53 protein-coding genes (1 of these 53 only partly in view) are annotated in these 55,992 nt (G+C 67.3%); 35 read left to right on the top strand and 18 right to left on the bottom strand.

All coding sequences use genetic code 11. The annotated features are described in order from the left end of the window. Positions 1-420 (bottom strand): PhzF family phenazine biosynthesis isomerase (locus QAA18_RS01245; RefSeq protein WP_279410404.1); only part of this gene is annotated, 420 nt, incomplete at its 3' end. Positions 421-499: 79 nt separating this feature from the next. Between QAA18_RS01245 and QAA18_RS01250 the strand changes: the two genes are divergently transcribed. Genes QAA18_RS01250 through QAA18_RS01265 form a run of 4 tightly spaced genes read left to right on the top strand, consistent with a single transcriptional unit; the run spans position 500 to position 6,756 of the window. Continuing rightward, a complete protein-coding gene (locus QAA18_RS01250; protein WP_279410406.1) occupies positions 500-3,106 on the top strand; it encodes a bifunctional aspartate kinase/diaminopimelate decarboxylase in 2,607 nt (868 codons plus the stop codon). Further along, complete coding sequence (gene murL / locus QAA18_RS01255) at positions 3,099-4,505, top strand: UDP-N-acetyl-alpha-D-muramoyl-L-alanyl-L-glutamate epimerase (RefSeq protein ID WP_279410408.1); 1,407 nt, start codon at positions 3,099-3,101, stop codon at positions 4,503-4,505. Before QAA18_RS01250 ends, murL begins: the two co-directional genes overlap by 8 nt. Continuing rightward, on the top strand, positions 4,486-5,910 hold the full coding sequence (murD, locus tag QAA18_RS01260) for a UDP-N-acetylmuramoyl-L-alanine--D-glutamate ligase (protein ID WP_279410410.1): 1,425 nt from the start codon (positions 4,486-4,488) through the stop codon (positions 5,908-5,910). Before murL ends, murD begins: the two co-directional genes overlap by 20 nt. 39 nt (positions 5,911-5,949) lie before the next feature. Next, on the top strand, positions 5,950-6,756 hold the full coding sequence (locus QAA18_RS01265; protein ID WP_279410411.1) for a dienelactone hydrolase family protein: 807 nt from the start codon (positions 5,950-5,952) through the stop codon (positions 6,754-6,756). On the opposite strand, the gene QAA18_RS01270 is transcribed toward QAA18_RS01265, so the two are convergent. Then, positions 6,740-7,771, bottom strand: a complete 1,032-nt coding sequence (locus QAA18_RS01270; protein WP_279410413.1) for a polyprenyl synthetase family protein — start codon at positions 7,769-7,771, stop codon at positions 6,740-6,742. The genes QAA18_RS01265 and QAA18_RS01270 overlap by 17 nt on opposite strands. A gap of 147 nt (positions 7,772-7,918) precedes the next feature. On the opposite strand from QAA18_RS01270, the gene ssb reads away from it, so the two are divergent. The 5 genes from ssb to rfbD are packed head-to-tail and all read left to right on the top strand — an operon-like array spanning position 7,919 to position 11,826. Continuing rightward, positions 7,919-8,392 carry a single-stranded DNA-binding protein gene (gene ssb, locus QAA18_RS01275; protein ID WP_279410415.1) on the top strand — a complete coding sequence of 158 codons (474 nt, stop codon included), beginning with the start codon at positions 7,919-7,921 and terminating at the stop codon, positions 8,390-8,392. 23 nt (positions 8,393-8,415) lie between these two features. After that, positions 8,416-9,474: a dTDP-glucose 4,6-dehydratase gene (gene rfbB, locus QAA18_RS01280; protein ID WP_279410416.1), complete on the top strand. Its 1,059-nt coding sequence runs from the start codon at positions 8,416-8,418 to the stop codon at positions 9,472-9,474. Then, on the top strand, positions 9,471-10,358 hold the full coding sequence (gene rfbA, locus QAA18_RS01285; RefSeq protein ID WP_279410418.1) for a glucose-1-phosphate thymidylyltransferase RfbA: 888 nt from the start codon (positions 9,471-9,473) through the stop codon (positions 10,356-10,358). Before rfbB ends, rfbA begins: the two co-directional genes overlap by 4 nt. Positions 10,359-10,372: 14 nt before the next feature. Beyond that, a complete protein-coding gene (rfbC, locus tag QAA18_RS01290) occupies positions 10,373-10,930 on the top strand; it encodes a dTDP-4-dehydrorhamnose 3,5-epimerase (protein ID WP_279410420.1) in 558 nt (185 codons plus the stop codon). Then, complete coding sequence (rfbD, locus tag QAA18_RS01295; protein WP_279410421.1) at positions 10,927-11,826, top strand: dTDP-4-dehydrorhamnose reductase; 900 nt, start codon at positions 10,927-10,929, stop codon at positions 11,824-11,826. Before rfbC ends, rfbD begins: the two co-directional genes overlap by 4 nt. Positions 11,827-11,835: 9 nt before the next feature. Here rfbD and QAA18_RS01300 read toward each other — a convergent pair whose 3' ends face one another. After that, the gene (locus QAA18_RS01300; RefSeq protein WP_279410424.1) at positions 11,836-13,563 is read right to left on the bottom strand and encodes an oligopeptide:H+ symporter; all 1,728 of its coding nucleotides are present in this window, start codon (positions 13,561-13,563) and stop codon (positions 11,836-11,838) included. Between the two features lie 124 nt (positions 13,564-13,687). On the opposite strand from QAA18_RS01300, the gene QAA18_RS01305 reads away from it, so the two are divergent. Genes QAA18_RS01305 through QAA18_RS01315 form a run of 3 tightly spaced genes read left to right on the top strand, consistent with a single transcriptional unit; the run spans position 13,688 to position 18,871 of the window. Continuing rightward, positions 13,688-15,649: an oligopeptide transporter, OPT family gene (locus QAA18_RS01305; RefSeq protein WP_279410425.1), complete on the top strand. Its 1,962-nt coding sequence runs from the start codon at positions 13,688-13,690 to the stop codon at positions 15,647-15,649. A 20-nt stretch (positions 15,650-15,669) separates the two neighbouring features. After that, positions 15,670-17,763: a S9 family peptidase gene (locus tag QAA18_RS01310; RefSeq protein ID WP_279410427.1), complete on the top strand. Its 2,094-nt coding sequence runs from the start codon at positions 15,670-15,672 to the stop codon at positions 17,761-17,763. Between the two features lie 55 nt (positions 17,764-17,818). Continuing rightward, the gene (locus QAA18_RS01315) at positions 17,819-18,871 is read left to right on the top strand and encodes a GGDEF domain-containing protein (RefSeq protein WP_279410428.1); all 1,053 of its coding nucleotides are present in this window, start codon (positions 17,819-17,821) and stop codon (positions 18,869-18,871) included. Positions 18,872-18,878: 7 nt separating this feature from the next. On the opposite strand, the gene corA is transcribed toward QAA18_RS01315, so the two are convergent. After that, positions 18,879-19,871 (bottom strand): magnesium/cobalt transporter CorA, encoded by a 993-nt coding sequence (gene corA / locus QAA18_RS01320; protein ID WP_279410429.1) that lies wholly within the window; start codon positions 19,869-19,871, stop codon positions 18,879-18,881. 101 nt (positions 19,872-19,972) lie between these two features. On the opposite strand from corA, the gene QAA18_RS01325 reads away from it, so the two are divergent. Next, the gene (locus QAA18_RS01325; RefSeq protein WP_279410430.1) at positions 19,973-21,145 is read left to right on the top strand and encodes a hypothetical protein; all 1,173 of its coding nucleotides are present in this window, start codon (positions 19,973-19,975) and stop codon (positions 21,143-21,145) included. Here the strand turns inward: QAA18_RS01325 and QAA18_RS01330 are convergent. Together QAA18_RS01330 and QAA18_RS01335 are read right to left on the bottom strand one after the other, a co-directional pair. After that, positions 21,063-22,298: a DUF4105 domain-containing protein gene (locus tag QAA18_RS01330; RefSeq protein ID WP_279410432.1), complete on the bottom strand. Its 1,236-nt coding sequence runs from the start codon at positions 22,296-22,298 to the stop codon at positions 21,063-21,065. The genes QAA18_RS01325 and QAA18_RS01330 overlap by 83 nt on opposite strands. After that, complete coding sequence (locus tag QAA18_RS01335; RefSeq protein WP_279410433.1) at positions 22,288-23,145, bottom strand: transporter associated domain-containing protein; 858 nt, start codon at positions 23,143-23,145, stop codon at positions 22,288-22,290. Before QAA18_RS01335 ends, QAA18_RS01330 begins: the two co-directional genes overlap by 11 nt. 469 nt (positions 23,146-23,614) lie before the next feature. On the opposite strand from QAA18_RS01335, the gene QAA18_RS01340 reads away from it, so the two are divergent. Then, positions 23,615-24,484: a site-specific DNA-methyltransferase gene (locus tag QAA18_RS01340; protein WP_279410555.1), complete on the top strand. Its 870-nt coding sequence runs from the start codon at positions 23,615-23,617 to the stop codon at positions 24,482-24,484. Here the strand turns inward: QAA18_RS01340 and QAA18_RS01345 are convergent. The 4 genes from QAA18_RS01345 to QAA18_RS01360 form a co-directional block, all read right to left on the bottom strand. Next, positions 24,462-25,661: a helix-turn-helix domain-containing protein gene (locus QAA18_RS01345; RefSeq protein ID WP_279410434.1), complete on the bottom strand. Its 1,200-nt coding sequence runs from the start codon at positions 25,659-25,661 to the stop codon at positions 24,462-24,464. The two genes, QAA18_RS01340 and QAA18_RS01345, sit on opposite strands and share 23 nt — an antisense overlap. Further along, the gene (locus QAA18_RS01350; RefSeq protein ID WP_279410436.1) at positions 25,651-25,878 is read right to left on the bottom strand and encodes a helix-turn-helix transcriptional regulator; all 228 of its coding nucleotides are present in this window, start codon (positions 25,876-25,878) and stop codon (positions 25,651-25,653) included. The genes QAA18_RS01345 and QAA18_RS01350 overlap by 11 nt, the downstream gene beginning before the upstream one ends. Before the next feature lie 103 nt (positions 25,879-25,981). Next, the gene (ybeY, locus tag QAA18_RS01355) at positions 25,982-26,467 is read right to left on the bottom strand and encodes an rRNA maturation RNase YbeY (protein ID WP_279410437.1); all 486 of its coding nucleotides are present in this window, start codon (positions 26,465-26,467) and stop codon (positions 25,982-25,984) included. After that, on the bottom strand, positions 26,464-27,438 hold the full coding sequence (locus QAA18_RS01360) for a PhoH family protein (RefSeq protein ID WP_279410438.1): 975 nt from the start codon (positions 27,436-27,438) through the stop codon (positions 26,464-26,466). The genes ybeY and QAA18_RS01360 overlap by 4 nt, the downstream gene beginning before the upstream one ends. Before the next feature lie 157 nt (positions 27,439-27,595). On the opposite strand from QAA18_RS01360, the gene QAA18_RS01365 reads away from it, so the two are divergent. After that, positions 27,596-29,242: an amidohydrolase gene (locus tag QAA18_RS01365; protein ID WP_279410439.1), complete on the top strand. Its 1,647-nt coding sequence runs from the start codon at positions 27,596-27,598 to the stop codon at positions 29,240-29,242. Positions 29,243-29,294: 52 nt separating this feature from the next. On the opposite strand, the gene QAA18_RS01370 is transcribed toward QAA18_RS01365, so the two are convergent. Together QAA18_RS01370 and miaB are read right to left on the bottom strand one after the other, a co-directional pair. Beyond that, positions 29,295-29,510, bottom strand: coding sequence for a hypothetical protein (locus tag QAA18_RS01370; RefSeq protein WP_279410566.1), 216 nt, complete (start codon positions 29,508-29,510; stop codon positions 29,295-29,297). Further along, complete coding sequence (gene miaB, locus QAA18_RS01375; protein ID WP_279410440.1) at positions 29,453-30,835, bottom strand: tRNA (N6-isopentenyl adenosine(37)-C2)-methylthiotransferase MiaB; 1,383 nt, start codon at positions 30,833-30,835, stop codon at positions 29,453-29,455. Before miaB ends, QAA18_RS01370 begins: the two co-directional genes overlap by 58 nt. Before the next feature lie 158 nt (positions 30,836-30,993). Between miaB and QAA18_RS01380 the strand changes: the two genes are divergently transcribed. The 6 genes from QAA18_RS01380 to QAA18_RS01405 all read left to right on the top strand — a co-directional run bounded on the left by QAA18_RS01380 (position 30,994) and on the right by QAA18_RS01405 (position 35,808). Beyond that, positions 30,994-31,785, top strand: a complete 792-nt coding sequence (locus QAA18_RS01380; RefSeq protein WP_279410556.1) for a lytic transglycosylase domain-containing protein — start codon at positions 30,994-30,996, stop codon at positions 31,783-31,785. A gap of 168 nt (positions 31,786-31,953) precedes the next feature. Next, on the top strand, positions 31,954-32,568 hold the full coding sequence (petA, locus tag QAA18_RS01385) for a ubiquinol-cytochrome c reductase iron-sulfur subunit (protein WP_279410441.1): 615 nt from the start codon (positions 31,954-31,956) through the stop codon (positions 32,566-32,568). 3 nt (positions 32,569-32,571) lie between these two features. Beyond that, positions 32,572-33,843: a cytochrome bc complex cytochrome b subunit gene (locus QAA18_RS01390; protein WP_279410442.1), complete on the top strand. Its 1,272-nt coding sequence runs from the start codon at positions 32,572-32,574 to the stop codon at positions 33,841-33,843. Beyond that, positions 33,836-34,576: a cytochrome c1 gene (locus QAA18_RS01395; RefSeq protein WP_279410443.1), complete on the top strand. Its 741-nt coding sequence runs from the start codon at positions 33,836-33,838 to the stop codon at positions 34,574-34,576. The genes QAA18_RS01390 and QAA18_RS01395 overlap by 8 nt, the downstream gene beginning before the upstream one ends. 133 nt (positions 34,577-34,709) lie before the next feature. Continuing rightward, positions 34,710-35,345, top strand: coding sequence for a glutathione S-transferase N-terminal domain-containing protein (locus QAA18_RS01400; RefSeq protein ID WP_279410444.1), 636 nt, complete (start codon positions 34,710-34,712; stop codon positions 35,343-35,345). A gap of 7 nt (positions 35,346-35,352) precedes the next feature. Then, entirely contained in the window at positions 35,353-35,808 is a 456-nt protein-coding gene (locus QAA18_RS01405) for a ClpXP protease specificity-enhancing factor (protein WP_279410445.1), read from the top strand. Positions 35,809-35,865: 57 nt separating this feature from the next. Here QAA18_RS01405 and QAA18_RS01410 read toward each other — a convergent pair whose 3' ends face one another. Genes QAA18_RS01410 through QAA18_RS01420 form a run of 3 tightly spaced genes read right to left on the bottom strand, consistent with a single transcriptional unit; the run spans position 35,866 to position 37,312 of the window. Continuing rightward, complete coding sequence (locus QAA18_RS01410; RefSeq protein ID WP_279410447.1) at positions 35,866-36,174, bottom strand: DUF3301 domain-containing protein; 309 nt, start codon at positions 36,172-36,174, stop codon at positions 35,866-35,868. After that, a complete protein-coding gene (gene nadC, locus QAA18_RS01415) occupies positions 36,159-37,037 on the bottom strand; it encodes a carboxylating nicotinate-nucleotide diphosphorylase (protein WP_279410448.1) in 879 nt (292 codons plus the stop codon). The genes QAA18_RS01410 and nadC overlap by 16 nt, the downstream gene beginning before the upstream one ends. A gap of 5 nt (positions 37,038-37,042) precedes the next feature. After that, positions 37,043-37,312: a Trm112 family protein gene (locus tag QAA18_RS01420; protein WP_279410450.1), complete on the bottom strand. Its 270-nt coding sequence runs from the start codon at positions 37,310-37,312 to the stop codon at positions 37,043-37,045. A gap of 65 nt (positions 37,313-37,377) precedes the next feature. On the opposite strand from QAA18_RS01420, the gene purE reads away from it, so the two are divergent. Both purE and QAA18_RS01430 read left to right on the top strand, forming a co-directional pair. Beyond that, the gene (purE, locus tag QAA18_RS01425; RefSeq protein ID WP_279410451.1) at positions 37,378-37,881 is read left to right on the top strand and encodes a 5-(carboxyamino)imidazole ribonucleotide mutase; all 504 of its coding nucleotides are present in this window, start codon (positions 37,378-37,380) and stop codon (positions 37,879-37,881) included. A gap of 10 nt (positions 37,882-37,891) precedes the next feature. Next, complete coding sequence (locus tag QAA18_RS01430; protein WP_279410453.1) at positions 37,892-39,046, top strand: 5-(carboxyamino)imidazole ribonucleotide synthase; 1,155 nt, start codon at positions 37,892-37,894, stop codon at positions 39,044-39,046. Positions 39,047-39,144: 98 nt separating this feature from the next. Here the strand turns inward: QAA18_RS01430 and QAA18_RS01435 are convergent, their stop codons facing one another. Beyond that, on the bottom strand, positions 39,145-39,723 hold the full coding sequence (locus tag QAA18_RS01435) for a Fe-Mn family superoxide dismutase (protein ID WP_279410454.1): 579 nt from the start codon (positions 39,721-39,723) through the stop codon (positions 39,145-39,147). A 106-nt stretch (positions 39,724-39,829) separates the two neighbouring features. On the opposite strand from QAA18_RS01435, the gene grxD reads away from it, so the two are divergent. The 11 genes from grxD to QAA18_RS01490 all read left to right on the top strand — a co-directional run bounded on the left by grxD (position 39,830) and on the right by QAA18_RS01490 (position 53,429). After that, positions 39,830-40,165 (top strand): Grx4 family monothiol glutaredoxin, encoded by a 336-nt coding sequence (gene grxD / locus QAA18_RS01440; protein ID WP_279410456.1) that lies wholly within the window; start codon positions 39,830-39,832, stop codon positions 40,163-40,165. Further along, on the top strand, positions 40,162-40,920 hold the full coding sequence (locus QAA18_RS01445) for an SDR family NAD(P)-dependent oxidoreductase (RefSeq protein ID WP_279410458.1): 759 nt from the start codon (positions 40,162-40,164) through the stop codon (positions 40,918-40,920). Before grxD ends, QAA18_RS01445 begins: the two co-directional genes overlap by 4 nt. Beyond that, entirely contained in the window at positions 40,917-41,513 is a 597-nt protein-coding gene (locus QAA18_RS01450) for a YhgN family NAAT transporter (RefSeq protein WP_279410461.1), read from the top strand. Before QAA18_RS01445 ends, QAA18_RS01450 begins: the two co-directional genes overlap by 4 nt. Before the next feature lie 217 nt (positions 41,514-41,730). Next, positions 41,731-44,931, top strand: coding sequence for a TonB-dependent receptor (locus QAA18_RS01455; RefSeq protein ID WP_279410462.1), 3,201 nt, complete (start codon positions 41,731-41,733; stop codon positions 44,929-44,931). An 85-nt stretch (positions 44,932-45,016) separates the two neighbouring features. Then, a complete protein-coding gene (gene ppnN / locus QAA18_RS01460; protein ID WP_279410463.1) occupies positions 45,017-46,426 on the top strand; it encodes a nucleotide 5'-monophosphate nucleosidase PpnN in 1,410 nt (469 codons plus the stop codon). Positions 46,427-46,583: 157 nt separating this feature from the next. Further along, complete coding sequence (locus QAA18_RS01465) at positions 46,584-47,180, top strand: GspH/FimT family pseudopilin (protein WP_279410464.1); 597 nt, start codon at positions 46,584-46,586, stop codon at positions 47,178-47,180. 11 nt (positions 47,181-47,191) lie between these two features. Then, the gene (gene pilV / locus QAA18_RS01470) at positions 47,192-47,671 is read left to right on the top strand and encodes a type IV pilus modification protein PilV (protein WP_279410466.1); all 480 of its coding nucleotides are present in this window, start codon (positions 47,192-47,194) and stop codon (positions 47,669-47,671) included. Continuing rightward, positions 47,668-48,753: a prepilin-type N-terminal cleavage/methylation domain-containing protein gene (locus tag QAA18_RS01475; protein ID WP_279410468.1), complete on the top strand. Its 1,086-nt coding sequence runs from the start codon at positions 47,668-47,670 to the stop codon at positions 48,751-48,753. Before pilV ends, QAA18_RS01475 begins: the two co-directional genes overlap by 4 nt. Further along, positions 48,750-49,319: a pilus assembly protein gene (locus QAA18_RS01480; RefSeq protein ID WP_279410470.1), complete on the top strand. Its 570-nt coding sequence runs from the start codon at positions 48,750-48,752 to the stop codon at positions 49,317-49,319. Before QAA18_RS01475 ends, QAA18_RS01480 begins: the two co-directional genes overlap by 4 nt. A gap of 16 nt (positions 49,320-49,335) precedes the next feature. Then, positions 49,336-53,010 carry a PilC/PilY family type IV pilus protein gene (locus tag QAA18_RS01485; RefSeq protein WP_279410471.1) on the top strand — a complete coding sequence of 1,225 codons (3,675 nt, stop codon included), beginning with the start codon at positions 49,336-49,338 and terminating at the stop codon, positions 53,008-53,010. Positions 53,011-53,012: 2 nt separating this feature from the next. After that, positions 53,013-53,429 carry a type IV pilin protein gene (locus QAA18_RS01490; protein ID WP_279410473.1) on the top strand — a complete coding sequence of 139 codons (417 nt, stop codon included), beginning with the start codon at positions 53,013-53,015 and terminating at the stop codon, positions 53,427-53,429. A gap of 374 nt (positions 53,430-53,803) precedes the next feature. Here the strand turns inward: QAA18_RS01490 and QAA18_RS01495 are convergent, their stop codons facing one another. Both QAA18_RS01495 and QAA18_RS01500 read right to left on the bottom strand, forming a co-directional pair. Further along, a complete protein-coding gene (locus tag QAA18_RS01495; protein WP_279410474.1) occupies positions 53,804-54,409 on the bottom strand; it encodes an exopolysaccharide biosynthesis protein in 606 nt (201 codons plus the stop codon). Further along, positions 54,402-55,712: a hemolysin family protein gene (locus QAA18_RS01500; protein ID WP_279410557.1), complete on the bottom strand. Its 1,311-nt coding sequence runs from the start codon at positions 55,710-55,712 to the stop codon at positions 54,402-54,404. Before QAA18_RS01500 ends, QAA18_RS01495 begins: the two co-directional genes overlap by 8 nt. A gap of 159 nt (positions 55,713-55,871) precedes the next feature. Here QAA18_RS01500 and QAA18_RS01505 point away from each other — a divergent pair, with 159 nt between their 5' ends. Beyond that, positions 55,872-55,992: the start of a DUF47 family protein gene (locus QAA18_RS01505; protein ID WP_279410475.1), read on the top strand. It continues 506 nt past the right edge of the window; only the first 121 of its 627 coding nucleotides appear in the window; its start codon is at positions 55,872-55,874; its stop codon lies beyond the right edge, outside the window.

Below are 55,992 nucleotides of genomic sequence, written 5' to 3' on the forward strand. Positions count from 1 at the left end.
GCGCGGATCATCACGGTCGACGACCTCGCGCACGTTGGCTCGCGGCGTGCGCACCGCGATGGTGCGCTCGCGGCCGCTGCCTTCCACCCGCAGGGGCAGCGATCCGGCGACGCCCTGCTGCACCAGCAATCCGTCGCGCGGAGTCGCCAGGCCGGCGTCGAGGACGGCGTGCGCGGTGCCGACGCTGGGATGGCCTGCGAACGGGACTTCCCTGCGCGGACTGAAGATGCGCAACCGGTAGCTCGCGCCGGCTTCGGTCGGCGGCAGGACGAAGGTGGTCTCGGGCAGGCGCGTCCAGCGCGCGATCGCCTGCATGGTGTCGTCGTCCAGACCCTCCGCGTCGAGGACCACGGCGAGGGGATTGCCCGCGCCGGGGCGATCGGCGAAGACGTCGAGCTGGACGTAAGGGCGGCGGGCCATGGGGTTGGTCGGCACGAGGTCGTCTAGAATGCAGGGCCCGCGATTCTACGGGGTCCACGATCAACAACCACTCACGCCGATGACCGCTCCCGACCGCTGGTTCGTGCTCAAGTTCGGCGGAACCTCGGTCTCGCGCCGCGAGCGCTGGGACACGATCGGCCGGCTGGCGCGCGAAACCGCCGAACGCCGCGACGCACGGGTGCTCGTGGTGGTGTCGGCGCTGTCGGGCGCGACCAACGAACTGCAGGCGATCGCCACCGCCGCGGCAGGTGCTGACATCGCGCCGCGGGTCGAGGCGCTGGCCGAACGCCATCGCGTGTTCGCCGCCGAGCTCGGGCTGGATGCCGGCGTCGTCCTCGGCCACCGCCTGGAAGCATTGCGCGCGCTCGCCACCGATGCCCGCGCCTGCACCCGGGCGCTCGACTGGCAGGCCGAAGTGATGGCCCAGGGCGAGCTGCTCTCGTCCACGCTCGGCGCGGCCTACCTGCAGGCGCAAGGCCTGGACTTCGGCTGGTGCGACGCGCGCGAATGGCTGCACGCGGTGGCGTTGCCGAACCAGAACGCCTGGTCGATGCGCCTGTCCGCGACCTGCGGCCACCAGGCCGCCGACGATTGGCGCCAGCGCTTCGCGCGGCAGCCGGCGCGCCTGCTGTTGACCCAGGGCTTCATCGCCCGCCACGAGGACGGTGGCACCGCGGTGCTGGGGCGCGGGGGCTCGGATACTTCGGCGGCGTGCTTCGGTGCGCTGCTCGGGGCACAGCAGGTCGAGATCTGGACCGACGTGCCCGGCATGTTCAGCGCCAATCCGCGCGAAGTGCCGCAGGCGCGCCTGCTGGCCCGGCTGGACTATGCCGAAGCGCAGGAAATCGCCACCACCGGGGCCAAGGTGCTGCATCCGCGCTCCATCGGTCCATGCCGCGAGGCGCGCGTGCCGATGGCCATCCTCGATACCTCGCGTCCGGACCTTCCGGGCACGCGCATCGACGCCAGCGCCGCGACCGTGCCGGGAGTCAAGGCCATCAGCCGCCGCAACGGCATCGTGCTGGTGTCGATGGAGTCGATCGGCATGTGGCAGCAGGTCGGCTTCCTGGCCGACATCTTCGAGCGCTTCAAGCGCCACGGCCTGTCGATCGACCTGATCGGCTCGTCGGAAACAAACGTCACCGTATCGCTGGATCCGAGCGAGAACCTGGTCAGCGGCAACGTGCTCGAGGCGCTGTCGGCCGACCTGGCCGAAGTGTGCCGGGTAAAGGTGATCGTCCCGTGCGCGGCGATCACCCTGGTCGGGCGCGGCATGCGCTCGATGCTGCACCGGCTGTCGGACATCTGGGCCACGTTCGGGCGCGAGCGCGTGCACCTGGTGTCGCAGTCGTCCAACGACCTCAACCTGACCTTCGTCATCGACGAGGTCGACGCCGACGGGCTGCTGCCGGAACTGCACGCCGAGCTGGTGCGCAGCGGCGCGATGCCGATGCGCGACGGCAGCGTGTTCGGGCCGAGCTGGCGCGAGATCACCCACGGCCGCCAGGCGCGCCAGGCGCCGTGGTGGGAGCGCAAGCGCGAGCAACTGCTGCGGCTGGCCGAAGCGGGCACGCCACGCTATGCCTACGACATGGATACGGTGCGCGAACGCGCGCGCGCTTTGCTGGCGGTGGACGCGGTCGACAGCCGCTACTACGCGGTCAAGGCCAATCCGCATCCGGGCATCCTGCGCACGCTGGCCACCGAAGGCTTCGGGTTCGAATGCGTCTCGCAGGCCGAACTCGAGCATGTGTTCGCGACGCTGCCCGGCATCGACCCGGCACGCGTGCTGTTCACCCCGAGTTACGCGCCACGCTCCGAGTATGCCGCCGCGTTCGCCCGTGGCGCGACGGTCACCGTGGACAACGTCGAGGCGTTGCAGCGCTGGCCCGAACTGTTCCGCGGCCGCTCGCTGTGGCTGCGCCTGGACCTGGGTCGCGGCGAGGGCCACCACCACAAGGTCCGTACCGGTGGCACCGATGCCAAGTTCGGGCTGCCGGCTGCGCGCATCGACGAGTTCGTCGCCGCCGCGCGCGCGCTGGATGCGCGCATCACCGGCCTGCACGCGCACCTGGGCAGCGGTGTCGAGGTCGACAGCCACTGGCGCGAGGTGCATGCCGAACTGGCCGGGCTGGCCGAGCGCATCGGTACCGTGGCCACGCTGGACATAGGCGGCGGCCTGCCGGTGCCCTACCTGCCCGACGCCGCGCCGTTCGACCTGGACGAGTGGGGGCGCGACCTGGCCACGGTCAAGGCCGCGTACCCGCAATACGCGCTGGCGATCGAGCCCGGTCGTTATCTTGTCGCCGAAGCCGGCGTGCTGCTGCTGTCGGCCACCCAGGTCGTGGAGAAGGACGGCGTGCTGCGCGTCGGTTGCGACGCCGGCATGAACGCACTGATGCGGCCGACGCTGTACGAGGCCTTCCACGACATCGCCAACCTGTCGCGCAACGGTGTGGACGGCGCGGCGGCGGCCACGGCGAGTTTCGACGTGGTCGGGCCGATCTGCGAGTCGGGCGACGTACTCGGCCGCGCGCGCAAGCTGCCCGTCGACACAGCCGAAGGCGACATCCTGCTGGTGGCCGATGCCGGTGCCTACGGCATGGCCATGGCCAATACCTACAACCTGCGGGCACTGCCTGCAGAGGACACGATCGATGACTGACTGGACCTTCGACCGCGACGCGATCCGCGCGTTCCGTTTCGTGCGCTGCGACTTCGACCCGGCCAGCGGCGTCGCCAGCCTGGCGTACGCCTTCGACGACGGCCCGGAGCTGGTCGAAACGGTTTCGATTCCCGGCGCGCCGTTCGTGCTGGACGCGGCGCGCGCCGCCGCGGTCGAGCGCGCGCTGCGCCTGCTGCACCTGATCGCCGGCGTGAGTTACTACAAGGCCGCGGTGCCGGCGGAGATCCGCATCGACGGTTACGCCATCGACGCCGACACCGCCGCGATGCTGCAATCGCTCTACCGCAACGGCCTGGGCGAGTTCGCGTACCGCAACGGCTTGGAGTTGGACGATCGGATCCGGTTTCCGGGGGACCGGGGACCAGGGACCGGGGACCGGGAGAAGCAAGCGGCGACGCATCCGACCCTTCCAGGTCCCCGGTCCCCGGTCCCTGGTCCCCGGCACGCCCTCGTCGCCATCGGCGGCGGCAAGGACTCCCTCGTCACCATCGAAGCCCTGCGCGCGCTCGGCGTCGAGCAGACGGTGTGCTGGATCGGCGGCTCCCAGCTGATCGCGGCCTGTGCGGCACGTACCGGCCTGCCGACGATGAACATCGGCCGCCAGCTCGCGCCGCAGCTGTTCGATTTCAATCGCCAGGGCGCCTGGAACGGACACATCCCGGTGACCGCCGTGAACTCGGCGATCCTGGTGCTGGCGGCCGTGCTGCATGGCGCCGGCCGGGTGGTGTTCTCCAACGAACGTTCGGCCAGCTATGGATCCATCATCGAGGGGACGGGCGAGGTCAACCACCAATGGTCGAAGGGCTGGGAGTTCGAGCGCATGTTCGGCGAGCACGTCGAGCGTGAGGTGGCCGCCGGCCTGCACTATTACTCGCTGCTGCGTCCGCTGTCGGAACTTGCAGTGGCGCGGCAGTTCGCCCGGACCGATCGCTACGACGCGCATTTCTCGAGCTGCAACCGCAACTTCCACATCCTCGGCGAACGCCCGGCCAATCGCTGGTGCGGTGTGTGCCCGAAGTGCCATTTCGTGTTCCTGGCGCTGGCGCCGTTCATGTCCAAGCCGCGGCTGGTGAACATCTTCGGCCGCAACCTGCTCGACGATCCGGCGCAGGCCGCCGGCTACGACGCGCTGCTGGAGTTCCAGGACCACAAGCCGTTCGAATGCGTCGGCGAGGGTCGCGAGTCGCGCGCTGCCATGGCCGCGCTGGTGCAGCGTCCGGAATGGCGCGAGGACGCGCTGGTGCGCCGCTTCGAACGAGAGATCCTGCCGCAACTCGATCCTGCGGAACTGGCCATCGAACCGCTCCTGGCGCTCGACGGGGAACACCGGATTCCGACGCCGTTGTGGGAGAAGCTGCGTGCGCATTTCGGAACTTGACGGGCGCCGCGTTGCGCTCTGGGGGTGGGGGCGCGAGGGTAGGGCGGCGTGGCGTGCCTTGCGGGGACCGGGGACCGGGGACCGGGGACCGGACGGGATGGTTGGGTTGTTCTGCAGTGCTTCCGAAGCCGTTGAGGCGCGGGAGTTCGATCCGGGGTTGGTGATTGAAGCGGAGGCGACGGCGGAGCGGCTGGCGGCTTACGAGGTGGTGGTGAAGTCGCCGGGGATCAGTCCGTACAAGGCGGAAGCGGTCGCGGCGGCTGCGCGCGGGACGCGGTTCATCGGCGGGACCGCGTTGTGGTTCGGCGAGCGTGCGGGCGCCGACGGCGTCGTGCCGGGCGCTGCCTGCGTCACCGGAACCAAGGGCAAGAGCACGACTACCGCACTGCTCGCGCACCTGCTGCGCGCCGGCGGGCATCGCACCGCGCTGGCCGGCAACATCGGGCTGCCGCTGCTGGAAGTGCTGCACGACCAGGCCGAGTACTGGGCGATCGAACTGTCCAGCTACCAGACCGGCGACGTCGCCGACAGCGGCGCGCGCCCGCAGGTCGCGGTCGGGCTCAACATTTTTCCGGAACACCTGGACTGGCACGGCTCGCACGAACGCTATGTCGCCGACAAGCTGCGCCTGTTCACCGACGCGCGCCCTCGCATCGCCGTGCTCAACGCCGGCGACCCCATCCTGGCCTCGCTGCAACTGCCGGACAGCGAAGTTCGCTGGTTCAACCGCGAAGACGGGTGGCACCTGCGCGGCGATGCGCTGCACCGTGGCGAGGCCTTCATCATGGACACCGCGGCGCTGCCGCTGCCCGGCCGCCACAATCGCGGCAACCTGTGCGCCGTGCTCGCCGCGATCGAGGCGCTCGGGCTGGATGCGGCTTCGCTCGCACCGCGCGCTGCCGACTTCCGGCCATTGCCGCATCGCCTGCAGGTTTTGGGCACCCGCGACGGCCTCACCTGGGTGAACGACTCGATCAGTACCACGCCGCACGCCAGCCTCGCGGCGCTGGATGTCTACTGCCGCGAACGCGTGGCGCTGCTGGTGGGCGGCCACGACCGCGGCCTGCCGTGGGACGACTTCGCCGCGGCCATGCGCCAGCGATGCCCGGAGGCGATCGTCACGATGGGCCATGGCAGGCCGGGCCAGACCGGCGATCGCATCCACGCGCTGCTGGCGCCGCTCGTCGATGAATGCGGACTCGCCCTGCATGCCGCGGAAGACCTTGAGGCCGCGGTTTCGACGGCGCGCATGGCACTGGGCGGCCACGGCGTGGTGCTGCTGTCGCCCGGCGCCCCCAGTTTCGGCGCCTATCGCGACTACACCGAGCGCGGACGCCACTTCGCTGCGCTCGCAGGCTTCGATCCGGCGGCGATCAGCGCCATTCCCGGCCTGGGAATCGCCTAGGAGCGGTACGCTACTTCCTCCTCAACGGAGAGCATCCCCATGCAGACGAACGCAATGCGATTCCTCGCCGCCGCCATGCTCGCCGCATGCGCCACGCCGGCGCTGGCGGCAATGCAGGCCAGGCCTGTCGAGTGGAAGGTCGGAGACGATGTGTTCGCCGGTGTCCTGGTCTACGACGATGCGTCCGACGAACTGCGTCCGGGCCTGGTGATGGTGCCCGACTGGCTGGGCGTGCGTGACGACGCCGTCACCCAGGCAAAGCACATCGCCGGCGACGACTACGTCGTGCTGGTCGCCGACCTGTACGGCAAGGACGTGCGTCCCGATGGCCCGGAGCAGGCGCGGGAACAGACCGGCAAGCTGCGCGACGACCCGGCGGCGATGCGCGCGCGCATCAACAAGGCCCTGGAGACGCTGCGCGCGAATGCGGCCGGCGCACCGCTGGACGCCGACAGGATCGCCGCCTTCGGCTACTGCTTCGGCGGCACCGCGGTGCTGGAGCTGGCGCGCAGCGGCGCCGACGTTGCCGGCGTGGTAACCTTCCATGGCGGTCTGTCGACGGGATTGCCGGCGGAGAAGGGCGCGGTGAAGGCCAGCGTGCTGGTGCTCAACGGCGCCGACGACCGCGGCACCGCCGGCGACATCGCCGGCTTCCAGCAGGAAATGGACGCGGCCGGCGTCGACTGGCAGTTCGTCAACTTCAGCGACACGGTGCACTGCTTCGCACTGCCGCACGCCAAGAGCCCGCCGGGTTGCGTCTACAACCCGCTGTCGGCGCGGCGCGCGGAGAAGATGATGGACGACTTCCTCGAGGAGCGGTTCGAGGCGGTCAGCGGTCGCGACTGACGGTGTAGCGCGCCAGGCCGCGCAGCGCGGCCACATACGGGTTGTCGGCCAGGCCGTCGAGCGAACGCTCGGCGGCCTGCGCGTATCCAGTCGCGCGACGCAGGCTGTAGCCGAGGCTGTCGGCGGCGGCGATCGCCGACAGCACCTCCGGCATCGCGCCGGTATCGCCATCGATGATGGCCTGGCGCAGTCGCTCGCGCGTCGCGTCGCCGGCGTGGGCGATGGCATGGATCAGCGGCAGCGTGGCCTTGCCTTCGGCCAAGTCGTCGCCCAGGTGCTTGCCCAACGCCGCCTCGTCGGCCGAGTAGTCGAGCACGTCGTCGGCGATCTGGAAGGCGTAACCCAGGTTCAGGCCGTAGTCATGCAGGGCGTCGCAGGTGGTTGCGTCTGCGCCGGCCAGCAGGGCGCCCAGGCGGGTCGCGGCTGCGAACAGGACCGCGGTCTTGCGTTCGATGACCTGCAGGTAGGCGGCCTCGTCGGTGTCCGGGTTGCGCACGTGCAGCAGTTGCAGCACTTCGCCCTCGGCAATGCGGTTGGTGGCATCGGCGAGCAGCCGCATCACTTCCATGCGGTCGAGTTCGACCATCATCTGGAAGCTGCGCGAATACAGGAAGTCGCCGACCAGCACGCTGGCGGCGTTGCCCCAGACCGCGTTGGCGGTGCTGCGGCCGCGGCGCAGGTCGGATTCGTCGACCACGTCGTCGTGGAGCAGGGTGGAGGTGTGGATGAATTCGATCACCGCCGCCAGCTGGTGTGCATCGGCGCCGACCCCGGCGCCGTCGGCACCGCGCTTGCCCAGGGCGGCCGCGGCCAGGAGCAGCAGCATCGGCCGCAGGCGCTTGCCGCCGGCACCGACGATGTACTCGGCGACCTGGTTGACCAGGACCACGTCCGAGGCCAGGCGACGACGGATCAGCGCGTCCACCGCGGCCATGTCGGCGGCGGCCAGGGCCTGGATCGCGGGCAGCGGGGGGGTGTCGTCGAGGGCGGCCCGGGGGGGCGAGGCGGTGTCCATGCGGGGTCCGTATCAGGGCAACGCGGATTATAAGGCGGGGCGGATTTTTCCGACCCACGGGCGCGGCGGGCGCCGATGTCCGCGGGGCCGGGCGTTATACTCCACTGTCCCCATGCCCACTCCCGGGCGATACCGGAAGGACAGTCCATGGCCCGCGGCGTCAACAAAGTGATCCTGGTCGGAAACCTCGGCAACGACCCCGACATGAAGTACACCCAGGGCGGGATGGCGATCTGCACGCTTTCGCTCGCCACCACCTCGGTCCGCAAGGACCGCGACGGCAACCAGCAGGAAAAGACCGAGTGGCACCGGGTGAAACTGTTCGGCAAGCTCGGCGAGATCGCCGGCGAATACCTGCGCAAGGGCCGCCAGGTCTATATCGAGGGGCGCATCGAATACGGTTCCTACGAGAAGGACGGCATCAAGCACTACACTACCGACATCGTGGCCGACGAGATGCAGATGCTCGGCGGCGGTGGCGAGGGCGGTGCCGGCGGCGGTGGCGGTGGCGGCGGACGCAGCGAGCGCCCGCAGCGCAGCACGCCGCAGCGCCGTGAAGTGCCCGCCGCCGCAAAGGCCGAGTTCTCCGAGGACTTCGCGGACGACGACATCCCGTTCTGAAACGAAGTGACTAGGAGTACTGCGTGCCGACTTGGCTCGTAACCGGCGGCGCCGGGTTCATTGGTGGCAATTTCGTGCTGGACGCCGTTCGCAACGGCGTCCGCATCGTCAATCTCGATGCGCTGACCTATGCGGGCAACCGCGACACGCTGGCTGCGCTCGATGGCAACCCGGACCACTTGTTCGTGCATGGCGACATCGGAGATGGCGCGCTGGTCGCGCGCCTGCTCGCGGAGCACCGCCCCGATGCGGTGATCAACTTCGCGGCCGAAAGCCATGTCGATCGCTCGATCGACGGTCCGGCGGCGTTCGTACAGACCAACGTGGTCGGCACGCTGGCGCTGCTGGAGGCGGCCCGCGACTACTGGAAGTCGCTCGACGATGCCGGCAGGCAGGCGTTCCGTTTCCTGCACGTCTCCACCGACGAGGTCTACGGTTCGCTGGGCGACACCGGCAGGTTCACCGAGACTACGCCGTATGCGCCGAACTCCCCGTATTCGGCGTCCAAGGCTGCTTCCGACCACCTGGTGCGCGCCTTCCACCACACCTACGGCCTGCCGGTACTGACTACCAACTGCTCGAACAACTACGGGCCGTACCAGTTCCCGGAGAAACTCATTCCGCTGGTCATCGCCCGCGCGCTGGCCGGTGAACCGCTTCCCGTCTACGGCGACGGCAAGAACGTGCGCGACTGGCTCTACGTGGGCGACCACTGCAGCGCGATCCGCATAGTGCTGGAGCGCGGCCGCGTCGGCGAAACCTACAACGTGGGTGGGGACGCGGAGAAGCAGAACATCGAAGTGGTCGAGACCATCTGCGCGCTGCTGGACCAGCGCCGCCCGCGGCCGGATGGCAAGGCGCGCCGCGAGCAGATCACCTACGTCGCCGACCGCCCGGGACACGACCGCCGCTACGCGATCGATGCGGGCAAGATCAGGTCGGAACTCGGCTGGACGCCGACGCACAGCTTCGAGCAAGGCATCGCCGACACCGTTGACTGGTACCTGGCGCACCAGGACTGGGTGCAACGCGTGCTGGACGGCAGCTACCGGCTCGAACGCATTGGCGGGGTGCCGGCATGACGGCGCGCAAGGGCATCATCCTGGCCGGCGGCTCGGGCACGCGCCTTTATCCGATCACCCAGGCGATCAGCAAGCAGCTGCTGCCGGTATTCGACAAGCCGATGGTGTATTACCCGCTGAGCGTGCTGATGCTGGCGGGCATCCGCGAAGTGCTGGTCATCAACACCCCGCACGAACAGGCCCTGTTCAAGCAATTGCTAGGCGACGGCTCGCAGTGGGGCATGAAGATCGAATACGCCGCACAACCCAGCCCGGACGGCCTGGCGCAGGCGTTCCTGATCGGCCGCGATTTCCTCGACGGCGCGCCGAGCTGCCTGGTGCTGGGCGACAACATCTTCTATGGCCATGGCCTGACCGGGCTGCTGCGCCATGCCAGCGAGCGCGAGGACGGCGCGACGGTGTTCGGCTACTGGGTGCGCGACCCGGAGCGCTACGGCGTGGCCGAGTTCGATGCCGACGGCAAGGTGGTCGGGCTCGAGGAGAAGCCAGCCAAACCTCGCTCCAACTACGCGGTGACCGGGCTGTATTTCTACGATGGCCAGGCCAGCGAACTGGCTGCGACGCTCAAGCCGTCGGCGCGCGGGGAACTGGAGATCACCGACCTCAACCGCCTTTACCTGGAACAGGGCAATCTCCACCTGGAGCGCCTGGGTCGCGGTTATGCATGGCTGGACACCGGCACCCACGAGTCGCTGGTCGAAGCCTCCAGCTACATCGAGACGATCGAGAAGCGCCAGGGCCTGCGCGTGTGCTGCCCGGAGGAGATCGCCTGGAACAACGGCTGGATCGACGACGCGCAGCTGCGCGCGCTGGCGCAACCCCTGGCGAAAAACGGCTATGGCCAGTACCTGCTCGGGCTGCTCGAGCACGGGCCGGTCGTCTGAGCCGGGGCGCATAAATGAAAGTCGTCGAGACCGACCTGCCGGGTTGCCTCGTGCTGGAGCCGCAAGTGTTCGGCGACGAACGTGGCTTCTTCTACGAATCGTTCAACCGCGACAAGCTCATGGCCATCGGCCTGCCGCCGCATTTCGTCCAGGGCAACGTGTCGCGCTCCGCGCGCGGCGTGCTGCGCGGCCTGCACTACCAGCAGCCGAAAGCGCAGGGCAAGCTGGTCAGCGTGCTCGATGGCGAGGTCTGGGACGTGGCGGTCGACGTGCGCCGTGGTTCGCCGACGTTCGGCCAGTGGACGGCGGTGGTGCTGAGCGCCGACAACAAGCGCCACTTCTGGATCCCGGAGGGCTTCGCCCATGGTTTCGTCACCCTGAGCGAAACGGCGCTGTTCAACTACGTTTGCACGGACACCTACGACCGCGATGCCGATGCCGGCATCCGCTGGAACGACGCGACGCTGGCGATCGACTGGCCGGTGTCGGCGCCGTCGTTGTCGGCCAAGGACGCCGCGCTGCCGTTCCTGGAAGACGTGGACGAAGCGCGCCTGCCGGTGTTCCAGGGATGACGCGGATACTGCTGCTCGGCGCCGACGGCCAGCTCGGCACCGAGCTGCGCCGCAGCCTGTCGCCGCTGGGCGACATCGTGGCGGCGACGCTGTCTGGCCGCCTGGGCGAGGACGCATGCGAGGCCGCCGATTTCTCCGAACCAGGATCGCTGCAGCCGCTGGTCGAACGGGTCGCACCGGACATCGTGGTCAACGCCGCCGCGCACACCGCCGTGGATCGTGCTGAAACCGAACGCGGCCTGGCCTTCGCGATCAATGCCGAAGCCCCGGCGGTGCTGGCCACCGCCTGCGCGGCGCGCGGCGCGCGGCTGGTGCATTACTCGACCGACTACGTCTTCGACGGCAGCGGCACGCGTCCGTATCGCGAGGACGACGCCACGTCGCCGCTGGGCGTGTACGGGCACAGCAAACGCGCCGGCGAACTTGCCGTCCTCGGCAGCGGTGCGCGTCACCTGCTGTTCCGCACCGCGTGGGTGTATGCGGCGCACAGCCACAATTTCCTGCGCACCATGCTGCGCGTCGGCGCCGAGCGCGACGAACTGCGCGTGGTCGCCGACCAGGTCGGCACGCCGACGCCTGCGGCGTTGATCGCCGACGTGACGGCGCGGGCCCTCGAGCGTGCGGACGCGACACGTTCCGGCCTGTGGCACCTGACGCCCACCGGGCAGACCAGCTGGCACGGGTTCGCCGAGGCAATCTTCGAGGGCGCGGTGGCGCGGGGCTTGCTGGCGCGCAGGCCGAAGGTCGAGGCGATCACGACCGCCGACTATCCAACGCCCGCCGCGCGCCCGGCCTGGTCGGTGCTCGACTGCACCGCCCTGCAGCGCGACTTCGCCATCCACCTCCCCGACTGGCGCGAAGGCCTCGCCGACACCCTCGACCAGCTCCGCGCGTAACAGCGGCGATCAGCGGACGCCGTGCATCCAGCGGCGGAGGAGCGGAGAGAGGACGAGGAACAGCAGTGCCGCGCCCAAGCCCACCCACAGCAGCAACTGGAACAGATCGCCGTACTTCGACGCGGCAACGGCCATGTCGATCGCGCCGTCCTCGGGAATTTCCAGCGAAGCGAGCTTTCCGAACTGCGCGGCGAGCATTTCCGAATAGGCGGTCGCCAGCCAGAACGCGCCCATCATCAGGCCGACCACGCGCGCCACGGAGAGTTGCGTCACCGCCGACAGTCCGATCGGCGACAGGCACATTTCGCCCAGTTCGAGGACGAAATAGGCCAGCACCAGCCACCACACGCTGGCCATCGCGCCGGTCGCGGCGATTTCCGCCGCGGCGATCAGCGGCAGGAACGACAGTGCGGCGAACAACAGGCCGATCGCGCTTTTCATCGGCTTGGACGGGTTGCGCCCGCGCTTCTCGAGCCAGGGCCACAGCCAGGCGAAGACCGGCGACAGGACCACGATGAAGAACGAGCCGAGGAAGGTCAGCGAACCGGCCGTCTGCGGTACCAGCACCACGTCGCGGAAGCAGGCCACCGCCATTACCGCCGCCAGCGCCAGCACCAGGTTGCGGGCCAGGCCGCGGGCGCCGCGATCGCTTGCACGCAGGGCCAGCACCATCAGCACCGGGCTGGCCGCCATCACGTACAGCGACCAGGGCAGGGTGCCGCTGGCATCGCTGACCAGCGACGGGAACATGTCCTTGGTCAGCAGGCGGTCGGTGAAGGTCAGCCACGAGCCGTAGGTCTGCTCGTACAGGGTGAAGAACACCAGCACGCCCAGGATCATCGCCACCAGCGACAGCATCTGCTGGCGCTGCACGCGGTTGCAGTGGCGTACCAGGAACCAGGCGAACCACAGCAGGAAGGCGAGCAGCACCAGGTGCATCGCGCCCTGCACGGTCCAGGTGCGCTGGATCAGCTGCCACACCACCGCCACGCCACCGAACGACGCCAGGTAGATCCACCACTCGCGCGCCAGCGGGCCGACGCGTTCGCGCAGCCGGGCCGGATCGCGCGGCTCGGCGTGCCCGTGCAGGTATCGCTGGCCCCACAGGAACATGCCCAGGCCGGCGATCATGCCGATGCCGGCGGCGCCGAAGCCGTACTTCCAGCCGTAGGTCTCGCCGAGGAAGGCGCAGATCAGGCCGGCGAACAGGCCGCCGACGTTGATGCCGGCATAGAAGAGGGTGAACCCGGAGTCGCGGCGCGGGTCGTTGTCCGCATACAGCTTGCCGACGATGGTGGAGATGTTCGGCTTGAGGAAGCCCACGCCCATGATGATCAGCGCCAGCGACAGGTAGAACACCTGCAGCGCGCCCTCGTCGCGCACCATCACCCCGTCCACGGGGCGCGCGTCGACGCCCTCGACGGTCATGCCCAGGTGGCCCAGGCACAGCAGCACCCCGCCGAGCACGACCGCCTTGCGCATGCCCAGCCAGCGGTCGGCCACCAGGCCGCCGATCACCGGCACCGCGTACACCAAGCCGCCGTAGGCGCCGATCAGGTCGTAGCCCATGTCGTCGCCGAAGCCGTGGTGCTTGAGCAGGTAGAGCAGCAGCAGTGCCTTCATCCCGTAGAAGGAGAAGCGCTCCCACATCTCGGTGAAGAAACAGACGAAGACGCCCTTGGGGTGGCCGAGGAAATCGCTGCTGGCGGCCGGGGCCGGATGGGCTGCGGTGGGCAAGTGCGGGTCCTTTTCGGGCTGCCGCCGAGTATAGCGAGGCCGGGTGCGACCCATGCCCGGGGGTTTTGCGCCTGCCGCTGGCGAATGCCATCATCGGCCGAATCGCCATGGGGAACCCGGACTTATGAGTACGCCCGCACCACGCGTCCCGCAACTGACCGCCCGCGCCATCATCCTTTCAGTGATCCTCGCGGTGATCCTGGCCGCCGCCAATGCCTACCTGGGCCTGTTCGCCGGCCTCACCATCGCCACCGCGATCCCCGCGGCCGTGGTCTCGATGGGCGTGCTGCGCCTGCTGGGCGGCGGCACGATCCTGGAGAACAACATCGTCCAGACCGGCGCCTCGGCCGGCAGCTCGATCGCAGCCGGCGTCATCTTCACCATCCCGGCCCTGATCATCCTCGGCTACTGGGACGACTTCCGCTATTCATGGGTGCTGGCCATCGCCGGCCTCGGCGGCCTGCTCGGCGTGCTGTTCTCGGTGCCGCTGCGCCGGACCATGATCGTCGAGGATCCGCTGCCCTTCCCGGAAGGCAAGGCCGCCGCCGAAGTGCTCAAGGCGGGCGAGAATCCCGGCCCGGGCCTCAAGCTGCTCGGTTTCTCCGCGGTGATCGGCGCGCTGTTCAAGGCCGGTGCGGCCAGCGGCATGCGCCTGCTGCCCGACACCGCCGCGGGCGCCGGCTTCTTCGGCAAGTACCTGGGTTACATGGGCACCAACCTGTCGCCGGCGCTGCTGGGCGTGGGCTACATCGTCGGCCTGAACATCGGCATCGTGGTGTTGTCGGGCGCGGTGCTGTCCTGGCAGTTCGCGATCCCGATCTACCACGCGTACTTCCTGGGCAGCGATCCGGCGCTGGCGGCATCGATCGCGGGGGCTTCGGCCGAGGACGCGGCGTTCGCGATCTGGAGCGCCAAGGTCCGCTACCTGGGCGTCGGCACGATGCTCGTGGGTGGCATCTGGACCCTGTTTTCGCTGCGCAAGTCCCTGCTGTCGGGCATCCGCAGCGGAATCGCGGCCGCGCGCAAGGGCACCGGCGCGGTCATCGCCGAAACCGAGCGCGATCTTCCGATGAAGTGGATGCTGGTGGCGCTGGTGGCCTTCGTCGTACCGCTGGCCTTCCTGTACCAGGCGATCGTCGACCAGTGGACGGTCAGCATCCCGATGACCGTCATCATGATCGTCGCCGGTTTCCTGTTCGTTTCGGTGTCGGCGTACCTGGCGGGCCTTGTGGGTTCGTCCAACAATCCGGTCTCGGGCATCACCATCGCCACCATCCTGTTTGCCGCCCTGGTGCTGATGCTCCTGCTCGGCCGCGAGTCGCCGATCGGTGCGGTGGCGGCGATCATGATCGGCGCGGTGGTGTGCTGCGCCGCGGCCGTCGGTGGCGACAATCTCCAGGATCTCAAGGCCGGCTACATCGTCGGGGCGACGCCGTGGAAGCAGCAGTTGATGCTGATGATCGGCGCGTTCTCCTGTGCGTTGATCATGGCCCCCGTGCTGAACCTGCTGGCCCAGGCCTATGGCATCGGCGCACCGACGGCCGAGCATCCCAATCCGCTGGCGGCGCCGCAGGCCACGCTGATGGCCTCGGTGGCCAAGGGCATGTTCGGGGGCCAGCTGCCGTGGAACATGATCGCGATCGGCGGCGTCATCGGCTTCGCGATCATCGGCTTCGATTCCTGGCTCAAGTCGCGCAACTCCAGCTTCCGCGTGCCGGTGCTGGCCGCGGCCATCGGCATCTACCTCCCGCTGGAACTGATGGTGCCGATCTTCCTCGGCGGCGTCCTGGCATACCTCGTCGAGCGCCGCCACGGTGCCGTCGGCACCGCGGACGAATCGCTGCGCGACCGCATCCATCGCCCCGGCACCCTGTTCGCCGCCGGCCTGATCACCGGCGAGGCGCTGATGGGCATCCTGATCGCGATCCCGATCGTCGTCACCGAGCGCGCCGACGTGCTGGCCCTGCCGGAGCAATGGCAGTTCGGCAAGTGGGTCGGGCTTGCGGTGCTGGCCGTGGTCGCCTGGCTGCTGTACCGCAGCGGTGCGAAGCGCGCGCTCGGCGACGTCGAACCCGGTCCCATGTAATTGCAAGGAAAACCATCGAAATGAACATGCGCCACGCCGTTCTCTCCGCCGCACTGCTGTTGTCGCTGCCTTCGCTGGCGCTGGCAGAGCGCGGTTTCCAGGCCTCCGACCTGGTGTCCATGGACCGTTATTCCTCGCCGGTGCTGTCGCCGGACGGGCGCAAGGTGGTCTTCGCCAAACGCGTGGTCGACATGGACGCGGGCAAGGCATCGAGCTCGCTGTGGATCGAGGACCTGTTCGCGCGCGACGCGTTGCCGCCGCAGCGGCTGACGCCGGAAGGCTGGAACGTCAACTCACCGGCGTTCTCCGCCGACGGCAAGTCGGTGTATTTCCTCAGTGGCAAGTCCGGGCGTTCGCAGCTGTACGCGATCGGGCTGGACGGCGGCGAGCCGGTTCAGCTCACCGATTTCGCGCTCGACGTGGACGCCTATTCGCTCTCGCCCGACGGCAAGCGCATCGCCTTCGCCGCAAGCGCGTTCGCCGACTGCAAGGGCGAAATGGCCTGCAGCCGCACCCGGCTGGACGCATCGCCAAAGGCCAGCGGCGTAGTGTTCGACCGCATGTTCATCCGCCACTGGGACACCTGGTCCAACGGCAGCCTCAACCGCATTTTCGTTGCTTCGATCGACGGCACTGCCCCGGCCACGACGGCAACCCTGGTGGGCGCCGACCTCATCGCTGATGTCCCGTCCAAGCCCTTCGGCGATCTTTCCGACCTCGCCTGGGCGCCGGACGGGAAGTCCCTGGTGGTGAGCGCGCGGCTGTCCGATGCCGGCGAGCCGCAGTCGACCAACTTCGACCTGTACCGCATCGCCGCCGACGGCAGCGGCAAGGCGCGCAACCTCACCGCGGCTAACCCGGGGTGGGACGCCGGCCCGGTGTTCAGCGCCGACGGCAAGACGCTGTATTACCGGGCGATGAAGCGTCCCGGCTTCGAGGCCGACCGCTTCGCGTTGATGGCGATGGACCTGTCCAGCGGCAAGACCCGCGAGATCGCGCCGGACTGGGACCGCTCCGCCGACAGCATCGTCCTGTCGGCCGACGGCAAGACGATCTACACCACCGCACAGGACATGGGCCAGCATCCGTTGTTCGCGGTCGACGTCGCCACCGGCGAAGCGACGCGCGTGATCGGCGACGGCAGCATCGGCAGTTTCTCCATTGCCGGGCCGGGCAACGCCGCCTCTACCAGCGTGTTCACGCGTGCCTCGATGAAGAGCGGCAACCAGGTCGTGACCGGCGGCATCGGCGGCGCACCGGAGCGCGCGATCACGCCGAGCGCATCGGAAATGCTGCCGGACGTGGCCTTCGGCCAGTACGAGCAGTTCTCCTTCAGCGGCTGGAACGACGAGACCGTGCACGGCTACGTGGTCAAGCCGTGGAACTATGAAGAGGGCAAGCGCTATCCGGTGGCCTTCCTGATCCATGGCGGCCCGCAGGGCAGTTTCGGCGACGGCTGGAGCTACCGCTGGAACCCGCAGACCTACGCGGGCCAGGGCTACGCGGTGGTGATGATCGACTTCCACGGTTCCACCGGCTACGGCCAGGCCTTCACCGATGCGATCAGCCAGCACTGGGGCGACCGCCCGCTGGAAGACCTGCGCAAGGGGTGGGCCGCGGCGCAGGAGCAGTACGCATTCCTGGACGGCGCCAACGCCTGCGCGCTGGGCGCCAGCTACGGCGGCTACATGGTCAACTGGATCGCCGGCAACTGGCATACGCCGGCCAGCGGCGCGTGGAAGTGCCTGGTCAACCACGACGGCGTGTTCGACCAGCGCATGATGGGCTACAGCACCGAGGAACTGTGGTTCACCGAGTGGGAGAACGGCGGCACGCCGTACGAGAACCCCGAGGGTTACGAGAGGTTCAACCCGGTCAACCACGTCGCCCAATGGCGCGTGCCGATGCTCATCGTGCACGGCCAGAACGACTACCGCATCCCGGTCGAGCAGGGCATCGCCGCGTTCACCGCGCTGCAGCGCCAGGGCATCGAGTCGAAGTTCCTGTACTTCCCGGACGAGAACCACTGGGTCCTGAAGCCGGCCAACAGCCTGCTCTGGCACGAGACCGTCAACGCCTGGCTGGGCGACCACATCGGTGCCGGCGCCCGCTGACGCAAAGGCGGTACGCGGCCCCGGGCGGCGATGGGGCCGCCATTGGCTGCGCGACATGGATCCCGAGGATCGCGCGCGCCTGACGGCGGTGCAGGTGTCGGCCACGCGTCCGGCCTTCACCGCCGTGTTGTCGGGTGGCGCGGCCATGCTGGTGGTCACCGCGATCCTGGAATGGACGGGCGCCGCGCCGGGCATCGGCTATCCGTGGTGGCTGGTGTTGCTGGCCGGCCTCGCGGTGGGTGCGATGGCCTGGGCCAACTGGCGGCTGCGCGACTGGCGCCTGCGCCTGCTGGTGATGCTGGGCGCCACGGCGACGATCGGCGTCTTCCTTTCGGTACCGGTGCCGCAAGCGGCCGGCGCGGCGGACCAGTTTCCGATCCGCACCGGCCTGTTCCACCTGATTCCGATCGCGCTGCTGGCCCTGACCGTGCGCCGGTGGTCGGTGGTGCTGCTGGTGGGCACGGTGGTGGCGTTGGCTGCCGTGCGCTTGTCGCTGTTCAATGCTCCGGCGTCCGGCCTTGCCATCTATTGGCTTTACACCGCGACCACGATCGCGTTCGGCCTGATGCTGTCCGCATACCGCACGGATTTCGCGGTGGAGGCCTTCCGCGCCCGCCAGGTGCTGTGGAAGCAGGCGGCCACCGATGCCTTGACCGGACTTCCCAACCGCGCCGGCTGGGAGCGCGACGCGGCGCGCGTGTACGAGGATGCCGGGCATCGTGGCGCGCCGCGCAGCCTGGTGTTCTTCGACGTGGATAGGTTCAAGGACGTCAACGACCGCTGGGGCCATGCCGAAGGCGACGAGGTGCTGCGCAGCCTCGGCGCGGCGCTGGCCTCGCGCCTGGGGCCGGACTGCTACGCGGCGCGGATGGGCGGCGAGGAGTTCATCGCCCTGCACATCGATGCCGTGCCCGCCGCGGTGGAACGCTTCGCGCAGCGCGTGCGCGCCGATTTCGCCACGCTCAATGCCCGGCATGGGTGCACCCTGAGCGCGGGGATCGCCTTCGCCCACCCGGGCGAATCGCTGGCCGAGTGCATGCGCCGCGCCGACGAGGCGCTCTACGCGGCCAAGGAAGGCGGTCGCGACCGGATCGTCCTCGCCAGCTGACGCGCGGCTACAGCCAGCGCACCTTGCGCAGGTAGCGGTAGAGGACGGCGACCACCACCACGACCCCGCCGATCAGGACGTAGTAGCTGTAGCGGCCCTGGAGCTCCGGGATGTGGCGGAAGTTCATTCCGTACCAACTGGCTATCAAGGTCGGCGCGGCCAGCAGCGCGGCCCAGCCGGCGAGCTTCTTGACGATCTCGCCCTGGGCGATGGTCACCATCGACAGGTTGACGCCCATCGCCGCGGTCAGCATCTCGCGCATCGTGTCGGTGGACTCGTTGATGCGCAGCGCATGGTCGAGCACGTCGCGGAAGTAGGGGCGCACGTCCTCGTTGACCAGTTCGGCGTGCACGCGGGTGAGCTGGGTCAGGATGTCCTGCATCGGCGCGGCCGCCAGGCGCAGGCGCACCAGTTCGCGCTTGAGTTCGTACAGCGAGATGATCGTCCGCCGCTTGAACTCGCCGGCGAAGATGTCCTTCTCCAGCGCCACCAGCGCGTCGCGGAACGATTCGACCACGGGCAGGTAGTTGTCGACGATGGAATCGAGCACCGCGTACAAGCCGTAGCTCGGGCCCAGCGCCAGCAGGGCCGGTTCGCGTTCTGCCCGGGCGCGTACCTCGGCGTAGGACGCCGATGCACCGTGGCGGATGGTCACCAGGTAACGCTTGCCGAGGAAGGCGTGGGTCTCGCCGAACGCGATGGTGCCGCCGGCCTGGGCCTCCGCGGTATAGGCGACCACGAACAGCGAGTCGCCATAGGCCTCGATCTTCGGACGCTGGTGCGCATGCTTGGCGTCCTCGATGGCGAGGTCGTGCAGGCAGAACTCCTCCTGCAGTTTCTCCAGCAGCGCGTCCTCGGGTTCGACCAGGCCCAGCCAGACGAAGCTGCCGTCGTCGACGTCGAGCACGTCGCTGATGGCGTCGAGCGTGATGCCGCGGCCGCGGCCTTCGCGATCGTAGGCCACGCAGTTGACCACGCACCGGGGCTGGGCCTGCTCCATGCGCGCATGCTAGCGCAGCCGGCCACCATGTTCATGGCCTTCATGGCCGCGGAGGGTGCTGCGAGCATGGCCCCGCCGATCCGCAACCATGAGGAACGATCATGCGCATCCACCCACGCAAGCCGCTTCGGCGGACCCTCCCGGCGCTCGCCTTGCTGGCCGCCGCCCTGGCCCCGGCCATGGCCTCCGCCGACGAGACCTGCCCGATCCCGATCGACGACGTGAAGGCGGCGATCGAAGCGTTCGCCAGCAAGGCCAGCAGCGAGGATTCCGGTGCCAAGGGCGATTTCAAGTCCACCACGGGCTCGGACTACGCCAACTTCTACTGGGACCACTTCACCAACGTCAACGGCAGCGGCGACGACACCACCAAGTTCATCACCAAGGCCTACGACCTGACCAAGTTCGCCGGCGCGTTGCCGGAGGGCCAGGTGCAGAAGTCCATGCCGCCGTCGGTTTCCATTTCCATGGGCAACGCCATGGAACTGGCCGAGGCCGCCGCCGACGACGCCAATACCAAGCTCGACCTGGCCGAGCTGCGCTGCGACCAGAACACCGAGGACGCGGCCCTGGCCGCAGCGCTCGACCAGCTCGACAGCGGCACCGTGGACAAGTTCAGGAAGGCCAAGAAGACCGCCTGCAAGCTGGTCCACTTCGCCGCCGACCTGCAGGACAAGAAGGCGCAGCTCGACAAGATCCGCACCGAGGGCTACCCGCTGTTCCACCTCAAGGCCAAGGACAAGAAGAACTTCGCCGGCAAGGAACGCACCATCCAGATCCGCGCGGACCTGCGCCTGTACCCGGAATATCCCGGCGACGCCGAGGACCAGAAGTTCCTGTTCGGCGACATCAAGGGCCTGAACCTGTCGTACAACTCCTACTTCAAGTGGAGCGACAACAACTGGGAGCCGCTCAACATCTACCAGTACCTGATCAGCGAGAGCGACGAGAAGGACGAGGTCTGCTTCCCCAAGATCAAGCTCTCCAGCAGCGTCAAGGTGGCGACCTGCGTGCGCGTGTCCAACATCAGTTCCAGTTCTGTCACCCTCAAGGTCCGCGGCAAGTACTGGTACAACGACGACTCAGGCGCCGTCAGCCTCGGCGAGCAGACGATTCCGGCGCCGTTCGGCTACCTGCAGGACGTGTCCAACATGAAGGACAAGAAGATGGCGGACCTGCAGAAGAAGCTGGTCAACCGGATTTCGTCGGCGATGGGCCAGTACGGCGGGATGATCGAGCAGGCGCAGGAGTGGAAGGAAGCCTGCGGCGGCTGAAGCCCGACCACAGCGCCAGGTGCAGCGGCAGCAGCAGGGCGATCCACGGCTCGTTGACCTGCGATTGCAGCAGCACCCACTTGAGCACGAAGGCCGCGGCCGCCGCGGCCGCCACCAGCGCCAGGACGATCCGGAAGGATCGTCCTGGCGTCTTTCCACCCGCGATCGCCCAGGCGCCCGGCAACAGCAGCAGGCACAACGGGTCGAACAGCAACAGATTCTCGTTCGCCCAGGCGAAGCGGTGCTCGGTGCCCAGCCACAGGTAGAGCATCAGCGTGCCGAGGATGCCGCAGGCCAGCCATGCGACGGCGGCGACCGCAGCGGCGACGCGCGGGCGGGTCCGGGCAAGGGTCCAGAGCACGGCGGACAGGCCCAGCCCCGCCAGCAGCCATGGCCACCACGGGCGCGGCGTTTCCGCCGGCTCCGGGGCCACCAGGTGCGGCAGCAGTTCCTGTTCGGCATGGACCAGCGGACGGCCGTCGTCCAGGCGCACCTCGCGCAGGCTGTCGGCCAGGCGCATCGGCACGAACGCCTCCTCCCAGCGCGACAGCTGCTGGTCGGCCGCGCCCGCCAGGCCGATATCGAATCCCAGCCACATCCACGTGGCCGGTGAGGCCAGCCGCACCGCCTCGCTGCGGTAGGTGTTGCCGCGCGAACGTCCGGCGATGCGGTTGTGCAACAAGCCGCCGAGCGCATCGTCGATCGCGTCGCGGACGCGGGTGGCGCAGTTGTTGGTGAAATAGTCGTAGCGGTAGCGTGCGTTCTCGGGGCGCGCCTCTTCCTGCAGGTACGCGGCCAGTCGGTTCGCCTGCCCGGGCGTGAGGTCGAGCCACTGGATCGAGACGCCGCGTCCTTCGTAGCGGTACAGCGCCAGGTCCTGCTCCAGCGGCTGCGCGACGAGCATGTACTCCATGCGCCCCTGCACGAAGCGGCGGACGAAACCGGTCTCACCGGGATCGAAGGAGCCGAAGTTGTAGGAGATCGCCGCGCCCGTTTCCGGGTCCATGACGACGATGGCGTCGTGGCCGAAGCGCTCGAAGAAGAGCTCGCCCGGCTGCATCGTCATCACGCCGATGCGCGGTGCCGGGGCGGCATGCAGCACGCCCGCGACCAGCCACAGCACCAGCAGGAGCAGCCAGCGCCTAGTCGCCATGCACGCTGACGTGCAGGGCATGCAGGCGGCGCGCGTCGGCCCGCGCGACGCGGAAGCCGAAGCGGCCCAGGGTCAGCTCCTCGCCGGCCTCGGGCAGGTGGCCGATGGCCGCGGTGACCAGGCCACCGATGGTGTCGTACTCGTCGTCGTCGAAGTCGGCGCCGAAGCGTTCGTTGAAATCGTCGATCGGGGTCAGCGCGTCGACCACGTACTGGCCGTCGGCCTGGGCCGCGATCAGGGTGGTCACGTCCTCGGCCTCGTCGTGCTCGTCGTCGATCTCGCCGACGATCTGCTCCAGCACGTCCTCGATGGTGACCAGGCCGGCGACGCCGCCGTACTCGTCGATGACGATGGCCATGTGGTTGCGCGACTGGCGGAACTCGCGCAGCAGCACGTTGAGCTTCTTCGACTCCGGGATCAGCACCGCCGGGCGCAGCAGCTCGCGGATGGTGGCCGGGCCGTTGTCGGCGACCACGCCGCGCAGCAGGTCCTTGGCCAGCAGGATGCCGAGGATCTCGTCGCGGTCCTCGCCGTGCACCGGGAAGCGCGAGTGGCCGGATTCGACCACCTGGCGCATCAGTTCCATGTAGGGCAGGCCGGCGGCCAGGGCCACCATCTGCGAGCGCGGGATCATCACGTCGCCCACGCTCAGGTCGGAGACCGCGATGGCGCCCTCCATCATCCGCAGGGTGTCGGCCGCGATCAGGCCGTCGGCCTGGGTGTCGCGCAGCAGCTCGACCAGATCCTCGCGGGTGGTCGGCTCGCCGGACAGCATCGCGCCGATGCGGTCCAGCCAGGAGCGTCGCTCCGTGCGTTCCGGGGGGGTACTACTGTCGTCCTCTGGCATGGCTTGCGTTGGTTCCGGGTCCGGCCGGGAGGGGCCGCGGGGGCAGTTTAGCGGGAAAATGGAGACTAGGCGGCCTTGGCCCATCCAACCCGCGAGCAGCGGTAGCTGGTTTGAACTAGGAGGAGCTTGGCGTCACTCTAGGCCCTCAAATGTCCGCCCGCTGTCTACAGTGAGAGTGGTGTGGTGTCACAAATTGGGGGTTTGAAATGTCGGATCTGGATGACCTGACGCGGGATGAAGTCCTAGAGATCGCGTATCAACTTGCGCTCAATCACAATGACTTGAACACCCTACGGGCTCTCTTCACTTTGGGCTTCACCCCCGTAGCTTTGCGTTCTGGTCGATGGACTTTGCATTAGAGAGTCCTACGGGACCCACCGTCTCATCTTCGCCGCAGTTGCGTGATCGCATTGCGTTGGGACGCAGAACCCATTATGATGACTATAAGTACCAGCGAGCTTGCCCTTCTATGTTGAACGCTTTTGAACTAAACAGGGTTTATCGAGGTGACTGCCTTCAGTTGATCAGTGAGCTCCCTGACGATTCGATAGACGTCATTGTGACGAGTCCTCCATATTGGGGGCAGCGTCATTCCCAGGGCACAGGAGTGGAGAATGATCCCCGGGACTACCTGAATTTTCTAACTAGAGTGTTTGCGTCTGCGCTGCCAAAGTTAAAGCAATGTGGCATCGCGTATATAAACCTAGGGGATGCATACAACACGCCAGTAAATTGGCGATTCGATGATCTCCAATACAGTTCGCTAGGCGCCGATAGAAATGGGCTGCCAGAACACAACTCCGCTTATACAAAGCCTCGAGTGAAGCGGAAAGCTTTCACAGACAAGAGCGTGAACTGGCTTCAGTACGGGAATCTTCTCGGTCTGCCTTATCGGCTCATTCTGGACTTGTGTGATGCAGGATTTTTATTTCGGGGTGAGATCATTTGGCGAAAAAAGAATCCGATGCCTGAAGGTCGCTGTCGCAGGCCGCACCGCTATCATGAACCGATCTATCTGCTAGCAAAGCACGAACGCCATCAGTTCAGAGTGGCGCCCCCTGTCAAAAGTGTTTGGGAGTTTGCTAACGAAAAGATAGATGGCGAGAAACACTACTCAAGATTCCCCGAGGAGCTTCCCTATCGATGTATTGATGCATACGGAAAGTTTGGCAACGACATCGTCGTCCTGGACCCATTCTCAGGCTCGGGAACGACTGGCTTGGCTGCCCTATCGCTGGGATGCTCATACATCGGTTTCGAAATTGACGAAGATCAGGTTGTTGCCTCAAACCAGCGCCTGCAGGAGCGGGTAGCTTCTAAAGCCCGAGATCTTCTTTGACCTTGAGGCGCGCGGCGATGATCGCCCGAGAGAACAGGTCGTCTGGATCCTTAAAATCACAAACTACGACCTTCGCTTTGGACTCCAATCCGTCTGGCGTTGGTAGGGTGTTGGAGTTATAGGAAAAGCAGGCCGAAAAATAGCCATCGCTTTCAATATCTATGCGCTTGGCGCTTCGGTTATCGTTCCCTTCCCCAGAGAACGTCTTGCCCAGCTCTCCTCGATTGACTGGTGATTCATTCGGACTGCTCTTGCAATCCATAGTCCAAAGTGGAGAGATGTAGCCCGCCGCGACGAGCGCTGCGCTCATGGGCACGTCGTCAGTACGCCTCTCGGCGAAACTGGCTTTAACGTGTACTACGCCTATGAGCTTCTCGTCATCGTCTTTGCCCACAGTTAGCAAGACATCCATTTTGTCCGCTTCCAGCCTGTGGCCAACGTCAACCTTTAGCAGGAGTCGAGTCTTTCGCTCGCCATCTGCAATTACCAGGTTGATTCCATTCTCGCGAAGCAGCTTGCCATAGTGACGCTCTAGAATGCGTTCGAGTGCCCATCCGCCTGTGCGCTTCCAGCTCTGCACAAAATCTAGGCGGGCATGGCTCGATGGATGGTTATATGGATCGCAATAAGCGCGATAGATTACAAACCACCAAATATCGGAGGGATTGACGTCTGGCCACAGTTTAACGGCGAGAAGAAAGGCATCAGCAACGCTATCGGTCTTTATGGACTTTGCATGCTCTCCTTCCGTATCACCTTCTTCCGTTTCGTCCTCTTCAAGTGTGCGGAGACGAGCGAGCCCATCGCGAAGAGTAAGAATGACTTGGTCGAACTCCTCGACGGTGGCTCCGGCCAAGAAGTACGTGGCGTCATGCTGTGCATAGTCAAAGTGGACGGTTACCCCACCCTCGGCGCTAACCGCGTACATCGAGCGCTCGATGTGAGGAACGGCGCCGTCAACGCCATCGGCCAAATTCGCAAGCGACTTCCCGTACACGCCCAAAAGGGATGCAACTACATCGAGGCTGGGAATCACCTCGCCTGTCTCGAAGGATCGTACCCATCCAGGTCCAAGGATTAGTTGCCGTTCCACTTCAGAGCGCTCTAGCCCTGCCTCATTCCTGAACTGCTCCAATTTGCTGAGCAGCCGACCGAGGTAGTCAGCGTTAGACGTCATAGTCAAAAAGATCCTTAGGAGAAGTACCCAAGGCGTCAGCCAGTCGCTTAACGTTCTTTAGGCTCAGGTTTCGCTCACCCCTCTCGATCCCCCCGAGGTAGGTTCGGTCCACGCCGGCAAGGTGAGCAAGCTCTTCCTGCGAAAGGTTTTGCTTGAGGCGGAGCGCTCGGACGTGCTCACCGAATAGCAGCAGAAATTCATCGCGACGCTTGGGCATCTATCGATTACATGTCTATGATGACAATGGATCCACGGACTATCAGTACCATTAGGCCGCCGCTGACGGTCCTGATGTGGGCTAACGCCGTGTATCGCGCTGTCTATAGGCGGTAAGGGTCCGAGATACCGAGTCCCGCCAATATCTCCCGCTCTAGCTTCTCCATGCACTCGGCTTCGCGCTCGTCCTCGTGGTCCCAGCCGAGCAGGTGCAGCGCGCCGTGTACGGTCAGGTGCGCATAGTGGTCGTTCAGGGCCTTGCCCTGTTCCTTCGCTTCCTTCGCCACAACAGGCGCGCAGATCACCAGGTCGCCCAGCAGCGGCATCTTCACGCCCTTGGGCAGCTTGACGCCTTCGGCCATGTCGGCCGGGAAGCTGAGCACGTTGGTGGCGTAGTCCCTGCCGCGGTAGTGGCGGTTGAGGGCGCGGCCTTCCTTCGCGTCGACGATGCGGATGGCCAGGTCGGCCTCGCGGATGCGGCCGGCCAGCGCGGCGGCCACCCACTTGCGGAAGCTCACCGCGGAGGGCAGCCCGGCGCGGGGCAGGGCGTAGCCGACGGCGACGTCCAGGCGCTGCGGGCCGCGGGTCACGGGCTGTCCCCGATGTTGTCGCGGCGGTCGTAGGCGTTGACGATGCGGGCCACCAGCGGGTGGCGCACGACGTCCTTGGACTCGAAGAAGGTGAAGCCGATGCCCTCGACGCCGCGCAGCACCTCGAGCGCGTCCTTGAGGCCGGACTTCTGGTGCTTGGGCAGGTCGACCTGGGTGAGGTCGCCGGTGACCACCGCGGTGGAACCGAAGCCGATGCGGGTCAGGAACATCTTCATCTGTTCGATGGAGGTGTTCTGCGCCTCGTCCAGGATCACGAAAGCGTCGTTGAGCGTACGTCCGCGCATGTAGGCCAGCGGCGCGATCTCGATGACGCTCTTCTCCAGCAGCTTGACCACCTTCTCCACGCCCAGCATTTCGTACAGGGCGTCGTAGAGCGGACGCAGGTAGGGGTCAACCTTCTGGGTCAGGTCGCCGGGCAGGAAGCCGAGCTTCTCGCCGGCCTCCACCGCCGGGCGCACCAGCACCAGCCGTTGCACGCGCGATTCGTTCAGCGCTTCGACCGCCATCGCTACGGCCAGGAAGGTCTTGCCGGTACCGGCCGGGCCGATGCCGAAGTTGATGTCGTGGGTGGCGATGGCGTGCAGGTATTTCGCCTGGTTGCGGCCACGGCCGCGGATGGTGCCCTTCTTGACGCGTACCGCCACTTCCTGCGGTTCGATGTCCTCTTCCACGGTGCGGTCGATGGCGGCCTCGCCCAGGCGCACGTGGATGCCCGGTTCGGTCAGCACTTCCTCGCTGGTGTCGCGCCACAGTTCGCGCAGCACGCGCTCGGCGGTGGACACGGAAGCCAGCGGGCCGGCGATGCGGAACACGTTGCCGCGGTTGCCGATCTCCACGCCCAGGCGCAGTTCGAGCAGGCGCAGGTGGGCGTCGAACGGCCCTGCCAGGTTGGCCAGGCGCTCGGTGTCGGCGGGATCGAGGGCGAATTCGGAGACGGTTTGTTGCTGCATCGGGTCTGGCGGGGCAGGGCGCGGGGCAGGCAAGCTTGCGCCCGCCCGGTGTTTTTCGCAAAGTGGCCGGCACTTGCAACGACCACGGGGACAGGCAATGCGCGGAGTGCGGAGTGTGGCGGGTGCGGTAGTGACGGCGCTGTGTGCGGTTGCGGCAATGCCTGTCCTGGCGCAACCGGCAACCGGTGCGCAGGTGACGGTGCTCACCGCATCGCGGATCGACACCATGGACGCGGCGGTGCCACGCGCGCAGGCCATGGCCTACGATGCCGAAGGCAGGATCCTGGCGCTGGGTTCCGCGGAGGAAATGCTGCAACGGTACCCGCGCGCCAAGCGCCTGGACGTGGGCGGCGCCACCGTAATTCCCGGCCTGATCGACGCCCACGGGCACATGCTAGGGCTGGGCATGGCCCACCTCACCGCGAACCTGGTCGGCACGTCGAGCAAGCAGGAAATCGTGCAGCGCCTGCAGGCGTTCGCGGCCACGCTGCCTTCGGACGCGTGGCTGATCGGTCGCGGCTGGGACCAGAACGACTGGGCGGAAAAGCAGTTCCCGACCGCGGCCGACCTGGACGCGGCGTTCCCGGATCGTCCGGTGTGGCTGTCGCGCATCGACGGGCATGCCGGCTGGGCCAACAGCGCGGCCATGCGCGCGATCGAGCGCGACCTGTCCGGCGCCTCGGCCACCGAGGGCTGGCAGCCCGACGGCGGCCGCATCGTCCGCGACGACAAGGGCCAGGCTACCGGCGTCTTCGTCGACGAGGCCATGGGCCTGGTCTACGCGGTGGTGCCCGAGCCCACGGGCGAAACCCTCGAGCGCGCGCTGAAGCTGGCGATGGACGACGCGGTTGCGCATGGCCTGACCGGCGTGCACGACGCGGGCGTGTCGCTGGGCGAGCTGCGGATCATGCAGCGCCTGGCCGACGACGGCGAAATGCCGATGCGCATCACGGCGATGGCCGACGGCAACGGCAAGGCGCTGGAGTGGCTGTGCCAGGAAGGCCTTTACCAGCATCCCTCGCACCGGCTGCAGATGCGCTCGGTCAAGCTCTATATCGACGGCGCGCTCGGCAGCCGCGGCGCGGCGATGCTCGAGGACTACAGCGACGACCACGGCAACAAGGGGCTGCTGGTGATGACGCCTGCGCAATTGCGCGAAGCGGTGTCCAAGGCGCAGCGTTGCGGCGTGCAGGTGGCCACGCACGCCATCGGCGACCGCGGCAACCACGAGGTGCTCGAGGCCTATGCGGCCGCGCTCGGCGCCAATGCAACCGCCAGCGACCATCGCTGGCGCATCGAGCACGCGCAGATCCTGTCGCCGGCGGACCTGCCGCGGCTGGCGAAGATGCACGTGATCGCGTCGATGCAGCCGACGCATGCCACCAGCGACATGCCCTGGGCCGAGGATCGCGTCGGCCCGCAGCGCATCAATGGCGCCTACGCCTGGCGCAAGTTGCGCGACAGCGGCGCGCGCCTGGCCCTGGGTTCGGACTTCCCGGTCGAGTCGGTGGATCCGCGCCTGGGCCTGTATGCGGCGGCGACCCGCACCGACGCCGAAGGCATGCCCGCCGGCGGCTGGCATCCCGAGGACAAGCTGACGGCCTGGGAGGCGCTGCGCGGCTTCACCCTGGACGCGGCCTACGCCGGCTTCGCCGAAGCCGAGGTGGGCAGCCTTGCCCCGGGCAAGCGCGCCGACTTCGTGGTCCTGGCCGAGGATCCGCTGGCGATTGCGCCGGAAGGCCTGGCCGACCTCACCGTGCGTGCCACCTACGTCGACGGCAAACCGGTGTTCGAGGCGAAGTAGGGCGCGTCTTGCAGGAGCCGCGCCACGCGCGCGATGCCAGCGATCGGCGTACTCAGCGTCGCTGGCGCGCGTGCTTGCCGTAGGACCATAGCGCGCCGACCAGGAACACGGCGGCCAGCGTCGGCCACAGCCAATCGGGCAGCAGTTCCCAGGCCGGATTGTCGAGGGCGATGGCGCCGCGATGCGCAGCCATTGCGCCGACCGCGAGGATCAGGTCGAGCAGGGCGGCGTGGAGGTGGCGATTTGGGTGCTTGCCGGTAGAGAGCATGGGGAGGCGATCCGCCCGCGCAGCGAGTTGGACAGGGCCCCAGTAATTACCACATCGACGAACTGGCCGATCAGCTGTTTCGGCCCGGAAAAGTTGACCGATTTCATGTTTTCGGTCTTTCCCGTCAATTCAGCTTCGTCCTTGCGCGACGTGCCCGTGACCAGCACCCGCTGCACGCTGCCGACCATGCCTGCGGCGATCGCCGCGGCCTGCGCGTTGATGCGCGCCTGCAGCCGTTCCAGGCGGGCATGCTTGACCGCATCCGGCGTGTCGTCCTCGAGGTCGGCGGCGGGCGTGCCGGGGCGGCGAGAGTAGATGAAGGAAAACGACTGGTCGAAGCCGACATCCTCGATCAGCTTCATGGTCTTCTCGAAGTCCGCGTCGGTCTCGCCGGGGAAACCGACGATGAAATCCGAACTGATCGAGATGCCAGGGCGCACCGCGCGCAACTTGCGGATCTTCTGCTTGAACTCCAGCGCGGTGTAGCCGCGCTTCATCGCCGACAGGATGCGGTCGCTGCCCGACTGCACCGGCAGGTGCAGGTAGTTGGCCAGCTTGGGCACGTCGCGATAGGCCTCTACCAGCGAGTCGGAGAACTCCAGGGGATGCGAGGTGGTGAAGCGGATGCGGTCGATGCCTTCGATCTCCGCGATCGCGCGGATCAGCAGCGCGAGGTCGGCGAACTCGCCTTCCCCATAAGGTCCACGGTAGGCGTTGACGTTCTGCCCGAGGAGGTTGACCTCGCGCACGCCCTGGGCGGCGAGCTGGGCCACTTCCACCAGCACGTCCTCGAACGGGCGGCTGACCTCCTCGCCGCGGGTGTAGGGCACCACGCAGAACGAGCAGTACTTGGAGCAGCCCTCCATGATCGAGACGAAAGCGGCAGGGCCCTCGGCACGCGGCTCGGGCAGGCGGTCGAACTTCTCGATCTCGGGGAAGCTGATGTCGACCTGCGGCTGGCCGCTGCTGCGGCGCTCGCGGATCAGCTCCGGCAGGCGGTGCAGGGTCTGCGGGCCGAACACCAGGTCCACGAAGGGCGCGCGCTTCACGATCGCCGCGCCTTCCTGGCTGGCGACGCAACCGCCCACCCCGATCAGGACCGGCTTGCCATCCTCCTTCAGCGCCCGCCAGCGGCCGAGCTGGCTGAAGACCTTCTCCTGGGCCTTCTCCCGGATCGAGCAGGTGTTGACCAGGATGACGTCGGCCTCTTCGGCCCGGTCGGTGAGCTCCAGGCCGTCGGAGGCAGCGAGGACGTCGGCCATCCGGGCCGAGTCGTACTCGTTCATCTGGCAACCGTGGGTCTGGATATAGAGCTTGCCTTTCATCGGCACGGATTCTAAAGGATCGCCTTTGCGGCCGACTGCGGCCGGTTGTTTCGGCCGGGTATTGCGGAGGCGGTCACGGAATACCTTGAATCCCGGCCTTGTTCAGCAAAATCAAGCACTTGTCATGGGCGCGTGATGGGAGGACACTGCGCCCCATGATCAAGGGGGTCCGGGGCATTTTCGTGATTGCGTGCATGTTGCTGGCGGCGCCTGCCGCCGCCGGCACCGTGTACCGCTGCGCCAGCGCCGACGGCACCAGCAGTTTTTCCAGCGAGCGCGTCGCCGGCGCCGACTGCACCGTGGTGAGCAGCTTCAAGCCGTCCACCACCGTGGCCGCCAACGACACCACCGGCAGTGCGAGCAGCAATACGCCCAGGCGGGTGACCGGCCAGGTCTATTCCTACGTCAAGGACGGCGTGCGCCACTACACCAGCAACCGCCCGCGCGGGCAGGTCGATACGCTGCGCACCATCAGCTACAGCTACATCGAGACCTGCTACGCCTGTGGCAAGCGCTCCAGCGTCAACTTCGGCACGGTCCGCCTCAACACCAGCGCCTACGGCGAGGAGATCGCCGCGGCCTCGAAGAAGTACGGGGTCGACGAAGCCGTGGTCCGCGCCATCATCCACGCCGAGTCCGCGTTCAATCCCAAGGCGCTGTCCCGGGCCGGGGCGCAGGGGCTGATGCAGCTCATGCCCGCCACCGCCAGCCGGTTCGGCGTCGGCGATGCCTTCGACGCCAGGCAGAACATCAGCGGCGGCGTGCAGTACCTGGCCTGGCTGCTGAAGCGTTTCGACGGCAACCTGACCCTGGCCGCCGCCGGCTACAACGCCGGCGAAGGCGCCGTGGACAAGTACAAGGGCGTTCCCCCGTACGCGGAGACCAAGCGCTACGTGGAGCGGGTAGGCGTACTCGCAGCGCGCTATCGCGGCACCCTGGCCTCGCGCTGAGCCTGTCGGCCGGGCGCCGGCAAGTCATTGTTTCCAGCGGTTTTATGCGCGGAACATTGTCGGCCCGATTCACGTTCCGTTACACTTTCATCTTTGCGGCTGGCCGCACCGTGCAACGGTGGCGGAGCGGGACGGCCGATCTGTCATCGAGTCTTTGCGGAGTGCCTGATGGGCAATGAAGGCGAGCGTCCTGAGAACCTGGGCCGGCGCCGGTTCCTGACCGCGACCACGGCCGTGGTCGGAGCGGTGGGGGCCGGGTTCGTGGCGGTACCGTTCATCAAATCCTGGAATCCGAGCGAACGCGCCAAGCTGGCCGGTGCGCCGGTGGTGCAGGACATCAGCGCGCTGGCCGAGGGCCAGCAGCTGGTGCTGAAGTGGCGTGGCCAGCCGGTCTACGTCGCCCGCCGTTCCAAGGCGATGCTGGACCTCCTGCCGACCATGGACAGCCTGCTGGCGGACCCGGCGTCGGACAACACCGGGCAGCAGCCCGAGTACGCCAGGAACGAATGGCGCTCGATCAAGCCGGAAATCCTGGTGCTGGTCGCCGTGTGCACCCACCTGGGCTGCGCACCCGAGTTCATTCCGGAGCTGAAGCCGCAGCCGTTCGACGCGAACTGGAAGGGCGGCTACTTCTGCCCCTGCCACAAGTCGCGCTACGACCTGGCCGGTCGCGTGTATTCGAGCCAGCCGGCCCCGGCGAACCTGCCGGTGCCGCCGTACCACTTCGCCGACGACAACACGCTGGTCATCGGCGTGGATCCTTCTGCCGGGGGAGCTGCGTAAGCCATGGCCAACTTCATCACCCGTACCTCCGACGCCGTCATGGATTGGGTCAATGCGCGCGCGCCCGGCATGATGCCGATGTACCGCAAGCACATGACCGAGTACTACGCGCCGAAGAACTTCAACTTCTGGTACTACTTCGGCTCGCTCGCGCTGCTGGTCCTGGTCAACCAGATCGTGACCGGCATCTTCCTGACGATGCACTTCAAGCCCAGCGCGGCCGAAGCGTTCTCGTCGGTCGAATACATCATGCGCGACGTGGAGTGGGGCTGGCTGATCCGCTACATGCACAGCACCGGCGCGTCGCTGTTCTTCATCGTGGTCTACCTGCACATGTTCCGCGGGTTGCTGTACGGCTCGTACCAGAAGCCGCGCGAGCTGGTGTGGTTGCTGGGCATGACGATCTACCTGGTGCTGATGGCCGAGGCCTTCATGGGCTACGTGCTGCCGTGGGGCCAGATGTCGTTCTGGGGCGCCAAGGTGATCATCAACCTGTTCGGCGCGATCCCGGTCATCGGTACCGGGCTGACCGAATGGATCATGGGCGACTTCATCCCGGGTGACGCCACCCTCAACCGCTTCTTCGCGCTGCACGTGATCGCGCTGCCGCTGGTGCTGCTGCTGCTGGTCGTGCTGCACCTGGGCGCGCTGCACGAGGTGGGGTCCAACAACCCCGACGGCGTCGAGATCAAGAAGGGCCCGAAGGGCAACCGCTGGTCGACGACCGCGCCGGCCGACGGCATCCCGTTCCACCCGTACTACACGGTGAAGGACATGGTCGGCGTCGGCTTCTTCCTGATGCTGGCGGCCTTCATCATCTTCTTCGCGCCGACGTTCGGCGGCTGGTTCCTCGAGCACGACAACTTCACCGAGGCCAACCCGCTGGTGACGCCGGAGCACATCAAGCCGGTGTGGTACTTCACTCCGTACTACGCGATGCTGCGCGTCGTGCCGTCCTTCCTGGGCAGCCAGATCTGGGGCGTGCTGGTGATGTTCGGCGCCATCGTGCTGCTGTTCCTGGTGCCGTGGCTCGACAAGTCCAGGGCCAAGTCCTACCGCTACCGCGGCTGGCTCTCGTGGACCATGCTGGGCGTGTTCGTGGTGTCGTTCCTGTGGCTGATGAAGATCGGCGCCGGTCCGGGCACGGACCCGGTGGAAACGATCATCGGCCGCATCCTGACCTTCCTCTACTACGCCTTCTTCATCACCATGCCGGTGTGGACTGCCATCGACAGGACCAAGCCGGTGCCGGATCGGGTGACGACGCATGACTAAGTTCCTTGCCACGATTTTCGCCGCTGCCCTCTCGCTGGGCATTGCCGGCGCCGCCGTCGCGTCGGAAACCGGCGGACTGCACCCGGCCGGCACGGACCTGGACGACCAGGCCTCGCTGCAGCGCGGCGCCAAGCTGTACATGAACTACTGCGCGGGCTGCCACTCGCTCAAGTACCTGCGCTACTCGCGCATCGCCTCCGACCTGGGGCTCACCGAGGAGCAGGTGCAGGCCAACCTGAACTTCACCGGCGCCGCCGCCGGCGAGCAGGTGCAGGTGGCGATGAGGCACGACGACGGCACCGCCTTCTTCGGCAAGATGCCGCCGGACCTGAGCGTGATCGCGCGCGTGCGCGGCAGCGACTGGATCTTCAATTACCTGAAGTCGTTCTATCTCGACGAGACCCGCCCGGTGGGCTGGAACAACACCGTGTTCCCGAACGCCTCCATGCCGAACCCCTTGTGGGAGATGCAGGGCTTGCAGCACGCAGAGTTCGGTGCAGCGGACGCCAGCGGCGAGCGCCCGATCGAGAAGCTGGTCCTCGCGCAGCCGGGCACGCAGACGCCCGAGCAGTTCGACCAGACCGTGCGCGACATCACCGCTTTCCTCGAGTACGCCGGCGAGCCAGCCGTGCTCAAGCGCCACTCCCTCGGCGTCTGGGTCGTGCTGTTCCTGGCGTTCCTCACGTTCCTCGCCTGGTTGCTCAAGAAGGAATACTGGCGCGACGTGAAATAGTGCGAATCCCTCGCAAGAGCCCGCACATCCATGTGCGGACTTTCAAAAGGGGCGAGGAGACCGTGGCGACCGCCCGCACGGGGTGGGCGGCGCCAGTGCGGCCGGCGGTACCGGTCGTCGGAGATTGCCAATGATGGCGACGAGTTTGCGCATGCGTAACGCACTGACCCTGTTTTCCTCCGTCGACGATGTCTTGTGCCACCGCGTGCGCCTCGTCCTGGCCGCGAAGGGCGTCACCTACGACTTCATCCCGGTCGACCCGCAGAACCCGCCGGAAGACCTGATCGACCTCAACCCCTACCATTCGGTGCCGACCCTGGTCGAGCGCGAACTGGTGCTGTACGCGGCCAGCGTGGTCAGCGAGTACCTCGACGAGCGCTATCCGCATCCTCCGCTGATGCCGGTCGATCCGCTTTCCCGCGCGCGCCTGCGCCTGGCGATGCTGCGGATCGAGCACGACTGGGTGCCGCAGGTGCAGGCGATCCAGCTCGGCAACAAGCAGCAGGCCGAAGCCGGCCGCAAGCGCCTGAAGGAACTGCTGACTGCGTCGGTGCCGCTGTTCAAGGCCAGCAAGTTCTTCCTCAACCCGGAAATGAGCCTGGCCGACTGCGCCATGGCGCCGATCATCTGGCGCCTGGATGCGCTCGACGTGGGCCTGCCCAAGGACGGCAAGGCGATCGAGGACTACGGCAACCGCATCTTCCGCAACCCCGGTTTCGCCCGCAGCCTGACGCCGCAGGAACGCAACCTGCGCGCGCTGCCGGAATGAGGCAGGGATGGCAGAGGCCGGTGTGCAGATGACCAGCCACCGCCCGTACCTGTTGCGGGCGCTGTACGAATGGATTTCGGACAACGGGATGACGCCGCACCTGCTGGTCGACGCCACGCGGCCGGGCGTGCGCGTGCCTGCGCACACGATCAATGACGGCAAGGTGGTGCTCAACATCGCCGGGCGGGCGGTCGCGCACCTGTCGATGGACAACGACGCCGTCGCCTTCACCGCGCGCTTTGCCGGCGTCAGCCACGCGGTGATCGTGCCGGTGTCGGCGGTGCTGGCGATCTACGCGCGCGAGAACGGGCAAGGCATGGCGCTGCCCGACGACAATGTTGCGTCGGAGCCGGAAAACGAGACCGATACCGGAGCGGCCGGCGACCAGACCCGGCCCGACGATGGCGGCGACGAGCCGCCTCCCGCGCCAAAGCGCGGCCCCCACCTTCGTATCGTGAAGTAGGAGCGGCGGAAGCCGCGAAAAGCCCGGTCGCGAGCCCGGTCGCGGCTTCCGCCGCTCTTACCGTGCCTGCATCGGCCCGACGAAACCCACCAGTCGATCGCCTCGCAGCACCAGCTTGCCCACGTGCCTGTCGTCGCCCGCTTCGGAGTACTCGAAGCGGAAGCTGCGCTCGAAACCCAGGCGACCATCCTCGCCGCGGCGCAGGCGCAGGCCGCTGGCGTGCACGGTCTGGTCCAGCAACTGCACGCCGGCCGCATGGCAGGCCTGGCGGCCGAGCTCCTCGGCCCGCTCCGCGGCGGCGCGGGCCGAGCTCCACCACGCCCAGCCCACGGTCATCACGATCATCAGGATCAGCAGGCCTGGCATGGCGGTGGTCCGAGCTTCATGGAGAGGTCGATGGCGCGCACGTGCTTGGTCAGCGCGCCGATGGAGATGCAGTCGACGCCGTCTTCAGCGATCGCGCGCAGGGTGGAGAGGTCCACGCCCCCGGAAGCCTCCAGCGGGATGCGGCCCTGGTACGGTGCGCCATGCGCGATGCGCACCGCCTCGCGCCGGGTCGCCGCGTCGAAATCGTCGACCAGGATCCGGTCGCAACCTGCGTCCAGGGCCTCGCGCAACTGGTCCAGGCTCTCCACCTCGACCACCAGCGGCAGGCCCGGATGCAGCCTGCGTGCCGAAGCGATCGCCGCCGCGATCGAGCCGGCGGCACGCACGTGGTTCTCCTTCAGCATCACCGTGTCGTACAGCCCCATGCGGTGGTTGTCGCCACCGCCTATCCGCACGGCGTACTTCTGCGCGACGCGCAGCCCGGGAATGGTCTTGCGCGTGTCGAGGATGCGCGCGCGCGTGCCGCGCACGGCGTCGACGTGCGCCGCGGTCGTCGTGGCCGTGCCGCTGAGCGTCTGCATGAAATTGAGCGCGGTGCGCTCGGCGGTCACCAGCGCGCGGCTGCGCCCGGCGAGCGTGGCCAGCACGGTGCCGGCCTCGACCCGGTCGCCTTCGGCCACGCGCCATTCGATGCGCACCCCGGTGTCCAGCGCGCGGTGGCAGGCATCGAACCACGGCCGCCCGCAGACAACCGCCGCTTCCTTGCACAGCAGGTAGGCGATGTCGTCGGTGTCGGGCAGCAGCGAGGCGGTGACGTCGCCGCCGCCGATGTCCTCGGCCAGGGCACGGGCGACGTCGGCCTCGACCTGGACAGCGGGCGGGGCCGGGATGCGCATGGCCATGCCGGTCACTGCTTCGGGAAATCGGCGACCTGCGCGGTGGCGATCGCCTCGTCGGCCAGCAGTACCGGAATGCCGTCGTCGACCCGGTAGACCAGCTTGTGGTCGCGGGTGACCAGGGCTTCGCGCAACGGCGTGGCCTGCGCGGCATCGTCCATGCGGCGCACGCCGCCGGTCTCGATCGCGCGGTTGAGGGCGTCCAGGCCCGGCCTGGCGAGCACGGCCAGCGGCTGGCGGGTGGCGGGGCAGGCGAGGATGTCGAGGAGCTTGCGGTCCATGGCGGATGCCCGTGTGGGGTTGGACGGCTAGAATACCGTTTTGCAGGCCAGCCACCGGAGCCGCCATGGGTGCCACAGGGCAAACCCCGCTCGTTGGAATCGTCATGGGCTCGCGCTCGGACTGGGAGACGATGCAGCACGCCGCCGCACGGCTGGAACAGCTGGGCGTCGCCCACGAAGTCCGGGTGGTGTCGGCGCATCGCACGCCGGACGTGCTGTTCGAATACGCGGCCGCCGCAGCTTCGCGCGGCCTGCGCGCGATCATCGCCGGTGCCGGTGGAGCGGCGCACCTGCCGGGCATGCTCGCGGCCAAGACCAGCGTGCCCGTGCTTGGCGTTCCCGTGCAGAGCAAGGCGCTCAATGGCATGGATTCGCTGCTGTCGATCGTGCAGATGCCGGCGGGGATTCCGGTGGCCACCTTCGCCATCGGCAATGCGGGCGCGGCCAACGCGGCACTGTTCGCAGCCGCGATGCTGGCCCCGGGCGATGCCGCCATCGCTTCGGCCCTGGCCGCGTTCCGCGAGCGCCAGACCGCCGAGGTGATCGCCGCGGACGATCCGCGCAAGTGACCTGCCGCCAGTGACCACCGTCGGCATCCTCGGTGGCGGGCAGCTGGCCCGCATGATCGCGCTTTCCGGCGCGCCGCTGGGCCTGCGCTTCCTGGTGATGGACAGCGCCGCCGATGCCTGCGCCGCGCAGTTCGCGCCGATGGTGCTGGGCGACTACCGCGACCAGGGCGCGCTGCAGGAGTTCGCGTCGCGCATCGACGTGGCCACCTTCGACTTCGAGAACGTTCCGGCCGAAGCCGCGCGCTGGCTGGCCGGGCGCGTGCCGGTGTTCCCGAACCCGGGCGCATTGGCGACCGCGCAGGACCGGCTCGCGGAAAAGACGCTGTTCCGCGAACACGGCATCCCCGTGCCCGAATTCGCGCCGATCGCCAGCCGCGCCGACCTGGATGCCGCAGTGGAACGCATCGGCGCGCCGTGCGTGCTGAAGACGCGGCGGTTGGGGTATGACGGGAAGGGGCAGTTTCGCATACGGGACTCGGAAAGCAGTGTCGAAGTGGCTTGGAAGTCGCTCGGGGGGCAGGCCGAAACGGTCGGGTTGATTCTCGAAGCGTTCGTGCCGTTCGAGCGGGAGCTATCCGTCGTCGCGGTGCGTGGGCGCGACGGGGAATTCCGCGCCTGGCCGGTGACCGAGAACTGGCACGTCGACGGCGTGCTCTCGGCGAGCCTGGCACCGGCACGCGTCGATGAAGGCCTGGCGGCGACCGCGGTCGGGTACGCACGCAAGCTCGCCGAGGCGATGGACTACGTCGGCGTCTTCGCGCTGGAACTGTTCTGCAAGGACGGCCGGCTGCTGGCCAACGAACTCGCCCCGCGGGTGCACAACTCGGGGCACTGGACCATCGAAGGCAGCGAGACCAGCCAGTTCGAGAACCACCTGCGGGCCGTGCTCGGCCTGCCGCTGGGCTCGACCCGCATGGTCGGCCAGGCCTGCATGCTCAACTGGATCGGGGCGATGCCCGATGCCGCGGCGGTGCTGGCCGAAGCCGGCGGGCACTGGCACGACTACGGCAAGGCGCCGCGCGAAGGCCGCAAGGTCGGGCACGCCACGTTGCGCGCCGACACGCCGCAGGAACTTGCAGCCGCGTTGAGTCGCGTCGGTGAGGCGCTGGGGCGCGATGGGCAGGTGGCGCCTGTTGTAGCCGCCCTTGGAGGAGCAGGGAAATAGGGAGTGAGGGGAATGAAGGGAATGGAGGGAACCAAGCGCATCACGCCTCTTGAACCCCACCATTCCCTATTCCCTATTCCCCATTCCCGCTCCTCGCCTCAGCGCATGTTCTGCGCGACGAAATCCCAATTGACCAGGTTCCAGAACGACTCGACGTACTTCGGCCGCGCGTTGCGGTAGTCGATGTAGTAGGCGTGTTCCCACACGTCGCAGGTCAGCAGGGCGGTGTCCTCGCTGGCCATCGGGTTGACGGCGTTGGGGGTGCTGGCCAGGGCCAGCGAGCCGTCCTGGCGCTGCACCAGCCAGGCCCAGCCGGAGCCGAAGGTCTTCACCGCCAGGTCGCTGAACTTTTCCTTGAAGGTGGCGAAGTCGCCGAACGCCTTGTTGATGGCCTCGGCCACCTTGCCGGTCGGCTCGCCGCCGCCGTTGGGCGACAGGCAGTTCCAGTAGAACGTGTGGTTCCAGACCTGCGCGGCGTTGTTGTACATGCCGCCCTGCGCCTTGCGGATGATGTCCTCCAGCGGCATCGACTCGAATTCCGTGCCGGCGATCATCTTGTTGAGGTTGTCGACGTAGGCCTTGTGGTGCTTGCCGTAGTGGAAGTCGATGGTCTCGCCGGAAATGTGCGGCTCCAGGGCCGTACGGTCGTAGGGCAGGGGGGGCAGTTCGATGGTCATGTCTGGCTCCTGGAAGGGGGACGGGGGCTTACAATATGGGGATTCTACCCCCCAGCCCCGTTCCGGTCCGTGAGCCGGTGGCGGGCGCGTCGCAGGAGAGAGAGCCATGCAGGTTTCCGAGCGCATCCAGGCCGAGATCGAGGGCCATCCCGTCGTGCTTTTCATGAAGGGCACGCCGCAGTTCCCGATGTGCGGGTTTTCCAGCCGCACCGTGCAGGCGATGAAGGCCGCGGGCGCCACCAGCTTCCACACCGTCAACGTGCTGGAGGAACCGGAGATTCGCGCCAACCTGCCGCGCTACTCCAACTGGCCGACCTTCCCGCAGCTGTTCATCAACGGCGAACTGATCGGCGGTTGCGACATCACCCTGGAACTGTACGAGTCCGGCGAGCTGGCGCAGATGCTGGCGGACGCGCAGTCGGCCGAAGCGCGCAAGGCGTGAGCGAGGCGGTGCTCGCCGGCCGCGTGGTGCTGGTCGCAGGCGCGCACGGCGGCCTGGGCAGCGCCGCTTCCCTGGCCTGTGCACGCGCCGGCGCCAGCGTGGTGTTGCTGGGCCGGCGCATGCCGAAGTTGAACCGGCTGTACGACAGCATCGCCGCCGAGGGCGTCGAACCGCTGCTGTATCCGCTCGATTTGGAAGGCGCTTCGCCCGACGACTATGCGGAAATGGCGGCGCGCATCGAAGCAGGGCCCGGCCGCCTCGACGGCGTGCTGCATTGCGCGGCCGAGTTCCGCGGCCTGACGCCGCTGGTGCATACCGATCCGGCCGACTTCGCGCGCGCGCTGCACGTGGGCCTGACGGCCAAGTGGTGGCTGACCCAGGCCTGCCTGCCGCTGCTGTCGGCGGCCGAGCAGCCGGCGGTGGTGTTCGCGCTCGACGACCTGGCGCTCACCGGCAAGGCGTTCTGGGGCGGCTACGGCATTGCGCAGCACGGGCTGGCGGCGCTGGTCGCCATGCTCCAGGCCGAACTGGGCGAGGGCGGGGTGCGCATCAGCGGCTTCCAGCCCGGCCCGATGCGTACCGGCCTGCGCGGTCGCGCCTACGTCGCCGACAGCGACACCGATGCCCGCGACCCGTCGGTGTATGCCCAGGCCTGCGTGGACCTGCTTTCCCCTGCCGGTGCCCACTACCGCGGCAGGATCCTCGCGGCCGATCCCGGCTCCCGGCTCCCGGCTCCCGGCTCCCGACCCCAGTGACCATCGCCTCCGCCGCCATCCTCCTGTTCCTGATCCTGGACCCGCTCGGGAACATTCCGGTATTCCTGAGCCTGCTGCGCGGCATGCCCGCGCACCGGCAGCGGGTGGTGCTGGTGCGCGAGATGCTCATCGCGCTGGGCGTGCTGATGGCATTCCTGTGGGGCGGCAAGTACGCCCTGGAAATGATGCACCTGCGCCAGGAATCGGTGTCGATCGCCGGCGGCATCGTGCTGTTCCTGATCGGCATCCGCATGATCTTTCCGCCGCCCGAGGGGCTGATGGGCGAACTGCCCGGCGGCGAGCCCTTCATCGTGCCCATGGCCATCCCGCTGGTCGCCGGACCGTCCGGCATGGCCGCGGTGATGCTGATGGGCAGCCAGGAGCCGGACCGCATGGGCGCCTGGAGCCTGGCCCTGCTCATCGCCTGGGCGGCGACCGCCGCGATCCTGTTTTCGGCCACCTACCTGTACAGGTGGCTGGGCGCGCGGGTGCTAACCGCGATCGAGCGGCTGATGGGCATGGTGATCGTCGCGATTTCGGTGCAGATGTTCCTGGACGGGCTCTCGGCCTACCTGCAATTGGCCGGTTCCTGAGGGCGGAAAACGTTTCCACGGGAAGCGGATCCGGAGCCGTCTTTTTCCTGTACTCGATGCCCGCTAGCGTGTTAAACTGGCGTTAACCCCAGCGGGACCGCCGGGGTTGGGGAAAATGACCCTGGAAGCCGCCACCGCAGCCACTCGCGGATGTCGGCCAGCGCCGATATCCGCCCAATAGCTATCCATCTTCCTAGCCTTCCTTGAGGTGTTCGAAATGACCCATCGCAATCGTGCACGGCTGTCCAAGCTGTCGCTCGCCCTGATCGTCGCGCTTGCCGCGTCGCCCGCATTCGCGCAGAGCACCTCGGCCGGTGTCGGTGGCCAGGTCGTCGGTGCCGACGGCGCGCCGGTGGCGGGCGCCGAAGTCGTGATCACGCACACGGAATCGGGCACGGTCAGCCGTGCGGTCACCGACGAGAGCGGCCGTTACAACGCGCGCGGCCTGCGCGTGGGCGGTCCGTACACGATCACGGTCACCAAGGCCGGCACCGGCACCGACACCGAAGAGAACGTCTACCTGTCGCTGAACCAGGTCGCGCAGATCAACGCGCAGCTCGGCGAAGCCGACGCGACCACCTTCGCCAGCGTCACCGTGACCGGTTCGGCGCTGTCCGACGTGTTCTCCAGCGCCAACAAGGGCGTGGGCACCTCGGTCGACGGCCGCAAGATGGAAATCATGCCGCAGAGCAACCGCTCGGTGGACGACGTCGCCCGCCTCGATCCGCGCATCACCGTGATCGACCAGGCCAGCGGCGCGATCTCGGTGGCCGGCATCAACAACCGCTTCAACGACATCTCCGTCGACGGCATGTCCCAGGGCGATCCCTTCGGCCTGAACTCCAACGGCATGCCGTACACGGGCAGCCCGATCTCGGTCGACGCCATCGCCGCGTACGACATCAAGGTCTCCGACTTCGACGTGTCCTCCGACACCGTCGGCGCCACCGTCAACGCCGTCACCAAGTCGGGCACCAACGAGTTCCACGGCTCGCTGTACTACGTGCTGAAGGACAGCGACTGGGTCGGCAAGCGCGACGGCGAGGAATACGGCCTGTTCGGCCAGGACGAGACCAAGGGCTTCAGCGTCGGCGGCCCGATCGTCAAGGACAAGCTGTTCTTCTACGCCCTGTACGAAGAGCAGGAAGTCTCCGACTTCGGCGGCGCCACGCCGGCCGACGGCGTGGCCAGCGGCGTCATCTCGCTCGACGAGGTGAACGAGGCGATCCGCATCGCCAACCAGATGGGCATGCAGGAGAACGAGTACGGCGCGCTGGATTCGGTGCTGACCAACAAGCGTTACCTCGGCAAGATCGACTGGAACATCAGCGACAACCATCGCGCCAGCCTGACCTACCAGCAGACCGAGGAAGCGCGCCCGCAGCCGTACGACCTGCGTTCGGATTCGGTGATCCTGACCAACCACTGGTACTTCACCGACAACGTCACCAAGAACACCAGCGTGCAGCTGTTCAGCGACTGGACCACCAACTTCTCCACCGAGGTGAAGGTCAGCAAGCAGACCTTCGACCAGGTCAACGGTGCGTTCGTCAAGAACACCGAGGTCCAGGTGCGCGTGCCGGGCGGCTCGATCTTCATCGGCGAGGACGACAACCGCCACGAGAACCAGATCAACACCGACCGCATCACGGCGACGGTCTCGGGCACGTACTACGCCGGCGACCACACCATCAAGGGCGGCTTCGACTACCTGCGCCACGATGTGTTCAACCTCTACGGCAAGACGCTGCACGGCGAGTACATCTTCGACAGCCTGGCGGACTTCGAGGCGGGCAACTACGACCGCTACGTGATCCGTCGCCCGGCCGCCGGATACACCGAGGCCGACACCGCCGCGGCGCTGGTGTACGAGCAGGTCAGCCCGTTCCTGCAGGACACCTGGCAGGTCAACGACAACCTGTCCGTGGTCTACGGCGTGCGCGTCAACATCCCGAAGGCCAAGGACGCGCCTGAGGTCGCCCCGGGCTACGAGGAGGCCTTCGGCTTCACCAACGCATACAAGCTGGGCTCCAGCAACAAGCTGGTCCTGCCGCGCGTTGCGTTCAACTACACCTTCGACACCGAGCGCTACTCGCAGTTGCGCGGCGGCATCGGCTCGTTCCAGAGCGTCCCGCCGTTCGTCTGGCTGGCCAACCCCTACCAGAACAACGGCGTGACCGCGGTGCGCTACCAGGTCACCGATCCGTCGCTGGCGCCGTTCAGCCCGGATCCGTACAACCAGCCGCTGCCTGCCGGCGTCACCCCGGGCAACCTGGTCTGCGGCGAAGCCGGCGTCACCTGCCAGGTCGATGCCCTCGACCCCGACTTCAAGCTGCCGTCGGTGTGGAAGATCAGCCTTGGCTACGACGCCGAGCTGCCGTGGATGGGCCTGATCGGTACCGTCGAGCTGCAGTCGATCAAGTCGCGCGACGCGGTGTTCTACCAGGCCAACAACCTGGGCGAGGTGCAGGGCCAGCTGGCCGATGGCCGCGATTACTACTACTGCACCCTGGGTTCGCTCTCCACCGGCAACAAGAACTGCGATCGCCACCCGGCCTTCGCCTTCAACTCGACGTTGCTGGGCAACACGGACAAGGGCGCGTCGAACTCCCTGACCGTGGCGCTGGACAAGCCGATGTCCAACGGCTGGTACGCCAACCTGAGCTACACCTACACCGACGCCGACGAAGTGGCCTCGGACGGCAGCTCGCAGGCGTTCTCCAGCTACCAGTTCGTGTCGCGCGTCAATCCGAACCAGGAAATCGCCACCAACGCCGGCCGCCTGATCCGCAACTCGGTCAAGCTGTCGCTGGGTTGGGAGCATGCGTTCTTCGGCGACTACAAGACCAGCGTGACCGCGTTCTACAACGGTCATGACGGCCTGCCGTACACCTGGACCTACAACGGCGACCCGAACGGCGACGGCATCTTCCAGGATCCGGCGTACATCCCGATGGTCAACGACCCGATCGTCAGCTACGGTTCGGCCACGCAGGCGCAGATCGACGCGTTCCACGCGTTCATCGAGAGCGACAAGTACCTGCGCCTGCGCCGTGGCCAGATCGCCGAGCGCAACCAGGGCTTCTACCCCTGGGTGAACCAGCTCGACGTCGGCATCCAGCAGGAACTGCCGGGCTTCTTCAACGACAACAAGACCATTGTCCGCCTGGACATCTACAACTTCCTCAACCTGCTCAACAAGGACTGGGGCCATACCAAGGGCGATACCTTCTCCGACAACACCCGCCAGCTGGCGCGGTTGGGCGGCATCAACCCGGACGGCACCTACGTCTACGACCTGGGCAGCGTGAACAACCCGAGCTACCAGGACCTGGAGATCTACGATTCCTACTCCGGGTTCCCGTCGCGCCTCGTCTCGCGCTGGTCGGCCATGCTGACCGTGCGTTACGAGTTCTGATCCGGGGTCCAACGCGTCATCGGAACGGCCGGGGAAACCCGGCCGTTCCTGTTTGGGGCCGCCCCGCAGGCCATATACTGGACCCATGGAAGACACCACCACTGCAGCGGCCGCCAGAGCCTCCACCCCCAAGCTCCCCACCGTCGACGCCCGGATCTTCCCGGGCGGCGGCCTGGACGTGCTGTCGCGCGAGGAAGTCGCCCGCCTGCGCGACGCGTCCACCGGCGGCATGCACGAACTGCTGCGCCGCTGCGCGCTGGCCGTGCTGACCACCGGCAGCACCAGCGACGATCCGCGCGCGGCGCGCGAGCTGTATCCCGACTTCGACATCCAGGTGCACCAGCTCGACCGCGGGCTGCGCCTGGACCTGTTCAACGCGCCGGCGATCGCGTTCGTCGACGGCCGCATCATCCAGGGCGTCGCGGAATTGCTGGCCGCGGTCGTGCGCGACCTCGTTTACACCGCAATCGACCTCGGGTCCGGGCACTCGGGTGAACCGGAATCGTCGGCGGAGATCAGCGACGCCGTGTTCCGGCTGCTGCGCAATGCGCACGTGCTGCACCCGGGGGGCGATCCCAACCTGGTGGTGTGCTGGGGCGGCCACTCGATCAACCGCGACGAGTACATGTACACCAAGGAGGTCGGCTACCAGCTGGGATTGCGCGGCCTGGACATCTGCACCGGTTGCGGCCCGGGCGCCATGAAGGGCCCGATGAAGGGGGCGACCATCGCCCATGCCAAGCAGCGCCGGACCGACACCCGCTACATCGGCATCACCGAGCCGGGCATCATCGCCGCCGAGTCGCCGAACCCGATCGTCAACCACCTGGTGATCATGCCGGACATCGAGAAGCGCCTCGAGTCGTTCGTGCGCCTGGGCCACGGCATCATCGTGTTCGCCGGTGGCGTCGGCACCGCCGAGGAAATCCTGTACCTGCTCGGCATCCTGCTGCGCGAGGAGAATTCGCACATCCCGTTCCCGCTGGTGCTGACCGGACCGACGGCGGCCGCGCCGTACTTCGAGCAGATCGACCAGTTCCTGCGCCTGACCCTGGGCGACGCGGCGACGGTGCGTTACCGCATCATCATCGACGACCCGGCCGAGGTTGCGCGCGAGATGGCACGGGGCATCGACCGCGTGCGCAAGTTCCGGATCGAGCAGAAGGACTCGTTCTTCTTCAACTGGTCGCTGGACGTGCCGCTGGGCTTCCAGCAGCCGTTCGTGCCCAGCCACGAGGCGATGGCCGCGCTCGACCTGCACCGCAACCGCCCCCCGCACGAACTGGCCGCCGACCTGCGCCGCGCTTTCTCCGGCATCGTCGCCGGCAACGTCAAGGAAGACGGCATGCGCCGGGTCGAGGAGTTCGGCCCGTACCAGATCCACGGCGACAAGGACCTGATGCAGGCCCTGGACGGGTTGCTGCGCGCCTTCGTCGAGCAGCGGCGCATGAAGATCGCGGGCGAGTACAAGCCCTGCTACCAGATCGTCGCCTGACCCCCGGACCGGTGGGAGCGGCGGAAGCCGCGATGTGACGCTCCGCACGTTCCGGTCGCGCCCGTCCCCCGGATAGCGCCGTTCGTCCGCCAGCCCCTTGCCCGGGCGCCACATCCGGCCGAGAGTAGCCGCGGGGACTTCCCGGGAAGGGGAGCGCATGCGCAAGGCAGTGCCAGGCTTCACGATGATCGAGCTGATGGTCACCCTGGCGGTGGCCGCCATCGTGGTGACGATGGCGGTTCCCAGCTTCCAGTCGATGATCAACGGCAACCGCCTCACCAGCGCGGCCAACGAGATGATCGGCAGCCTGCAGCTGGCCCGGTCCGAGGCCATCCGCCGCAACGGGCGCGCCGGCGTGTGCATGAGCACGAACACCAACAGCGGCGAGGACGCGACCTGCGCCACCGCCAACGTCGACGGCTGGATCACCTTCGTCGACGCCAACGACGACGGCGACTTCGACAAGGCGGGGGACACGCTGTTGCGGGTGTTCCGGCTGGATCCACCTGTCGTGCACGGCCTCAGCGCGGGGATCGGCGCGAACACCGTGATCTTCCGTCCCGATGGCCTGGCCCGCGACGAGGACGGTGGCGGCGGTCCGGGCACCGGGCTGCTCGACGCCACGATCCGCTTCTGCATCCCGACCAACCAGCCGCGCGAGAACGCCCGCGACGTGGAAATCGCGTCCGGCAGCCGCATCGCGTCGATCCGCGCCAACGAAGCCGGCCTTTGCCCGGCGCCCGACGATCCGTGAGCCAGCCATCCATGAACAAGCACCCGCACACCCAGCGCGGCGTCGGCCTCATCGAGGTGATGGTCGCCGTGGCCATCCTCGCCTTCGGCATGCTCGGCATCGCCGCGCTGCAGGCCACCGCGCTGCGCAGCAGCCAGAGTTCGCTGGAGCGCAGCGAGGCGGTCATGCACATCTACGCGATCCTCGACGCCATGCGGGCCAATCGCGACGTGGCGATGATCGGCGGTTACAACATGGGCAACATCACTGCCAACTACGTCGTAACGGCGTGGGCCTGCGGTCGCCCCGACGCGGGCGACCTCGCCGCCAACGACCGCCGCCTGTGGATGGGCACGACCGCGGAGCCGGGCTCGCTCAAGGCCACACTCGGCGGAGACGCATGCGCGGCCATCCGCTGCAGCGACACCGAATGCATCGTCGCCCTGCGCTGGGACGACTCGCGCGCCGGCGGCGACGACGAGCAGGAACTGATGACGAGGACGCGCCTGTGAGCCGCAGGATCCCGAATGCGGGCCGCGCCAGGGGCGTCAGCCTGATCGAACTGATGGTGGCGCTGGTGCTGGGACTGATCGTCACCGGCAGCGCGCTGACGCTGGTGATGACCCATCGCCAGACCTTCGCCGCGACCGAGGACATGGGCCGGGTGCAGGAAGGCGTGCGCCTGGCGTTCGAGTTGCTCAACCGGGAACTGCGCGGCGCGGGTGGCAATCCGTGCGACGCCAGCCTCCCCGTGTCGTCCGGGCTGAACAATCCCGAGGCGAATTGGTGGACAGACTGGGCCGACAACGTCAACGGCGTGGGTACCACCACCGCGCCCCCGTTGCGGGGATACGGCGGCGCTACCGCTTTCCCGGATGCCGCTTTCGGCGCGGCACTTGGCGACCGGGTCGCCGGAACCGACGCGATCGAGGTCAAGGCCGCCGTTCCCGCGTCGGCCGACGTGGCCCTGCTGACCGATGCCCTGGTCGATCCATGGGAGGACGACATCGAGGTCAATTCCACTGACGGTGTCGCAGTGGGTGACCTGATGATGATCTGCAACTTCAACAACGTGACTATCTTCCGTGTCACCGCGTTCGACGCCGGCGCCAGCATCGAGCACTCCGAAGGCGCCGACCCGGACGACAACGCCGACGACGTGCTGTTCCGGGCCGACACCGCGGTCGATGCGAACTACGACGCAGGTTCGGTCATCGCCAAGGTCCATGCGGCGCGCTGGTACATCGGCAACGCCGACCTCGACGGAGACGGGGTCGTGGATGGCCGCTCGCTGTACCGCGCGACGATGACCAACACCGGCGGCAACCTGGCCGTGGCGGTCGACGAGATCGCGCAGGGCGTCACCGACATGCAGATCGGTTATCTCGTCCGCGGCGCGCTCGCCTACGTGGGCGACGAGCCCGCCGAGGATCCGGTCAACGGTGTCGGGATCGATTTCGACCTGCTCCAGAATCCGATCGTCGGCGTGCGGCTGACCCTGGTGTTCTCCGGCGACGACCGCATCGGCCCCAACGGCGAGCGCCTCGAGCGCCGCATGACCCATACCATCGCAATACGTGGAGACGCGGAATGAAGCCCGCTCGAATTCCCGGCCGTCACCGGCAGCATGGCGTCGTGCTGGCGGTGGTGCTGATCCTCTTGCTGGTCATGACCCTGCTGGCCGTCGCAAGCCTCAGCGGCACCGTGCTCGAGGAGCGCATGGGCACAGCCCAGGTAGACCGCAACCTGTCGCTGCAGGCGGCCGAGGCGACGTGGCGCGAAGCCGAGGCGCGGGTGCGCACCCTGATCGACTCGGCCATTCCGGCCGTTGGTGACGACTGCAAGGAGGGCATCTGCCCGATACCCCAGCCGGGCGAAGCGGACGAACAGCAGCGCTGGCTCAACGACGGGTTCTGGGACGACGATTCCGGCTTCTGGGCCGAGTTCCAGACCGACCTCGACGACGTGACCGCGCAACCGCGCTACATCATCGAGCTCGTCGACGAAGCCGTGGCCGACCGCCAGACCTGCACCACCGGCGGCGACGTGTCGCTGGAAGCCAATTGCACCCAGACCAGCCAGCGATTCCGGATCACCGTGCGTTCGGCACAGGAAGGTCGTGCCGTGGTCATGCTGCAATCCATCTACGCAAAGCCCTGATTCGAGGAGCCTGGAAATGGCCAACAGGAAGATGAAGCGACACTCGCGTCACCCGGCATGGGCCAAGCATGCCCTGGTCGTCGCCTGTGCCTGCCTGTCCACGCTCCTGGGCGCTCCGGTGTCGGCAGCGACCAGCGACGTAGCGTTCCCCGCCGTCCCCTTGCAGTCGGGTACCCCTTATCCGGCGCCCAACATCATGTTCATCCTCGACGACTCCGGGTCGATGACCTACGCGGCGATGCCGAAGGACATCAGCTCGTTCAGCGGCCTGGACGACGACATCTGGGACAAGTCCTACGTCCACAACACGCTGTACTACAACCCGTACACGGAGTACCAGCCCTGGAAGAAGGCGGACAACAGTCGTTATACCGGCGGCACCGACTACTCCAATGCCTACTCCGATTCGGACCTGGTCGGCGGCAGCACCACCAACCTGGGATCCTCGACCCAGACATTCTTCGTGCCGAAGGCCAATGCGACGGACCTGGACGACGAGGACCAGTACGACAAGTACCAGATAAGATACGAGGACGGCAGCTTGCGCGTGGTCATGACGGGCGCGGAAGTCCGCGAGTCCTGGGACAACCGCGACATCGACGACCGGGAGTGGTGGTACGGAAGCATCGAGGTGCCTGCGGGGGCGACATCCCTGATCGTCCAGATGAGCGGTACCGACGAGGACAGCTGCGGTCGGCGATGCACCCGTCCCAACGGCGATGCCGACCTCTACCTGAGGAACGGGAGCAAGCCGACGACGTCGAGCTACGACCATGCCGATACCGATAGCGGCAACAACGACACCATCACCGTCGACAATCCTGCATCCGGCACCTGGTGGATCGGCGTCTACAACTCGAACAGGGATTACACGGCGGACAACATCGACATCGACGCCGTTGCGACCGACCGGCAGTTCAAGACGCCGACCGGCCGCAGCGAAGCGGACGAAATGACCAACTTCGCCACTTGGTACTCCTACCACCGTACCCGCATGAAGGTCGCCAAGTTCGCGGCCAGCGAAGCCTTCAGCCAGCTCGGAGACAATTACCGGGTCGGTTACGACTCGATCTGGAACCGCAAGCAGGGCGTCAGCAGCAACGACTCCTCGGCGCCCACCTCGGGCCCCGCGTATCCGATCCCGACGGGCGTCGACGAAGGCCTGTTCAAGGGAGCGAACCGAACCAAGTGGTTCGAGTTCCTGCACAAGGCCGAGGGCAACAACGGCACGCCGCTGCATGACGCCCTCTGGCGCGCGGGCGAATACTACGAATCCTCCGCGCCCTGGAAGTCGGGTACGGCCGCTGCAGACATCAGTTGCCGCCTGAGCTTCTCCATCCTGACGACGGACGGCTACTGGAACTCCCGCAGCCAAACCGACTGGCGCGGCAACTATGACTCCAGCAAATACGGTGCCAACGCCGACGGTTCCGACGGTTCACGCATCGATCGTCCCGCCGGCGCCGTCGGCGGTTCCTATACCTACAAGGCCAAGCGCCCGTACAAGGACGACCGCGCCGGTACGCTGGGCGACGTCGCCATGCACTTCTGGAAGCGCGACCTGCGCTCCACCCTCGACAACAACGTGCCGACGTCCTCGGCCGACGAAGCGTTCTGGCAGCACATGGTGACCTTCGGCGTGGCGATCGGCCTCGCGGGCGAGCTCGATCCGGAAGACGACCTTGTCGACCTCACCAGTGGCGCCAAGGAGTGGCCGGATCCGCGGCTCAGCGAGATGAGTGGCAGTGCGTCCTATGCCTCGCGCATCGACGATCTGTACCACGCTACCGTGAACTCGCGTGGCGCCTTCGTTTCCGCGAGCGATCCGGCCAGGTTCGTCAACGGCCTGCTCAGCGCACTGACGACCATTTCCGAGCGTCCGGGCTCCGCCTCGAACGTGACCGCCAACAGCACCTCGTTCACGAGCGATACCCGCGTCTACCAGGCGAGCTATACCTCGGGGACATGGACCGGCGAACTGACCGCTTACGTCGCCACCAGCGCCGGTATCCAGGGCGCACCGGCATGGAAGGCGTCGCAGGGCATTCCCACCGACTACACCAAGCGCAAGATCTGGACCTGGGACAAGGGCGGCGGCGAGGGTGCGGCGTTCCCGACCGCAGCACAGAAGACGGCACTCGATGTTTCCAGCCGTTCCGGTTCGGCAGCGACTGCCGACGAGAACGCGGCCTACATCAAGGGCGACAGGAGCAACGAACCGTCGAAGGATGGCAAGCTCCGGGCGCGCTCCAGCCTGCTGGGCGACATCGTGAACTCGTCGCCAATCTACGTGACCGACAGCGGCGCCCTGTTCGTCGGCGCCAACGACGGCATGCTGCACGCTTTCGATGGCAGCACCGGCAAGGAACTGTTCGCGTATGTGCCGGGCGGCATCAACCTCACCAACCTGGCTTCGTTGAGCGATCCACAGTACGGACAGACCGTTACCCACAAGTACTTCGTCGACGGACCGATCACGGTGTCCGCCAAGTCCCAGACCCCGGGCAAGAATTACCTCGTGGGCGCCCTCGGCCGCGGTGGCCGGGGCGTGTTCGCGCTGGACGTCACTACGCCTTCGAGCTTCGACGAGGACGACGTGCTCTGGGAATCCAGCTCCGATTCCGACATGGGCATGGTGTTGGGCGACCCGCTGGTGGTCACCCTCAATGACGCCGACCGGACCAAGGCGGTCGTGGTCAGCAACGGCGTCAATAGCCCCGACGGCAGCGCCACGCTCTTCGTCCTGAAGCTTTCCGATGGCAGCGTGATCAAGGAGATCGAGGCCGGCACGGGCGGCGGCAACGGCCTGTTCGCTCCGCGCGGCTGGGACGACAATGGCGACGGCGCCGTCGACTACATCTATGCCGGCGACCTGCAGGGCAACCTGTGGAAGTTCGACCTTTCGGCCGACAAGTCGTCCGACTGGGAGGTGGCCAATTCCGGCGATCCGATGTACAAGGCGCGGGATGCGGACGGCAATGTGCAGCCGATCACCGCCGGCCTGGCGCTTGCCCGCAATCCCGACAACAGCGACCTGTGGGTGTTCTTCGGCACTGGCCGTTTCATGTCGGTCGACGACCTGACCAGCACCAGCGTACAGACGCTGTACGGCATCAAGGACGGTGGGAGTGCAGTGAAGGGCCGGACTTCCGACACCGAGTTCGGCGACCTGGTCAAGCGCGAGATCGTTGCGGTCAGCGACGACAAGCGCGTACGTGCCTTCGACGAGTGGAAGCGCACCCTGGAAGACGGAAAGAAGGGCTGGTTCCTCGACCTGGACGATCCCTACAAGGGTGAGCGGGTCGTGAGCGGCCTGCGCGTCCTGGGCACCACCCTGATCGCGTCCAGCATCGTGCCGGGCACGGGTTCGTCCGCGTGCGACGCCGGTGGCACGGGCTACATCAACGCGCTGGATGCGTTCACCGGCACCAGTCCGTCCCAGGCGTTCTTCGACGTAAACAAGGATGGCGTGGTCAACGACGCGGACAAGATCAAGACGACGATCGACGGCAAGGAAGTGTACCTGCCGGCCGGTTCGCTCGACCTGGGCATCGGCATGCCGACCCGTGCGACCATCATCGACAAGCTGCTGGTAGTCGGTGGCTCCGGTGGCGGCCTTGGCACGGTCACCATCGATCCACCGACGTTGGGCGCTCGCCGCGTCTCCTGGCGCGAAATCCTGAGGGATTGACGATGAATCGCAAGATGCATGCACGATCGATGGGCGGCAGCAGGGGTTTCTCGCTGCTGGAACTGATGATCGCGGTGACGGTGCTCGGCATCGTCACCGCCGCCGCGGTGGCCACGTACGGCAATTCGATGATCAAGACCCGGCGTGGCACCGCCGAGGCCTGCCTGATGGAGGCGGCGCAGTTCATGGAGCGAAACTACACGCTCAACATGACCTACGACGTGGACTTCCCGGAGCTGGCTTGCGCCGATGAACTCGACGGCTTCTACGAGTTCGATTTCATCGGCGTTCCCGACGCCACGACCTACGTGGTGGCCGCCACGCCGGAAGGCGACCAGGCCAAGGACACCCAGTGCGGGACGCTCTCGATCGACCAGGCCGGGGCGAAGAACGCCAACAACATCGATGCCTGCTGGTAATCCGAAATCCGCAAACGGTTCCAGCGTTTTTGTCGGCCTTTTCCGATTGACAGCGCAAATCGCGCGCCGCTAATGTGACCGCCGTCGCATCGATCCGCCCTCTCGGACGTTTGCGGGAGTAGCCGGTCGGCCCGTGGGAAAGGTTGCCGGATTACAGGCGTCCGGAGAGAGCGCCGATACACAAGGCAGGATGCCCGGCCGCGTTCCAGCCAAGGCTGGCGCGACCAGATCGGGGTACAACTCCATAAGCGGAAGCAGGGCAGGACGCCCATGGGCAGGATGCCACCGGCAGGGAAGCCACGAGACTTTCCGGTGTTCGGAATTACCCGGTCCTCGAGAGAGGGCCGGGTTTTTCTTCGCGGCTTCCGCCGCTCCTACAGCAGCAGGTCGAGGGCGGGTGCCACGGCGGCGGCCAGCTTGCCCGAGGCCAGGCCGAAGCTCGCCACGGTGGCACTTCCGCCGACCCAGGCCACCAGCATCAGCGCGCCGTCGCGTTCCAGCATCGCCAGCGCGAACAGCAGCAGGATGGCGCCGAACAGGTAGTTGGTGAGCGGGATCGGCAGCGCAAGCAGCAGGCCAAGCAACACCAGCAGCAGGCCGGTGAACAGGCGCGACGCCCGGTAGTGCAGCACCTCCGGCAGGCGCGGGCGCACCAGGCGCTCCAGGCGGGCAAGCCACGGCGACACCATGCGATCGAAACGGACCAGCGTATGCCGTTGCGGGCCGCGCGAGGCGATCGAGCGCGGCAGCCAGGGCCGGCGCCGGCCCCACAGCAGTTGCAGGCCGATCAGCACCACGAGAGGCCCGCTGATCGCGCCGCCGATCGGCACCGGGATGAAGGCCGGCAGCGTGGCGATGAACAGCAACATGCCGTAAGCGCGCCGGCCCATGCCGGCCAGCAGCAACCGCAAGGGCAGGGTTTCGCCGGGGTCGCCAGCGGTGAAGCCGTCGAGCAGCGACCTGAGGCCGCGCTCAGGCATCGTCGTCGCGGTCCTCGACTGCGACGCGCTGCAGCAGCAGCTTGTCGATCCGCGGGCCGTCCAGGTCGACCACCTCGATGCGCCAGCCCTCGAATTCGAAGTGCTCGCCGGCGTTGGGGATGCGGCCGAAGTTGGCGATCACCATGCCGGCCGCGGTGTGGTAGTCGTATTCGTCCTGGCCGGGCAGGGCGCCGCCGCCGAGCAGCTCGCGCAGGTCGTCGACCGGAAGCGAGCCGTCCACCAGCAACGAGCCGTCGTCGCGCGTCACCACCAGCGCTTCGGCGTCGGACGATTCGCCGGACTGCACCCGGCCCAGGACCGCGCCCATCAGGTCGTTGACCGTGACCATGCCGGTGACGTCGCCGTACTCGTCGACCACCAGGGCCAGCGACTGCTGCTCCTCGCGGAAGATCTCCAGCAGCTTCAGCGCATGCGTGGACTCGGACACGAATACCGCCGGGCGCAGGGTGGCGAACAGGTCCGGCAGGCCCTGGGCGAGGTCGTCGATGAGCGACTTGACCTCGAGCACGCCGAGCACGTCCGAGTCGCTGTCGCGATAGACCGGATAGCGGGAATAGGGCGTCTCGCGCATGGCCTCGAGGTTCTCCTCGATGCTGGCGCCGGCGTCGAGCCAGGTGATCCGGACCCGCGGGGTCATCAGGCTGTCGGCGGTGCGGTCGCCCAGGCGCATGACCCGCTGCATCATGTTGCGTTCGTCGGCGTCGATCACGCCCTGTTCGTGGCTTTCGCTCACCAGGGAGCGGATCTCCTCCTCGGTGATGGCATTGCGGGCGTCGTCGCGGATGCCCAGCAGGCGCAGCACGCCGCGGTTGATCGCACCCAGGACGTACACGATCGGGCGCGCCACGGTGGCCAGGCCGTGCAGCGGTATCGCGACCTTGCAGGCGATGCCCTCGGCATTGGTCAGCGCCAGGCGCTTGGGGATCAGCTCGCCGAAGATCACCTGGCCGGCAGTGATCAGGCCCACCGCGGTGCCGATGCCGATGCCGGTCACGTACTCGCTGGCCCCGGGCCAGATGTCGCCGAGCCAGCCGGCGATGTTGGCGCCGATCGCCTCGCCGCCGAGGACGCCGGTGAGGATGCCGATCAGGGTGATGCCCACCTGGACCGTGGACAGCAGGTTGTCGGGGTGCTCGGCCAGCGCCAGTGCGGTGCGCGCGCCGCGGCTGTGCTCGGCCATCTGCCGCAACCGGGACTTGCGGGAGGTCATCAGCGCCATTTCCGACAGGGCGAAAAAGGCATTGAGGACGATCAGGGCAGCGACGATCAGCAGTTCCAGCACGCAGGGTTCCAGGGCCACGGAAGAGGGCACGAAGCTCGCGCCCGGATCATAACAGCCGCCCCGCAAAGCCCAGCGACGCGGCAAGACTACGCGGAAGGGGCCTTGAACCGTCATAATTGACCCCTTCGCCAGGATTCGCGCCAAGGGGCCAGCTCGCTCATGTTCTCCCTCCAGACCATTTTCGGGCAGGGCAAGCAGTTCTATGCCCTGCTGGACGAGGCGGCCGACGCCGCCTACGACAGCACCAAGGCCCTCCACGCCATGCTCCGCGAGCCGGGCA

The sequence above is a fragment of the Luteimonas sp. 8-5 genome (assembly GCF_029763755.1).
Lineage (GTDB): Bacteria > Pseudomonadota > Gammaproteobacteria > Xanthomonadales > Xanthomonadaceae > Cognatiluteimonas.

What these genes read in the sequence shown, in the direction of transcription:
- QAA18_RS01250 (WP_279410406.1), top strand. Translation starts at nt 500, where the DNA reads ATGACCGCTCCCGACCGCTGGTTCGTGCTCAAGTTCGGCGGAACCTCG.
- murL (WP_279410408.1), top strand. Translation starts at nt 3,099, where the DNA reads ATGACTGACTGGACCTTCGACCGCGACGCGATCCGCGCGTTCCGTTTC.
- QAA18_RS01265 (WP_279410411.1), top strand. Translation starts at nt 5,950, where the DNA reads ATGCAGACGAACGCAATGCGATTCCTCGCCGCCGCCATGCTCGCCGCA.
- QAA18_RS01270 (WP_279410413.1), bottom strand. Translation starts at nt 7,771, where the DNA reads ATGGACACCGCCTCGCCCCCCCGGGCCGCCCTCGACGACACCCCCCCG.
- ssb (WP_279410415.1), top strand. Translation starts at nt 7,919, where the DNA reads ATGGCCCGCGGCGTCAACAAAGTGATCCTGGTCGGAAACCTCGGCAAC.
- rfbA (WP_279410418.1), top strand. Translation starts at nt 9,471, where the DNA reads ATGACGGCGCGCAAGGGCATCATCCTGGCCGGCGGCTCGGGCACGCGC.
- rfbC (WP_279410420.1), top strand. Translation starts at nt 10,373, where the DNA reads ATGAAAGTCGTCGAGACCGACCTGCCGGGTTGCCTCGTGCTGGAGCCG.
- rfbD (WP_279410421.1), top strand. Translation starts at nt 10,927, where the DNA reads ATGACGCGGATACTGCTGCTCGGCGCCGACGGCCAGCTCGGCACCGAG.
- QAA18_RS01305 (WP_279410425.1), top strand. Translation starts at nt 13,688, where the DNA reads ATGAGTACGCCCGCACCACGCGTCCCGCAACTGACCGCCCGCGCCATC.
- QAA18_RS01310 (WP_279410427.1), top strand. Translation starts at nt 15,670, where the DNA reads ATGAACATGCGCCACGCCGTTCTCTCCGCCGCACTGCTGTTGTCGCTG.
- QAA18_RS01315 (WP_279410428.1), top strand. Translation starts at nt 17,819, where the DNA reads ATGGATCCCGAGGATCGCGCGCGCCTGACGGCGGTGCAGGTGTCGGCC.
- corA (WP_279410429.1), bottom strand. Translation starts at nt 19,871, where the DNA reads ATGGAGCAGGCCCAGCCCCGGTGCGTGGTCAACTGCGTGGCCTACGAT.
- QAA18_RS01325 (WP_279410430.1), top strand. Translation starts at nt 19,973, where the DNA reads ATGCGCATCCACCCACGCAAGCCGCTTCGGCGGACCCTCCCGGCGCTC.
- QAA18_RS01330 (WP_279410432.1), bottom strand. Translation starts at nt 22,298, where the DNA reads ATGGCGACTAGGCGCTGGCTGCTCCTGCTGGTGCTGTGGCTGGTCGCG.
- QAA18_RS01335 (WP_279410433.1), bottom strand. Translation starts at nt 23,145, where the DNA reads ATGCCAGAGGACGACAGTAGTACCCCCCCGGAACGCACGGAGCGACGC.
- QAA18_RS01340 (WP_279410555.1), top strand. Translation starts at nt 23,615, where the DNA reads ATGTTGAACGCTTTTGAACTAAACAGGGTTTATCGAGGTGACTGCCTT.
- QAA18_RS01345 (WP_279410434.1), bottom strand. Translation starts at nt 25,661, where the DNA reads ATGACGTCTAACGCTGACTACCTCGGTCGGCTGCTCAGCAAATTGGAG.
- QAA18_RS01350 (WP_279410436.1), bottom strand. Translation starts at nt 25,878, where the DNA reads ATGCCCAAGCGTCGCGATGAATTTCTGCTGCTATTCGGTGAGCACGTC.
- QAA18_RS01360 (WP_279410438.1), bottom strand. Translation starts at nt 27,438, where the DNA reads ATGCAGCAACAAACCGTCTCCGAATTCGCCCTCGATCCCGCCGACACC.
- QAA18_RS01365 (WP_279410439.1), top strand. Translation starts at nt 27,596, where the DNA reads ATGCCTGTCCTGGCGCAACCGGCAACCGGTGCGCAGGTGACGGTGCTC.
- QAA18_RS01370 (WP_279410566.1), bottom strand. Translation starts at nt 29,510, where the DNA reads ATGCTCTCTACCGGCAAGCACCCAAATCGCCACCTCCACGCCGCCCTG.
- miaB (WP_279410440.1), bottom strand. Translation starts at nt 30,835, where the DNA reads ATGAAAGGCAAGCTCTATATCCAGACCCACGGTTGCCAGATGAACGAG.
- petA (WP_279410441.1), top strand. Translation starts at nt 31,954, where the DNA reads ATGGGCAATGAAGGCGAGCGTCCTGAGAACCTGGGCCGGCGCCGGTTC.
- QAA18_RS01390 (WP_279410442.1), top strand. Translation starts at nt 32,572, where the DNA reads ATGGCCAACTTCATCACCCGTACCTCCGACGCCGTCATGGATTGGGTC.
- QAA18_RS01395 (WP_279410443.1), top strand. Translation starts at nt 33,836, where the DNA reads ATGACTAAGTTCCTTGCCACGATTTTCGCCGCTGCCCTCTCGCTGGGC.
- QAA18_RS01400 (WP_279410444.1), top strand. Translation starts at nt 34,710, where the DNA reads ATGGCGACGAGTTTGCGCATGCGTAACGCACTGACCCTGTTTTCCTCC.
- QAA18_RS01405 (WP_279410445.1), top strand. Translation starts at nt 35,353, where the DNA reads ATGGCAGAGGCCGGTGTGCAGATGACCAGCCACCGCCCGTACCTGTTG.
- QAA18_RS01410 (WP_279410447.1), bottom strand. Translation starts at nt 36,174, where the DNA reads ATGCCAGGCCTGCTGATCCTGATGATCGTGATGACCGTGGGCTGGGCG.
- nadC (WP_279410448.1), bottom strand. Translation starts at nt 37,037, where the DNA reads ATGGCCATGCGCATCCCGGCCCCGCCCGCTGTCCAGGTCGAGGCCGAC.
- QAA18_RS01420 (WP_279410450.1), bottom strand. Translation starts at nt 37,312, where the DNA reads ATGGACCGCAAGCTCCTCGACATCCTCGCCTGCCCCGCCACCCGCCAG.
- purE (WP_279410451.1), top strand. Translation starts at nt 37,378, where the DNA reads ATGGGTGCCACAGGGCAAACCCCGCTCGTTGGAATCGTCATGGGCTCG.
- QAA18_RS01435 (WP_279410454.1), bottom strand. Translation starts at nt 39,723, where the DNA reads ATGACCATCGAACTGCCCCCCCTGCCCTACGACCGTACGGCCCTGGAG.
- grxD (WP_279410456.1), top strand. Translation starts at nt 39,830, where the DNA reads ATGCAGGTTTCCGAGCGCATCCAGGCCGAGATCGAGGGCCATCCCGTC.
- QAA18_RS01455 (WP_279410462.1), top strand. Translation starts at nt 41,731, where the DNA reads ATGACCCATCGCAATCGTGCACGGCTGTCCAAGCTGTCGCTCGCCCTG.
- ppnN (WP_279410463.1), top strand. Translation starts at nt 45,017, where the DNA reads ATGGAAGACACCACCACTGCAGCGGCCGCCAGAGCCTCCACCCCCAAG.
- QAA18_RS01465 (WP_279410464.1), top strand. Translation starts at nt 46,584, where the DNA reads ATGCGCAAGGCAGTGCCAGGCTTCACGATGATCGAGCTGATGGTCACC.
- pilV (WP_279410466.1), top strand. Translation starts at nt 47,192, where the DNA reads ATGAACAAGCACCCGCACACCCAGCGCGGCGTCGGCCTCATCGAGGTG.
- QAA18_RS01480 (WP_279410470.1), top strand. Translation starts at nt 48,750, where the DNA reads ATGAAGCCCGCTCGAATTCCCGGCCGTCACCGGCAGCATGGCGTCGTG.
- QAA18_RS01485 (WP_279410471.1), top strand. Translation starts at nt 49,336, where the DNA reads ATGGCCAACAGGAAGATGAAGCGACACTCGCGTCACCCGGCATGGGCC.
- QAA18_RS01490 (WP_279410473.1), top strand. Translation starts at nt 53,013, where the DNA reads ATGAATCGCAAGATGCATGCACGATCGATGGGCGGCAGCAGGGGTTTC.
- QAA18_RS01495 (WP_279410474.1), bottom strand. Translation starts at nt 54,409, where the DNA reads ATGCCTGAGCGCGGCCTCAGGTCGCTGCTCGACGGCTTCACCGCTGGC.